The 55,150-nt window shown below is 67.3% G+C and carries 53 protein-coding genes (2 of these 53 only partly in view); 37 read left to right on the top strand and 16 right to left on the bottom strand.

Annotated features, from left to right (window positions below; genetic code table 11):
• The 3 genes in view from IB268_RS13620 to IB268_RS13610 are tightly spaced (at most 2 nt apart) and all read right to left on the bottom strand, a layout consistent with a single transcriptional unit that may run on beyond the window.
• On the bottom strand, positions 1-837 hold the 5' portion of the coding sequence (locus IB268_RS13620) for an ABC transporter ATP-binding protein (RefSeq protein ID WP_192354375.1). Its footprint begins 129 nt before the window's first position; the window shows 837 of its 966 coding nt (coding positions 1-837); the start codon lies at positions 835-837; its stop codon lies beyond the left edge, outside the window.
• Positions 834-1,802, bottom strand: a complete 969-nt coding sequence (locus IB268_RS13615; RefSeq protein WP_192354374.1) for an HlyD family secretion protein — start codon at positions 1,800-1,802, stop codon at positions 834-836. The genes IB268_RS13620 and IB268_RS13615 overlap by 4 nt, the downstream gene beginning before the upstream one ends.
• 2 nt (positions 1,803-1,804) lie before the next feature.
• Complete coding sequence (locus IB268_RS13610) at positions 1,805-2,521, bottom strand: TetR/AcrR family transcriptional regulator (RefSeq protein ID WP_192354373.1); 717 nt, start codon at positions 2,519-2,521, stop codon at positions 1,805-1,807.
• Between the two features lie 165 nt (positions 2,522-2,686).
• Here IB268_RS13610 and IB268_RS13605 point away from each other — a divergent pair, with 165 nt between their 5' ends.
• The 3 genes from IB268_RS13605 (at position 2,687) to IB268_RS13595 (ending at position 5,178) form a co-directional block, all read left to right on the top strand.
• Positions 2,687-3,736 carry an NADP-dependent oxidoreductase gene (locus tag IB268_RS13605; protein WP_054453869.1) on the top strand — a complete coding sequence of 350 codons (1,050 nt, stop codon included), beginning with the start codon at positions 2,687-2,689 and terminating at the stop codon, positions 3,734-3,736.
• Positions 3,733-4,413: a type 1 glutamine amidotransferase domain-containing protein gene (locus tag IB268_RS13600; protein ID WP_119449637.1), complete on the top strand. Its 681-nt coding sequence runs from the start codon at positions 3,733-3,735 to the stop codon at positions 4,411-4,413. The genes IB268_RS13605 and IB268_RS13600 overlap by 4 nt, the downstream gene beginning before the upstream one ends.
• Before the next feature lie 165 nt (positions 4,414-4,578).
• Positions 4,579-5,178, top strand: a complete 600-nt coding sequence (locus IB268_RS13595; protein WP_192354372.1) for an HD-GYP domain-containing protein — start codon at positions 4,579-4,581, stop codon at positions 5,176-5,178.
• Positions 5,179-5,227: 49 nt separating this feature from the next.
• On the opposite strand, the gene IB268_RS13590 is transcribed toward IB268_RS13595, so the two are convergent.
• Complete coding sequence (locus IB268_RS13590; RefSeq protein WP_119449638.1) at positions 5,228-6,826, bottom strand: glycerol-3-phosphate dehydrogenase/oxidase; 1,599 nt, start codon at positions 6,824-6,826, stop codon at positions 5,228-5,230.
• 5 nt (positions 6,827-6,831) lie between these two features.
• The gene (locus IB268_RS13585) at positions 6,832-7,623 is read right to left on the bottom strand and encodes a DeoR/GlpR family DNA-binding transcription regulator (RefSeq protein ID WP_013394120.1); all 792 of its coding nucleotides are present in this window, start codon (positions 7,621-7,623) and stop codon (positions 6,832-6,834) included.
• Between the two features lie 210 nt (positions 7,624-7,833).
• On the opposite strand from IB268_RS13585, the gene IB268_RS13580 reads away from it, so the two are divergent.
• The 6 genes from IB268_RS13580 (at position 7,834) to IB268_RS13555 (ending at position 13,874) form a co-directional block, all read left to right on the top strand.
• Positions 7,834-8,919 carry an ABC transporter ATP-binding protein gene (locus IB268_RS13580; protein ID WP_175213469.1) on the top strand — a complete coding sequence of 362 codons (1,086 nt, stop codon included), beginning with the start codon at positions 7,834-7,836 and terminating at the stop codon, positions 8,917-8,919.
• Entirely contained in the window at positions 8,919-10,007 is a 1,089-nt protein-coding gene (locus tag IB268_RS13575) for an ABC transporter ATP-binding protein (RefSeq protein WP_054453877.1), read from the top strand. The genes IB268_RS13580 and IB268_RS13575 overlap by 1 nt, the downstream gene beginning before the upstream one ends.
• On the top strand, positions 10,004-10,894 hold the full coding sequence (locus IB268_RS13570; RefSeq protein ID WP_054453879.1) for a carbohydrate ABC transporter permease: 891 nt from the start codon (positions 10,004-10,006) through the stop codon (positions 10,892-10,894). The genes IB268_RS13575 and IB268_RS13570 overlap by 4 nt, the downstream gene beginning before the upstream one ends.
• On the top strand, positions 10,887-11,699 hold the full coding sequence (locus tag IB268_RS13565) for a carbohydrate ABC transporter permease (protein WP_054453881.1): 813 nt from the start codon (positions 10,887-10,889) through the stop codon (positions 11,697-11,699). Before IB268_RS13570 ends, IB268_RS13565 begins: the two co-directional genes overlap by 8 nt.
• 19 nt (positions 11,700-11,718) lie before the next feature.
• On the top strand, positions 11,719-12,027 hold the full coding sequence (locus tag IB268_RS13560) for a DUF2160 domain-containing protein (RefSeq protein ID WP_054453883.1): 309 nt from the start codon (positions 11,719-11,721) through the stop codon (positions 12,025-12,027).
• Positions 12,028-12,143: 116 nt separating this feature from the next.
• On the top strand, positions 12,144-13,874 hold the full coding sequence (locus IB268_RS13555) for an ABC transporter substrate-binding protein (RefSeq protein ID WP_054453885.1): 1,731 nt from the start codon (positions 12,144-12,146) through the stop codon (positions 13,872-13,874).
• 60 nt (positions 13,875-13,934) lie between these two features.
• Here IB268_RS13555 and IB268_RS13550 read toward each other — a convergent pair whose 3' ends face one another.
• Positions 13,935-15,029, bottom strand: coding sequence for a sensor domain-containing diguanylate cyclase (locus tag IB268_RS13550; RefSeq protein WP_082400964.1), 1,095 nt, complete (start codon positions 15,027-15,029; stop codon positions 13,935-13,937).
• 161 nt (positions 15,030-15,190) lie between these two features.
• On the opposite strand from IB268_RS13550, the gene IB268_RS13545 reads away from it, so the two are divergent.
• The 3 genes from IB268_RS13545 (at position 15,191) to IB268_RS13535 (ending at position 19,093) form a co-directional block, all read left to right on the top strand.
• Entirely contained in the window at positions 15,191-16,012 is an 822-nt protein-coding gene (locus tag IB268_RS13545; RefSeq protein ID WP_192354371.1) for a glucose 1-dehydrogenase, read from the top strand.
• Positions 16,013-16,015: 3 nt separating this feature from the next.
• Positions 16,016-17,833, top strand: a complete 1,818-nt coding sequence (locus IB268_RS13540; protein WP_054453891.1) for a glycoside hydrolase family 15 protein — start codon at positions 16,016-16,018, stop codon at positions 17,831-17,833.
• A 132-nt stretch (positions 17,834-17,965) separates the two neighbouring features.
• Entirely contained in the window at positions 17,966-19,093 is a 1,128-nt protein-coding gene (locus IB268_RS13535) for an acyl-CoA dehydrogenase family protein (protein WP_175213466.1), read from the top strand.
• Positions 19,094-19,101: 8 nt separating this feature from the next.
• Here IB268_RS13535 and IB268_RS13530 read toward each other — a convergent pair whose 3' ends face one another.
• From IB268_RS13530 to IB268_RS13510, 5 genes are all read right to left on the bottom strand, one after another.
• Positions 19,102-19,473 carry a DUF2784 domain-containing protein gene (locus tag IB268_RS13530; protein ID WP_192352200.1) on the bottom strand — a complete coding sequence of 124 codons (372 nt, stop codon included), beginning with the start codon at positions 19,471-19,473 and terminating at the stop codon, positions 19,102-19,104.
• A 13-nt stretch (positions 19,474-19,486) separates the two neighbouring features.
• A complete protein-coding gene (locus IB268_RS13525; protein WP_054453899.1) occupies positions 19,487-20,062 on the bottom strand; it encodes a restriction endonuclease in 576 nt (191 codons plus the stop codon).
• Positions 20,063-20,095: 33 nt separating this feature from the next.
• Entirely contained in the window at positions 20,096-20,341 is a 246-nt protein-coding gene (locus IB268_RS13520; RefSeq protein ID WP_125473305.1) for an RNA-binding S4 domain-containing protein, read from the bottom strand.
• A 33-nt stretch (positions 20,342-20,374) separates the two neighbouring features.
• The gene (locus IB268_RS13515) at positions 20,375-21,034 is read right to left on the bottom strand and encodes a DUF502 domain-containing protein (RefSeq protein ID WP_054453903.1); all 660 of its coding nucleotides are present in this window, start codon (positions 21,032-21,034) and stop codon (positions 20,375-20,377) included.
• A 127-nt stretch (positions 21,035-21,161) separates the two neighbouring features.
• Positions 21,162-21,629: a winged helix-turn-helix transcriptional regulator gene (locus IB268_RS13510; RefSeq protein WP_013394098.1), complete on the bottom strand. Its 468-nt coding sequence runs from the start codon at positions 21,627-21,629 to the stop codon at positions 21,162-21,164.
• Positions 21,630-21,764: 135 nt separating this feature from the next.
• On the opposite strand from IB268_RS13510, the gene IB268_RS13505 reads away from it, so the two are divergent.
• The 9 genes from IB268_RS13505 to IB268_RS13465 all read left to right on the top strand — a co-directional run bounded on the left by IB268_RS13505 (position 21,765) and on the right by IB268_RS13465 (position 33,395).
• Positions 21,765-23,066 (top strand): D-amino acid dehydrogenase, encoded by a 1,302-nt coding sequence (locus IB268_RS13505; protein WP_054453905.1) that lies wholly within the window; start codon positions 21,765-21,767, stop codon positions 23,064-23,066.
• 79 nt (positions 23,067-23,145) lie between these two features.
• Positions 23,146-24,273, top strand: coding sequence for a DNA repair exonuclease (locus IB268_RS13500; protein ID WP_192354474.1), 1,128 nt, complete (start codon positions 23,146-23,148; stop codon positions 24,271-24,273).
• Positions 24,270-26,897, top strand: a complete 2,628-nt coding sequence (locus IB268_RS13495) for an AAA family ATPase (protein WP_054453907.1) — start codon at positions 24,270-24,272, stop codon at positions 26,895-26,897. The genes IB268_RS13500 and IB268_RS13495 overlap by 4 nt, the downstream gene beginning before the upstream one ends.
• 374 nt (positions 26,898-27,271) lie before the next feature.
• A complete protein-coding gene (locus IB268_RS13490; RefSeq protein ID WP_125472317.1) occupies positions 27,272-28,153 on the top strand; it encodes a DMT family transporter in 882 nt (293 codons plus the stop codon).
• Positions 28,154-28,312: 159 nt separating this feature from the next.
• Positions 28,313-29,494, top strand: coding sequence for an acyl-CoA dehydrogenase family protein (locus IB268_RS13485; RefSeq protein ID WP_192354370.1), 1,182 nt, complete (start codon positions 28,313-28,315; stop codon positions 29,492-29,494).
• Entirely contained in the window at positions 29,491-30,174 is a 684-nt protein-coding gene (locus IB268_RS13480; RefSeq protein ID WP_119449648.1) for a TetR/AcrR family transcriptional regulator, read from the top strand. The genes IB268_RS13485 and IB268_RS13480 overlap by 4 nt, the downstream gene beginning before the upstream one ends.
• Positions 30,167-31,222, top strand: a complete 1,056-nt coding sequence (locus IB268_RS13475; RefSeq protein ID WP_370540016.1) for a hypothetical protein — start codon at positions 30,167-30,169, stop codon at positions 31,220-31,222. Before IB268_RS13480 ends, IB268_RS13475 begins: the two co-directional genes overlap by 8 nt.
• A 24-nt stretch (positions 31,223-31,246) precedes the next feature.
• Positions 31,247-32,389 (top strand): CaiB/BaiF CoA-transferase family protein, encoded by a 1,143-nt coding sequence (locus IB268_RS13470; RefSeq protein WP_192354368.1) that lies wholly within the window; start codon positions 31,247-31,249, stop codon positions 32,387-32,389.
• Positions 32,390-32,429: 40 nt separating this feature from the next.
• Complete coding sequence (locus IB268_RS13465; protein ID WP_054453920.1) at positions 32,430-33,395, top strand: tripartite tricarboxylate transporter substrate binding protein; 966 nt, start codon at positions 32,430-32,432, stop codon at positions 33,393-33,395.
• A gap of 34 nt (positions 33,396-33,429) precedes the next feature.
• On the opposite strand, the gene IB268_RS13460 is transcribed toward IB268_RS13465, so the two are convergent.
• Both IB268_RS13460 and IB268_RS13455 read right to left on the bottom strand, forming a co-directional pair.
• Complete coding sequence (locus IB268_RS13460) at positions 33,430-34,311, bottom strand: hypothetical protein (protein WP_119449651.1); 882 nt, start codon at positions 34,309-34,311, stop codon at positions 33,430-33,432.
• A gap of 463 nt (positions 34,312-34,774) precedes the next feature.
• Positions 34,775-35,755, bottom strand: coding sequence for a tripartite tricarboxylate transporter substrate binding protein (locus tag IB268_RS13455; RefSeq protein ID WP_175163865.1), 981 nt, complete (start codon positions 35,753-35,755; stop codon positions 34,775-34,777).
• Between the two features lie 560 nt (positions 35,756-36,315).
• Here IB268_RS13455 and IB268_RS13450 point away from each other — a divergent pair.
• From IB268_RS13450 to IB268_RS13405, 10 genes are all read left to right on the top strand, one after another.
• Positions 36,316-39,231, top strand: a complete 2,916-nt coding sequence (locus IB268_RS13450) for a monovalent cation/H+ antiporter subunit A (protein WP_054453925.1) — start codon at positions 36,316-36,318, stop codon at positions 39,229-39,231.
• Positions 39,231-39,575, top strand: a complete 345-nt coding sequence (locus IB268_RS13445; protein WP_054453926.1) for a Na+/H+ antiporter subunit C — start codon at positions 39,231-39,233, stop codon at positions 39,573-39,575. The genes IB268_RS13450 and IB268_RS13445 overlap by 1 nt, the downstream gene beginning before the upstream one ends.
• A complete protein-coding gene (locus tag IB268_RS13440; protein WP_175181027.1) occupies positions 39,572-41,203 on the top strand; it encodes a monovalent cation/H+ antiporter subunit D in 1,632 nt (543 codons plus the stop codon). Before IB268_RS13445 ends, IB268_RS13440 begins: the two co-directional genes overlap by 4 nt.
• A complete protein-coding gene (locus tag IB268_RS13435) occupies positions 41,203-41,685 on the top strand; it encodes a Na+/H+ antiporter subunit E (RefSeq protein ID WP_054453929.1) in 483 nt (160 codons plus the stop codon). Before IB268_RS13440 ends, IB268_RS13435 begins: the two co-directional genes overlap by 1 nt.
• Positions 41,682-41,963: a K+/H+ antiporter subunit F gene (locus tag IB268_RS13430; protein ID WP_013394078.1), complete on the top strand. Its 282-nt coding sequence runs from the start codon at positions 41,682-41,684 to the stop codon at positions 41,961-41,963. Before IB268_RS13435 ends, IB268_RS13430 begins: the two co-directional genes overlap by 4 nt.
• On the top strand, positions 41,960-42,301 hold the full coding sequence (gene mnhG / locus IB268_RS13425) for a monovalent cation/H(+) antiporter subunit G (RefSeq protein ID WP_054453932.1): 342 nt from the start codon (positions 41,960-41,962) through the stop codon (positions 42,299-42,301). The genes IB268_RS13430 and mnhG overlap by 4 nt, the downstream gene beginning before the upstream one ends.
• Positions 42,302-42,431: 130 nt before the next feature.
• A complete protein-coding gene (locus IB268_RS13420; RefSeq protein WP_119449652.1) occupies positions 42,432-42,914 on the top strand; it encodes a hypothetical protein in 483 nt (160 codons plus the stop codon).
• 110 nt (positions 42,915-43,024) lie between these two features.
• The gene (locus tag IB268_RS13415; protein ID WP_059380070.1) at positions 43,025-43,873 is read left to right on the top strand and encodes an HAD family hydrolase; all 849 of its coding nucleotides are present in this window, start codon (positions 43,025-43,027) and stop codon (positions 43,871-43,873) included.
• 10 nt (positions 43,874-43,883) lie between these two features.
• Positions 43,884-44,375 (top strand): tRNA adenosine(34) deaminase TadA, encoded by a 492-nt coding sequence (gene tadA, locus IB268_RS13410; protein WP_054453937.1) that lies wholly within the window; start codon positions 43,884-43,886, stop codon positions 44,373-44,375.
• Positions 44,372-45,409, top strand: a complete 1,038-nt coding sequence (locus IB268_RS13405) for an LD-carboxypeptidase (RefSeq protein ID WP_192354367.1) — start codon at positions 44,372-44,374, stop codon at positions 45,407-45,409. Before tadA ends, IB268_RS13405 begins: the two co-directional genes overlap by 4 nt.
• 35 nt (positions 45,410-45,444) lie before the next feature.
• Here IB268_RS13405 and IB268_RS13400 read toward each other — a convergent pair whose 3' ends face one another.
• From IB268_RS13400 to IB268_RS13390, 3 genes are read right to left on the bottom strand one after another with little or no spacing between them, the layout of a single operon-like run.
• Positions 45,445-47,013, bottom strand: a complete 1,569-nt coding sequence (locus IB268_RS13400) for a M48 family metalloprotease (protein ID WP_175181025.1) — start codon at positions 47,011-47,013, stop codon at positions 45,445-45,447.
• A 7-nt stretch (positions 47,014-47,020) separates the two neighbouring features.
• Entirely contained in the window at positions 47,021-47,377 is a 357-nt protein-coding gene (locus IB268_RS13395; RefSeq protein ID WP_054453943.1) for a hypothetical protein, read from the bottom strand.
• Positions 47,378-47,383: 6 nt separating this feature from the next.
• The gene (locus tag IB268_RS13390) at positions 47,384-48,961 is read right to left on the bottom strand and encodes a CHASE2 domain-containing protein (protein ID WP_192354366.1); all 1,578 of its coding nucleotides are present in this window, start codon (positions 48,959-48,961) and stop codon (positions 47,384-47,386) included.
• 235 nt (positions 48,962-49,196) lie between these two features.
• Here IB268_RS13390 and IB268_RS13385 point away from each other — a divergent pair, with 235 nt between their 5' ends.
• From IB268_RS13385 to IB268_RS13360, 6 genes are all read left to right on the top strand, one after another.
• Positions 49,197-50,801, top strand: a complete 1,605-nt coding sequence (locus IB268_RS13385; protein WP_119449656.1) for an ABC-F family ATPase — start codon at positions 49,197-49,199, stop codon at positions 50,799-50,801.
• A 157-nt stretch (positions 50,802-50,958) separates the two neighbouring features.
• Positions 50,959-52,185 (top strand): MFS transporter, encoded by a 1,227-nt coding sequence (locus IB268_RS13380; RefSeq protein ID WP_192354365.1) that lies wholly within the window; start codon positions 50,959-50,961, stop codon positions 52,183-52,185.
• A 105-nt stretch (positions 52,186-52,290) separates the two neighbouring features.
• Entirely contained in the window at positions 52,291-53,061 is a 771-nt protein-coding gene (locus IB268_RS13375; RefSeq protein ID WP_059380083.1) for an ABC transporter ATP-binding protein, read from the top strand.
• Between the two features lie 70 nt (positions 53,062-53,131).
• On the top strand, positions 53,132-54,130 hold the full coding sequence (locus IB268_RS13370; protein WP_054453961.1) for an ABC transporter substrate-binding protein: 999 nt from the start codon (positions 53,132-53,134) through the stop codon (positions 54,128-54,130).
• Complete coding sequence (locus tag IB268_RS13365; RefSeq protein WP_054453964.1) at positions 54,127-54,900, top strand: ABC transporter permease; 774 nt, start codon at positions 54,127-54,129, stop codon at positions 54,898-54,900. Before IB268_RS13370 ends, IB268_RS13365 begins: the two co-directional genes overlap by 4 nt.
• A gap of 18 nt (positions 54,901-54,918) precedes the next feature.
• Positions 54,919-55,150, top strand: the 5' end (the start) of a protein-coding gene (locus IB268_RS13360) for a transporter substrate-binding domain-containing protein (protein ID WP_192354364.1). The gene runs 575 nt beyond the window's last position; only the first 232 of its 807 coding nucleotides appear in the window; the start codon lies at positions 54,919-54,921; its stop codon lies beyond the right edge, outside the window.

Raw genomic sequence — 55,150 nt, 5'->3', positions numbered from 1 at the left:
TTGTGCTGCGTCGCGGCCGCTGATGTGCAGCGCGGAACCGAAGGCCACGGTCTGGTCCACGCCCGGCGCGTCGCGCAGGCGCTGCGCCAGCGGCACCAGGTTGTGGCCGTGGATGGCCCAGGTGGTCAGGCCCTGCTCGGCGATGACGTCCTCGGCCGTGCCTTGCGTCAGCAACCGGCCGTAGGAGATGTAGGCCAGCTTGTGGCAGCGTTCGGCCTCGTCCATGTAGTGCGTGCTGACCAGCACCGAGATGCCGCGCGCCGCCAGTTCATGCAGCTGCTCCCAGAAGTCGCGCCTTGCGGTCGGGTCCACGCCCGCAGTGGGTTCGTCCAGCAGCAGCAGCTTCGGCTGATGCAGCAGGCAGGCTGCCAGCGCCAGGCGCTGCTTCCAGCCGCCGGACAAGGAACCCGTCAACTGGCCGGCGCGGCTTTGCAGGCCCAGGTCTTCCAGCGCGCGGTCCACCGCCGCGCGCCGTTCGGGCATGCCGTACATGCGCGCCACGAAATCCAGGTTCTCGCGGATGGTCAGGTCGTCCCAGTAGGAGAACTTCTGCGTCATGTAGCCGACGTGCCGCTTGATCTGCGCGCTGTCGCGCAGAATGTCGTAGCCCAGGCAGGTGCCGCTGCCCGAATCCGGCGTCAACAAACCGCACATCAGCCGGATGCTGGTCGTCTTGCCGCTGCCGTTGGGGCCCAGGAAGCCGAAGATCTCGCCTTCGCGCACTTGGAGCGACACGTCGTTGACGACGTGCTTGCTGCCGAAGCGCTTGTTCAGGCCGTGCACGTCGATGACGTATTGCCCGGCGGACGCTTCCTGCGTGGCGGGGGGCGCGCTCATTGCAGCACCGCTTCCACCGGCTGGCCCGGATGCAGCCGCGTGGCGGCTTCGGGCGCTGGCCGCGCCTGCACCATGTAGACCAGCTTGCTGCGGCTTTCGCGGCTGTAGATCACGGGCGGCGTGTACTCGGCCTGGGTCGATATGTAGTCGATGCGCGCGGGGATGGGATCGCCGCAGCCATCGCAGCGCACCGTCGCCTGTTGCCCCACCTTCAGCGCGCCCAACGCCGTTTCCGGAACGAAGAAGCGCACCTTGATGTTGCCCGGCGGCAGCAGGCTGACGACCGGACTGCCGGCAGGCACCCATTCGCCCACGCGGTAGAGCGTGTCGAACACCAGCCCCGCGGCCGGCGCCGCCAGGCGCTTTTGCGCCAGCGTCCACTCCGCCTGGGCCAGCGCGGCGCGGGCCGCATCGACTTGGGCGGCCTGGGCGCGGCGCTGGTCGTCGCGGCCAGGCAGGCGGGCCACTTCCAGCTGGGCCTGCAACTCGCGCACGCGCGCCGCGTCCGATTGCGCCTGTTCGCGGCTGTCGTCCAACTGCGCGCGCGCGATGCCGCCGATGCGGAACTGGTCGGTATCGCGCCGCAGTTGCGCCGCCGAGCGGCGGCTGGCCGCCTCGGCCTGCGCCAGCTGGGCGCGGCTGACGTCCACTTCGGGCGGACGCTTGCCGGTGGCGATGTCTTCTTCCTGGGCCACGGCGGCGGCCAATTGCGCGCTGGCCTGGTCGCGCGCCGCGGCTTCGCGCGTGGCTTCCAGCGCGAAGAGCGGCGCGTCGGCTTGCACCTGCTGGCCGCGCCGCACCGGCAGCTCGGCCAGCCGGCCGGCCTCGGACGACGCCACGTAGACATATTCGCCTTCGGCGTAGCCCTGGAAGAAGGCGCCGTTGTCCTTGCCGCAACCGCCCAGGGCAAGCAAGGCCAGCGCAGAGGCGGGCAGGGGGCGGCGCAAGGCGGGAGGGATGCGCATGGTCAGCGTCCTGGAGTGTCGGGAGTCGGGGCGGACGGCGAGAACAGGCCGCCGGTGAGCATGGCGATGGCGTGGGCCGCGATCGCGCGGGTGTCTATGGCCTGCGGTTGCGCAGCGTCCAGCAGGACGCGCCGCCACAGGCCGGAGGTGGCCAGCGGGAGCAGGGTCAGGCCCAGGACGGACAGAAAGACCAGCCGCGGCTCCACGTCCGGGGTGATGGCGCCCGCGCGCTGGCATTCGGCGATGAGGCCGATGAAGGCCTGCAGGCGCTCGACGGGCAGATGGCGCAGCACGCGTTCGCGCAGCTGGCCGCCTTCATTCACGACCTCGTGCAGCCACAGGGCCGGCAGCCAGGGCCGTTCGACCGCGCTTTGCACCAGCCGGCCCACGACCTCGGCGATGAAGGCGCGCGCGGCAGCGGCGGGGTCCGCTGCGGGAATCTGAGGTTGTGGCAACGGCGACCAGACGTAGCCGATGACCGGCACGATCCGCTCCTGCACGACCGCGTCGATCAACTGGTCGCGGCTCTTGAAGTAGTAATGCACCATCGCCGTGGTGACGCCGGCGCGTTGCGCAATGTGCGTGAGCGTGGTGGCCGCCACGCCCTGGGCCGCGAACAGGCCGGTGGCGGTGTCCAGCAGGTTGGCGCGGGCGGCGGCATTGTCGGGTCGCGGCGGGCGGCCCGGCCGGCGGGAGGGGGTAGAGGGAGCGGAACGCATGCCGCGTATGTTAATTAAATTATTAATTAATTAAAAGAGGGGCGCGCTTCAGGGTTACACGCCGGATGCGCGGGCTTAGATGGTGTAATGGGCCGGTACCCCATCCCGCCATCCGGGTTGTGTGCGCCAGGCCCGGGCGGCTTTCTTGCAGGAGGCTGGACCGTCATGCCCCAATCGTCTTCCATCAACCGCCGCATCGTGCTTGCCGCGCGCCCGCAAGGCGAGCCGGCAGACCGCGATTTCCGCCTGGAAACCGGCGAGGTGCCGCAGCCCGGCCCCGGCCAGGTGCTGTTGCGCACCGTGTACCTGTCGCTCGATCCCTATATGCGCGGCCGCATGAGCGACGCGCCGTCCTATGCCGAACCGGTGCAGGTCGGCGGCGTCATGGTAGGCGGCACGGTGACGCGGGTCGAAGCCTCCAACCATCCCGACTACCGCCCAGGTGAGTGGGTGCTGGCGCAATCCGGCTGGCAAGACTACGCCCTGTCCGATGGCGCCGGCCTGCTGCGGCTGGGTCCCAATCCCGAACACCCGTCCTATTCGCTGGGCGTGCTGGGCATGCCCGGCTTCACCGGCTACATGGGCTTGCTGGACATCGGCCAGCCCAAGGCGGGCGAGACCGTGGTGGTGGCCGCGGCCAGCGGCGCGGTGGGGGCGGTGGTCGGCCAGATCGCCAAGATCCATGGCTGCAAGGTGGTCGGCATCGCGGGCGGCGCGGACAAGTGCCGCTACGCAGTCCAGGAGCTGGGCTTTGACGACTGCCTGGACCACAAGGCGCCCGACCTGCCGGGCCGCCTCGCGCGCGCCGTGCCGCAGGGCATCGACGTGTATTTCGAGAACGTCGGCGGCGCGGTCTTCGACGCGGTGCTGCCGCTCTTGAACCCGCGCGCGCGGATACCGGTCTGCGGCCTGATTTCGGCCTACAACGCCACCAGCCAGCCGCAAGGGCCGGACCGCCTGGGCCTGCTGATGCGCACCATCCTCACCAAGCGCCTCAAGATGCAGGGCTTCATCATCTTCAACGAATACGCGCACCGCTACGGCGAATTCCGCGAGGCGATGGAAGGCTTGATCAAGCAAGGCCGCATCAAGTATCGCGAGGACGTGGTCGATGGACTGGAGAACGCGCCGCGCGGCCTGATCGGGCTGCTCAGGGGTGAAAACGCCGGCAAGCGCATTGTGCGCGTCGGCCCGGACGAAAGGAGCGCCACATGAACATCCTGATCGTGCTGACTTCCCACGACACGCTGGGCAACACCGGCCGCAAGACCGGATTCTGGCTGGAAGAATTCGCTGCGCCGTACTACGCCTTCGTCGACGCGGGCGCCAAGGTCACGCTGGCTTCGCCCGCAGGCGGCCAGCCGCCGCTGGACCCCAAGAGCGACGACCCCGACGCCCAGACCGACGACACGCGGCGCTTTCGCCAGGACAAGGACGCGCAGCGGCAACTGGCCGCCACCTTGCGGCTGGCGCAGGTGCAGGCGGCCGACTACGACGCCGTGTTCTACCCGGGCGGCCACGGCCCCTTGTGGGATCTGGCGGAAGATCCCAATTCGGTCTCGCTGATCGAGACCATGCTGGCGGCGGGCAAGCCCGTTGCGGCCGTATGCCATGCGCCCGGCGTGCTGCGCCACGCCAAGACGGCCGACGGCAAGCCGCTGGTGCAGGGCAGGCAGGTCACCGGCTTTTCCAATGCCGAAGAGGCGGCCGTGCAGTTGAGCGACGTGGTGCCTTTCCTGGTCGAGGACGAGCTGAAGCAGTTGGGCGGGCAGTACAGCAGCGGCCCGGACTGGCAGCCGCACGTGGTCGGCGATGGCTTGCTGGTCACGGGCCAGAATCCTGCATCTTCCGTCGGCGTGGCGCAGGCGCTGCTGGACAGGTTGAAGGATTGAGCGCTGGCGGGCCGGACCCGGTTCCCGCGGGATGCGGGGGCGGGTCCGGCTCTGCTTTGCCCTGGCGCGCGGCATCTGATCGGCAAGGATTGCTGCGCAATGTGTCAGAATCGCGACCTTTTGCTACAGCGCAAAGCGGCAAGAGCCCATTGCGCGCGATGACCGATGCCTCCAGACGTACCCGAATATCCCGCTGGCTCCTGCGTGGCGGCCTTGTTTGCCGCCATGCGGGCGCGCGACCCGGCCACCGGCCGCCATTCCGAAAGAGTTGTTGCGCTGAGCGTGGCGCTGGCCCGGGCCTGCGGCCTGCCGGAATCCGAACAGGAGGCGGTCGCGGTCGCTGCCCGCCTGCATGACATCGGCAAGATCGGCACGCCGGATCGTGTGCTGTATTCGCCGAAGCGGCTGGACAAGGACGATTGGGAAATCATGAAGGCGCACGCCGCAGTGGGCGCCGACATCATCATGCACAGCGACATTCCGCAACGCGAGCTGATCGCGCGGGCGGTGCGCCATCATCACGAACACTTCGACGGTTCGGGCTATCCCGCAGGACTGGCGGGCGAGGACATTCCGCTGCATTCGCGCATCATTTCGCTGGCAGATTCCTACGACGCCCTGGGCGATGCGCGTCCCTACCATCCTGCGCGCACGCATGCGGAGATCATGCGCATCCTGAACGAGGAAGCCGGCGCCAAATGCGACCCGGCCCTGTTGCGCACGTTCGAAGCGATGATCGCGAAGAGCCCCCTAAGGGTTCCGTAGCGCAGATCCCGTCAGCATCGCCGACGGGTCGGGCACTCCGGATGGGCGGTCACTTCAAGCGGTAATTCGCTGCCACCACCGCCAATTCCTGCAGCGTGCGCTGCTGCCACGCGGCATCATGCCCCAGCTCTTCGGCCAGGATGCGAGCCACTTCGGGCGCCGCCAGCATCGCGGCCTCGCTGTCCAGGAACAAGGCGCGGTTGCGCCGCGCCAGCACGTCCTCGGCGCTGCGCGCGAGTTCGTACCGTGCGGCGAAACGCACGTGCGCCTCCGACAAGCCGCTGCTCCTGACCAGCATGCGGTCCGCGCCGGGCAGCGCCTTCAGGGCCGGCAGGTCGCTGCCGTAGTAGCTGTCCGGCGTGCCGGCATGCTCCTGCGACGGCGCCAGGCCCGCCGCGCCATGCAGCGGCAGCGATTCCGTGCGGCAGGTGGCCTGCGTCAGCAGCTGGTGCTGGATGGCCGTGTCGACCACGTCCTGCGCCATGCGGCGGTAGGTGGTCCACTTGCCGCCGGTGACGGTCACCAGCCCGGCCTTGGACACCAGGATGGTGTGCTCGCGCGACAAGGACTTGGTGGAGGCTTCGCCCGTGGCCTTGACCAGCGGACGCAGCCCGGCCCAGACGCTGGTGACGTCGTCGCGCGTGGGCTTGCGGCTGAGATAGCGCGCCGCGGTGCTGAGGATGAAATCCACATCCTGCGCGCCCGCCTGCGGATCCAGCGGCAGATCGTCGCGCGGCGTATCGGTGGTGCCGACGATGGTGTGGCCGTTCCATGGCACCACGAACAGCACGCGGCCGTCGTCGGTCTTGGGGATCAGGATGGCGCGCTTGCCCGGCAGGAAATCCTGCGGCAAGGTCAGGTGCACACCCTGGCTGGGCGCCACCATGGTCTGCGCGTTCTTGTCTTCCATGCGCCGTACCGCGTCCACCCACACGCCGGTGGCATTGACCACGCAGCGCGCGCGCAACGTGAAGCTGGCGCCGCCGATCGCGTCCTGCACCGTTACGCCGTCGACCTTGCCGCCCGTCATGGTCAGGCCGGTGGCGCGCATGTAGTTCACCGCGGTGCCGCCCAGGTCGAACAGCGTGCGCATCAGGCTTACGGCCAGGCGGGCGTCGTCGAACTGGCCGTCGTAGTACAGCACGCCGCCCTTGAGATTCTTGCCCTGCACGTTCTCGGCCAGCGTCGGCGCATTGGCCAGCGTGTCGCGGCGCGACAGCCAGCGGCTGGGCGACAGGTTCAGCTTGCCGGCCAGCATGTCGTACATCTTCAGGCCGATGCCGTAGAAGGGCTGGTCGAACAGGTTGTAGGCTGGCACCACGAAGCCCAGCGGCCACACCAGGTGCGGCGCGTTGCGGTTGAGCAGGCCGCGTTCATGCAGCGCTTCGCGCACCAGGCTGACGTTGCCCTGCGCCAGATAGCGCACGCCGCCGTGCACCAGCTTGGTGGCCTTGCTGGACGTGCCCTTGGCGAAGTCCGCGCCTTCGATCAGCAGGGTGCGATAGCCGCGCGAAGCGGCATCGACCGCCGTGCCCAGGCCGGTGGCGCCGCCGCCGATGACGATCACGTCCCAGGAGTGCGTGTTGTCCAGCGTGTTCAGGAGGCGGTTGCGGTCGGGCGGGGCGACGGAGGCTAGGGGTTGGTTCATGGGATTCAAGGTGTTTGCTTCAAGGTATTCGGGGCGGCCGCCACGTCGCAGCGCACGCCGGCGTCCAGCAGGACTTGCGCCAGCGGCTCTTGCGGATGCGCGTCGGTGAAGAAGCGGTCGATTTGCGAGATGTGCGCCAGTTCCACCATGGCCTGGCGCTTGAATTTGCTGCTGTCGGCGGCGAGCCAGACTTCGCGCGACTGTTCGATGATGGTCCGCGCCACGCGCACTTCGCGGAAGTCGTAATCGCGCAGCGTGCCGTCGGCCTCGATGCCGGAGATGCCGATCAGGCCGATGTCGACCTTGAACTGGCGGATGAAGTCCATGGTGGCTTCGCCGACGATGCCGCGGTCGCGCGAACGCACCACGCCGCCGGCCACGATGACTTCGCAGTCCGGGTTGTCCGAGAGAATGTCGGCCACGTGCAGGTTGTTGGTGATGACGCGCAGGCCGCGATGGCGCAGCAGGGCGCGCGCAATGGCTTCGGTGGTGGTGCCGATGTTCAGGATCAGCGAACAGCCGTCGGGCACGGCGCGGGCCACGGCCTCGGCGATGCGCTGCTTGCCGGCGGCGTGCAGGCCCTGGCGCTTGCGGTAGGCGATGTTCTCGATGGTGGACGCTTCGATGCGCACGCCGCCATGGAAGCGCGACAGCAGGCCCGCTTCGGAAAGAATATTGACGTCGCGCCGCACGGTCTGCAGCGTGACGTCAAAGCGTTTGGCGAGTTCCTCGATCGAGGCCGAGCCTTGGGCCCGCACCATTTCGATCAGGGCGCTCTGTCTGGGATTCAGTGTCATGTTCGTATAGTAAAACAACAAAAGCGAAAAATAATGACGCGCCGCAAGATTGTTTTTTGTTCGCTTCTTGAGTAAAACGCACAATAAACGAAAGCTATCTGAAAGAGTATGCTCATCCTGTTGTTCGCTTGAATGCAGGCCGAGACCGCTGTACCGAATACCGAAGTCCGCCGTAAAAACAGGGACGTATAAGTAGGTAGAGGAGACCAGATGCAGCTGAACTTGGACAGGGTAGGTTTGCGGGCCGGCTCGCAGACGCACCTGTATCCCATGAGCCTGGCCCCCGTCGAGGGCGCCATGACGGTATTGCTGGGGGCCACCCTGGCGGGCAAGACCTCGCTGATGCGCATCATGGCCGGGCTGGACCGGCCCACCGAGGGCCGCGTACTGGTCGACGGCGCCGACGTGACCGGCGTGCCGGTGCGCCAGCGCAACGTCGCCATGGTCTACCAGCAGTTCATCAATTACCCGTCCATGTCGGTCTACGACAACATCGCTTCGCCGCTCAAGCTGCGCGGGGCGGCGGACATCAGCGAAAAAGTCCGCGCCATGGCGGCGCGGCTGCACATCGACCACCTGCTGGAGCGCTACCCCTCGGAGCTGTCCGGCGGGCAGCAGCAGCGAGTGGCGCTGGCCCGGGCGCTGGCCAAGGACGCGCCGCTGATCCTGCTGGACGAGCCCCTGGTCAACCTGGACTACAAGCTGCGCGAGGAACTGCGCGACGAACTTTCCGAATTGTTCGCCGAAGGGCGCTCCACGGTGGTCTATGCCACGACCGAGCCGGGCGAGGCCCTGTTGCTGGGTGGCCACACCGCGGTGCTGGATGCGGGCGAATTGCTGCAATACGGCCCCACGGCCGAGGTCTTCCATCGCCCCAATTCCATCCGCGTGGCCCGCGCCTTCAGCGACCCGCCCATGAATCTGTTCTCCGCGCGCCGTACGGGGTCGGGCTTCGTGCTGCAGGGAGACCTGGCGGTGGAGCGGGCGCTGCCGCAAGGCGCCGATGCGGAGATCACCGCCGGCCTGCGCGCCGGCGCTCTCGATGTCGAGCCGCGACCCGGCCACATCGCGCTGCCCGGGGTGGTGAAGCTGGCCGAGATCTCCGGATCCGACACCTTCGTGCATGCGCAGACGGCGGCGGGCGACGTGGTGGCGCAACTGCCCGGGGTCCACCGCTACACGCTGGACCACCGCGTACAGTTCTATTTCGACCCGGCGCAGACCTACGCCTTCGGCGCGGGCGGCGCGCTGCTGGCGGCGCCGCGGCAGCCGGCGGGCGCTGGGGAGACGGCCTGATGGCGCAGATCGAGCTGGACCTGTCCCATTCCTACGTGGCGGACCCCAAGACCGACGAGGACTACGCACTGCTGCCGCTTTCGTTCACCTTCAAGGACGGCGGGGCCTACGCCTTGCTGGGTCCGTCCGGCTGCGGCAAGACCACGCTGCTCAATTGCGTGTCGGGCCTGCTGCGGCCGTCGCACGGGCGCATCCTGTTCGACGGCCAGGACGTCACGGACAAGACGCCGCAGGCGCGCAACATCGCCCAGGTGTTCCAGTTCCCGGTGGTGTACGACACCATGACCGTGGCCGAGAACCTGGCGTTTCCGCTGCGCAACCGCGGCATGGCGCCCAAGCTCATCGGCGAGCGCGTCGGGCGCATCGCCGAGATGCTGGAGATGTCGCATGTGCTGGACCGGCGCGCCAGCGGCCTGACCGCCGACGCCAAGCAGAAGATTTCGCTGGGGCGCGGACTGGTACGCAGCGACGTGTCGGCCATCCTGTTCGACGAGCCGCTGACCGTGATTGATCCGCAGCTCAAATGGGAGCTGCGCCGCAAGCTCAAGGAAATCCACCACGAGTTCAAGCTGACGCTGATCTACGTGACGCACGACCAGACCGAGGCGCTGACCTTTGCCGACGAGGTCATGGTGATGGCGCGCGGCAGGGCGGTGCAGGTCGGGACCGCGGATGACCTGTTCCAGCGGCCGGCACATACCTTCGTGGGCCATTTCATCGGCTCGCCGGGCATGAACTTCCTGCCGGCGCAATGGCGCGACGGCGGCCTGGAGGTGGGCAAGAGCCGCGTCGCCGGGGTGCCGGCGGAGATGGCGGCAAAGCTGGACGGCGCGGGCCCCGTGAAGCTGGGCGTGCGTCCGGAGTACTTGCGCATTACCGAGCCGGGCGCGCCCGGCGCCCTGGCCATGCGCGTGGAGCGGGTGCAGGACGTGGGCACCTACACGCTGCTGGTGGCGGACTTCGAAGGCACGCCGGTGCGCGCCCGGCTGGCCAGCAACATCGTCCCGGCCGCGGCTGGCGGCACGGTCTGGTTGTCGGCGCTGAATCCGCACACCTGCTTTTACCGCGACGAGGAGCTGATCCGATGAAACCCATAGATCACCGGGCCTGGTTCCTGGTCCTGCCCGTGGTGCTGTGCGTGGCGTTCTCGGCCATCCTGCCGCTGATGACCATCGTCAACTATTCGGTGCAGGACATCATCTCGCCCGAGCGCCGCGTCTTCGTCGGCACCGAGTGGTACGCCGCCGTGCTGCAGGATGAAGAACTGCATGGCGCGCTGTTCCGCCAGATCGGCTTTTCGCTGGCCGTGCTGGCCATCGAGATCCCGCTGGGCATCCTGCTGGCCCTGTCCATGCCGGCCAGCGGCTGGCGCGCTTCCGCGGTGCTGGTCATCATCGCGCTGTCGCTGCTGATTCCCTGGAACGTGGTGGGCACCATCTGGCAGGTGTTCGGGCGCACCGACATCGGCCTGCTGGGCGCGACGCTGTCCTGGCTGGGCGTGGACTACAACTACACCGGCAACGACGTCGATGCCTGGGTCACGGTGCTGGTCATGGACGTGTGGCACTGGACGCCGCTGGTGGCGCTGCTGTGCTACGCGGGCTTGCGCGCGATACCCGACGCCTACTACCAGGCCGCCCGCATCGATGGCGCGTCGCGCCTGGCGGTGTTCCGCTACATCCAGCTGCCCAAGATGCGGGGCGTGCTCATGATCGCGGTGCTGCTGCGCTTCATGGACAGCTTCATGATCTACACCGAGCCGTTCGTGCTGACGGGCGGCGGGCCGGGCAACGCCACCACCTTCCTGTCGCAGTACCTGACGCAGAAGGCGGTGGGCCAGTTCGACCTGGGGCCGGCGGCCGCGTTCTCCATCATCTATTTCCTCATCATCCTGCTCTTGTGCTTCATCCTCTACAACTGGATGCAACGCGCCGGCACCACCGGCGGCTTTGACGAGGAGCGCTCAAATGCGTGAGAAAAATTCCCGCTGGCGCGGCGTCTTCCTGACCCTGTACCTGGTCTTCGCCATCCTGCCGCTGTATTGGATGCTGAACATGTCGTTCAAGACCAATACCGAAATCGTCAGCACCCTGACGCTGTGGCCGCGCGACTTCACCTTCGAGCACTACCGCACCATCTTCACCGACCCGGCCTGGTACTCGGGCTACATCAACTCGCTGATCTACGTGGTCATCAACACGGTGATCTCGCTGGCCGTGGCGCTGCCGGCCGCCTACGCCTTTTCGCGCTACCGCTTCATTGGCGACAAGCATGTGTTCTTCTGGCTGCTGACCAATCGCATGACGCCGCCCGCGGTGTTCCTGCTGCCGTTCTTCCAGCTCTATAGCTCCTTCGGCCTGATGGACACGCACCTGGCCGTGGCGCTTGCGCACCTGGTGTTCAACGTGCCGCTGGCGGTCTGGATCCTGGAGGGCTTCATGTCCGGCGTGCCGCGCGAGATCGACGAGACCGCCTACGTCGACGGTTATTCCTTCCCGCGCTTTTTTCTGACGATCTTCCTGCCGTTGATCAAATCGGGCGTGGGCGTGGCGGCGTTCTTCTGCTTCATGTTCAGCTGGGTGGAGCTGCTGCTGGCGCGCACGCTGACCTCGGTCAACGCCAAGCCCATCGTCGCCACCATGACCCGTACCGTATCGGCCTCCGGCATGGACTGGGGCGTGCTTGCTGCGGCGGGGGTGCTGACCATCGTGCCGGGCGGCATCGTCATCTGGTTCGTGCGGCATTACATCGCGAAGGGCTTCGCGATGGGCCGGGTGTAGAGGCAAGGAGGGCGCGCTCATGTTCAGCTGGATGGTATGGACCACTCCCGTCGCCGTGTTCTTTTCCTGCATCGTGCTGATGCTGGTAGGCATGACGGTATGGGAACTGAAATCGCCCACGGCCGAGCGCAAGGGCTTCCTGCCCCTGCGCACCACGCGCGGCGACCGCCTCTTCATCGGCCTGATGGCTGCGGCCTGGCTCAACCTGGCGTTCCTGGGGTTCGGCCAGAAGGCAGCGGAATGGTTTTCGCTGGACGAGCCGCCATCGGTGTGGATCAGCTTCATCGCGTCCATGCTGCTGCTGGCTTTCGTCATGAGGAAAGGTTGAAGAGGGGCGCCAGACCCCTCGCGTATTCAAGCGGTTGGTAAGGACTATCGGCCAGCGTCTTCCCCGGCCAGCGGTCCGCAGCAAACGATGGGGAAGACTTATCGAGGAGACAGGTCATGAAATTGCGCATGCACGCCATGGCAGCCGCCATCGCCCTGATCGGGACGTCGGCGGCCTGGGCTGGCGAACCGGAAGCGAAGAAGTGGGTCGATTCGGAGTTCCAGCCTTCATCGCTGTCCAAGGACCAGCAAATGGCCGAGATGAAGTGGTTCATCGAGGCCGCCGCCAAGCTCAAGGCTAAGGGAGTGAATGAAATCAGCGTGGTGTCCGAAACCATCACCACGCACGAATACGAGTCCAAGACGCTCGCCAAGGCTTTTTCCGAGATCACCGGCATCAAGGTCAACCACGACCTGATCCAGGAAGGCGACGTGGTCGAGAAGCTGCAGACCTCGATGCAGTCGGGCAAGTCCATCTACGACGGCTGGATCTCCGATTCCGACCTGATCGGCACGCACTACCGCTACGGCGCCATCCTGCCGCTGTCCGACTACATGGCGGGCGCGGGCAAGGAATGGACCAACCCCAACCTGGACCTGAAGGACTTCATCGGCACCAAGTTCACCACCGCTCCGGACGGCAAGCTCTATCAGCTGCCCGACCAGCAGTTCGCCAACGTCTACTGGTTCCGGGCCGACTGGTTCGCGCGCCAGGACCTGAAGGACAAGTTCAAGGCCAAGTATGGCTACGAGCTGGGGGTGCCCACCAACTGGTCCGCCTATGAGGACATCGCCGACTTCTTCTCCAACGACGTCAAGGAACTGGACGGCAAGAAGGTCTATGGCCACATGGACTACGGCAAGAAGGACCCGTCCTTGGGCTGGCGCTTCACCGACGCGTGGCTGTCGATGGCCGGCGCGGCGGACAAGGGCCTGCCCAACGGCATGCCGGTGGACGAGTGGGGCATCCGCGTGGCGGACGACAAGTGCACCCCGGTCGGCGCGTCGGTCGCGCGCGGCGGCGCCACCAACAGTCCGGCTGCGGTCTATGCCCTGACCAAGTACGTGGACTGGATGAAGAAGTACGCGCCCCAGCAGGCCATGGGCATGACCTTCTCAGAATCCGGCCCGGTGCCGGCCCAGGGCCAGATCGCCCAGCAGATCTTCTGGTACACGGCGTTCACCGCCGACATGACCAAGAAGGGCCTGCCGGTGGTCAACGACGACGGCACGCCGAAGTGGCGCATGGCCCCGTCGCCCTACGGCCCGTACTGGAAGGACGGCATGCAGAACGGCTACCAGGACGTGGGCTCGTGGACCTTCTTCAAGTCCACCAACCCCGACAAGATGGCCGCGGCCTGGCTGTATGCGCAGTTCGTCACGTCCAAGTCGGTGTCGCTGAAGAAGTCCATCACCGGCCTGACCTTCATCCGCGACAGCGACATCAACAGCGAGTTCTTCACCAAGAACGCGGCGAACTACGGCGGCCTGATCGAGTTCTACCGCAGCCCGGCGCGCGTGGCGTGGACGCCCACCGGCAACAACGTGCCTGACTATCCCAAGCTGGCGCAGCTGTGGTGGAAGAACGTCGCCACCGCGGTCACGGGCGAAAAGACTCCGCAGGCCGCCATGGACAACCTGGCCAATGAAATGGATCAGGTCATGGCGCGTCTGGAGCGCGCCGGCATGGCGCAGTGCGCGCCCAAGCTCAACCCCAAGAGCGACCCCAGCAAGTGGCTGTCGGACCAGCATGCGCCGTGGAAGAAGCTGGCCAACGAAAAGCCCAAGGGCGAGACGATCGCCTATGAGAAGCTGCTGGATGCGTGGAAGCAGGGCAAGGTGAGGTAAGCCGGCCGAACGCTGCGCACGGCCTGGACCCGGCATCGCGCCGGGTCCTTTTTTTGCCCGTCAGTGTATGACGCGCGCCGCCTTGCGCGCGCGCTTGACTTCATACATGCGGGCATCGGCCAGGCGTACCGCCGCTTCAGCGTCCAGGCCGCGCGGATCCAGCGCCACCACGCCGACGCTGGCGCCTTCATACGGGACGGTCGCCTCGCCGAGCTGGTAGCGGCCCACGGTGGCGGCGGTGGCGCGCTCTTCCAGGGAGCGGGCGGCTTCTTCGGCGTCGCCGCGCGGCGCGTGCACGCCATGGGGGCCGTCCCCCGCTACCAAGGCAGGGCCGGGGCCGATCAGCACGAATTCGTCGCCGCCTATGCGGCCCAGCATGTCAGAGCCGCGCAGGGCCGCGGAGATCCGGCGCGATACCTCCTGCAGGAACACGTCGCCTTGCTGGTGGCCGTAGACGTCGTTGATGCCCTTGAAACCGTCCAGGTCGATCACGCCGACCAGCACGCTGCCGCCTTCGCGGATGGCGCGCGCCTGCAAGCGGTCGAGCGCCTCGTAAAGCGCGCGGCGGTTGGGCAGGCCGGTCAGGGTGTCGGTCAGCGCATATGACATGAGCTGGACGTTGGCCGCGTGCAGCTGCTCCATCAGCATTTCGCGTTCCAGGAAGCGGGCGATCACGCTGGAGAACAGTTTCAGCACCGATTCGGCCTGCGGTTCGATCTGGTGTCGCGTGGCGCTGGCGGCGCACAGGGTGCCGAACAGCACGCCGTCATCGGTGCGCACCGGGGCGCTCAGATAGGTTTGTATGCCCAGTTGCCGGGCCGCGTCGGAATCCGGCCAGCAGCTGGAGACATCGCTGGTGCACATGCGGCCTTCGTCCAGCGCGCGTTTGCACAGGGTGTCGTCCCAGGGCACGGACAGGCCTTCGGGGATTTGCAGTGTGCCGGCGTTGCGCGCGTAGCGGATGCTCTGGAGATCGGCCTTCAGGTCGATGGACGTGAGATAGGTGGATTCCAGTCCGGTCACCGCGCCCAGCATGTCCAGCAGCGGGCGCGTCAGCTGTTCGACCGACTTGGCCTCGGGCAGGGTGGTCGACAGTTCTGCAAGTATTGGATCCAGCACGGCGTCTCCAGGAAGCATGGGCATACGGGTGGGCATATGAACCTGCGGCCCGACGCTCCGTGAGGAGCGCGGGCCGCGCATGTCCGCCATTATGCACGCTGTGCCGCGGGTTGCATGTAACCCGCTCGCGGGACTACGCTGGACGTTCTACACGCGGCGGCCGGGCTCGATGCGTAGCGGCCGCCAGGGAGGCAGGCATGCATCACGCGAGCGAACTGCGCGGCCGGGTGGCCGTGGTGACAGGCGCATCTTCCGGCATAGGCCGGGCCATCGCGATCGGGCTGGCGGCCGCTGGCGCGCAGGTGGTGGTGAATCATCGCGCGGGCGGTGATTCTCAGGGGCGGGCCGCCGCCGTCGCCGAAGCGATCCAGCGGCAGGGCGGTTCGGCCGTCACCGCGGCCGCCGACATCAGCAAGGAGCCCGAGGTGGAGCACCTGTTTGCGCAGGCGCTGCAGCATTACGGGCGCCTGGACATCCTGGTCAACAACGCGGGCATAGAGCATCCCGCGCCGATTGCGGACATGACGCTGGCCGACTGGCAGCGCGTCATCGACGTGAACCTGACGGGGCAGTTCCTGTGCGCGCGCGCCGCTGCGCAGCAGTTCCAGTCACAGCCGGTCGACCCGGCGCGGCAGGGATTGGCGGCGGGCAACATCCTCTTCATCAGTTCCGTGCACGAGGTCATACCCTGGGCCTTCCAGGTGAATTACGCGGCGTCCAAGGGCGGCGTATCGATGCTGATGAAATCCCTGGCGCAGGAGCTGGCGCCGGCCCGGATACGCGTCAATTCGATTGCGCCGGGCGCCATACGCACGGCTATCAACCAGCCGGCCTGGGATACGCCGGAAAGCCTGGCCAGGCTGATGCAGCTGATTCCCTACGGCCGCATCGGCGAACCCGAAGACGTGGCGCGGGCCGCCGTCTGGCTCGCCAGCGACGCCTCGGATTACGTCACCGGCACGACCTTGTTCGTCGACGGCGGCATGACGCTGTATCCCGAATTCCGGGGCGCGGGCTAGGCCATGTCCAAGCCCCTGGAAGACTATGGCTTGATCGGCAACATGCTGTCGGCTGCGCTGGTGGCGCGCGACGGCTCCATCGACTGGCTGTGCCTGCCGCACTTCGATTCCCCCGCCTGCTTCGCGGCGTTGCTGGGCGATGAACGGCACGGGCGCTGGCGCATTGCGCCGCACGCGCAGCGCTGCACGGTGTCGCGCCGTTATGTGCCGGATACCGCGGTGCTGGAAACGCGCTACGAAACCGGCTCGGGGACGGCGCTGCTGTACGACTTCATGCCCTTGAGCGACGACGACGAGCGCGCCGACGTGGTGCGCATCGTGCGCGGCGAATCCGGACACGTGCAGATGGACATGGAGATGGCGCTGCGCTTCAACTATGGGCAGGCCGTTCCCTGGGTGCGCCGGCGCGACTATGGCCTGAGCGCCATCGCGGGCCCCGACGCGGTCGAACTGCACACGCCGGTGGACCTGGCGGGGCACGAACTCACCACCACGGCGCGCTTCACCGTGCATCCGGGCCGGGTGGTGCCGTTTACGCTGTCCTACCACCGTTCGCACCGCACGCCGCACTTCGTGCCGGATCGCGTGGAAAGCATGGACCGCACCATTTCCTGGTGGCAGGAATGGGCCAAGCGCTGCCGCTGGGAGGGCAGCGAAGAAGGGCGCGAGGCCGTGGTGCGCTCGCTGATTACCTTGAAGCTGCTGACCTTCCAGCCCACCGGCGGCATCATTGCCGCGCCTACCACCTCGCTGCCGGAGGCCCTGGGCGGCAGCCGCAACTGGGACTACCGGCATTGCTGGCTGCGCGATTCGGCGCTGACCCTCTACGCCTTGCTCAATGCCGGCTACCGCGAGGAGGCCGAGGCCTGGCGCCAATGGCTGTTGCGCGCGGTGGCCGGGCATCCCGACCAGTTGCAGATCATGTACGGCATCGCGGGCGAACGCTGGCTGCCCGAACTGGAAATCCCCTGGCTGCCGGGCTATGAGGGCAGCCTGCCGGTGCGCCGGGGCAACGGCGCCGCCGGCCAGAGCCAGCTGGACGTCTATGGTGAACTTATCGAAACCCTGTATGCGGCGCGCGCCGCGGATCTGGCGCCGCTGGCCGAGGCCTGGCGCCTGCAGAACGTGCTGCTGGAGCCATTGAAGCGCCGTTGGCAGGACCTGGACCACGGCATCTGGGAAGTTCGCGGCGAGCGCCGCGCCTTCACCCATTCGCGCCTGATGTGCTGGGTGGCCTTCGACCGCGCGGTGCAGTCCTGTGATCGCTTCGGCCTGCGCGGGCCGCGCGATGAATGGCAGCGGCTTGCCGACCGCATCCGGGCGGACATCTGCAAGCACGGCTACAACCAGGCGCGCGGCAGCTTCGTGCAGAGCTATGGATCTGATGAGCTGGATGCCAGCCTGCTGCTCATCCCCCAGGTGGGTTTTCTGCCCGCGGACGATCCGCGGGTGGCGGGGACGGTGCGCGCCATCGAGCGCGAACTGCTGCGCGATGGCTTGCTGCTGCGCTACTCCAATCAGCATGCCAGCGACGGCCTGCCGGGCGACGAAGGCGTGTTCCTGGCCTGCAGCTTCTGGCTGGCCGACGCCTACGTCATGCAGGGGCGCATCGATGACGCCGAACGCCTGTTCGAGCGGCTGCTGGCGCTGCGCAACGACCTGGGCCTGCTGGCCGAGGAATACGACGTAGGCCGGCGCCGCCTGGTGGGCAATTTCCCGCAGGGGTTCTCGCATATCGGGCTGGTCAATACCGCCTACAACCTGAGCCGGGCGAGCGGCCCGGCGCGTCAGCGCAGCGAGCAGGACGCGCCGCGGGAATAGGCCGCGCGGCGGCGTCCAGCGCCTGCCGGCGCGGTGTATTCTGGCGATCTGACGGCCGCCCCAAGTCGGGCGCCGAACCGCAGAACAGAGCAGGCCGCGCATCGGCCGCCACCGCATCCAGGAGAGACAAGCATGCTTTTGACCGACGAACAGCTCAGCGTCCAGGAAATGGCGCGCCGCTTCGCGCAGGAGCGCCTGGCGCCCAACTCGGAACGCTGGGACCGCGACCATCACTATCCCGCCGACGCCATCGCCGAAATGGCGCAACTGGGCTTTTTCGGCATGCTGGTGCCCGAAGCCTGGGACGGCAATGACAGCGGCTATATCTCGTATGCGGTCGCGCTGGAGGAAATCGCGGCCGGCAATGGCGCCTGCTCCACCATCATGAGCGTGCACAATTCGGTGGCCTGCATGCCCATCCTGAAGTTCGGTACCGACGCGCAGAAAGAACAGTTCCTGCGTCCGCTGGCAACAGGCGAGCATATCGGCGCCTTCGCGCTGACCGAGCCGCAGGCGGGGTCGGACGCCAGCAGCCTGCACACCCGGGCGCGCCGCGATGGCGACGACTACATCCTGAATGGCGCCAAGCAGTTCATCACGTCGGGGCGCAGCGGCCAGGTCGTGATTGTATTCGCCGTGACCGACCCGGATGCCGGCAAGCGCGGCATCTCGGCCTTCATCGTGCCCACCGACACCCCGGGCTACAAGGTGTTGCGGGTGGAAGAAAAGCTCGGCCAGCATGCGTCCGACACCTGCCAGATCGCGTTCGAGGACATGCGCATTCCGGCGGCTTACCGGCTGGGCGCGGAGGGCGAAGGCTACAAGATCGCCCTGTCCAACCTGGAGGGCGGGCGCATCGGCATCGCGTCCCAGTCGGTGGGCATGGCGCGCGCGGCCTACGAGTGCGCGCGCGACTATGCGCGCGACCGGCAGGCCTTCGGCAAACCCATCATGGAGCATCAGGCGGTCGCGTTCCGGCTGGCCGACATGGCCACGCAGATCCATGCGGCGCGCCAGATGGTGCTGCATGCGGCAGCCTTGCGCGAGGCCGGCAGGCCGGCGCTGACGGAAGCGTCCATGGCCAAGCTGTTCGCCTCCGAGATGGCCGAGAAGGTCTGCTCCGCCGCCATCCAGACCCTGGGCGGCTACGGCTATCTGAAGGACTTTCCGGTGGAACGCATCTATCGCGACGTGCGCGTCTGCCAGATCTATGAAGGCACCAGCGACATCCAGCGCCTGGTGATCGCCCGGGCCCTGTGAACGAAAGGCTAGGCCGGCAGGCGCCGGCCGCGCCGCGCCCACAGCGTGTAGACGACGATGTTGCCCACGATCAGCAAGGCCGCCAGTACGATCTGCGTGCCGCGGGTGATGCCTTCGGGGTAGATAAGCGCCAGTATGTAGTGTTCGATGAAGCCGCCGCCATAGCCTTGCTGGCCGGCCTGCTGGCGCAGCGAAATCTCCAGCGGCGTCAGCGGGCAGATCCAGCCCATGCCTATCACCAGCGCGCCCCAGGCCAGCGCGGGCAGGTGCAGGTAGGCGATCCAGCGCTTCCACAACGCCAGCAGGCCGCCCAATACGACGAAGGCAACGAAGAGGCCGTGCACGATGAGCACCAGGTCGGCGAGCAGTCGATAGCTCATGGCCGTGTCCGCCTCAGGGCTTGAGGTCCCGCAGCAGCTTGGCCAGTTCAGGCGCGGTCATCAGCGACACGCCTTGCGACTTGGCGTATTGCAGGGCGTTGTCCGAGACCTCGCCCAGCGCAATGTAGATGGCTTCGCGCGCGCCGCGCTTCTCGCGCGCTGCCTGCAGTTCGCGCAAGGGTTCGACGCCGACGCGGGCGGCCTTCCAGCGCTTGGCGCTGACCATGGCGACATGGCCGTCCTTGCTCAGCGCGAAATCGGCGCCGGGCAATTGCAGGCGCTGCACTTCACAGCCGTCGCGGCGAAAGCCCGCTTCGACGGTTTTGGAAAATTCCGCCCAGGACATGCCGGCGGCGGCTTCGGCCACGGCCTGCACCCGCGCGCCCGAGGGCGCGCGCAATTGCTTGTAGGCCGCCATGATGGCGATGACCGCGAACGGCACCGCGGCGAACACGCCCATCGCGGCGTACTCCAGCGGCAGCGCGGCAAAGCCGGCGGCCGACAGCAGCACGGCCACGCCGGCGCTCATCCACCAGGGCGAGCGCAGCAGCACCGCAAAAATGGAGTTCTGGGACATCTTGAGTTTCATGGCGGCTCGCGGTGATGCGTGGTGTGGAGGGCTTCAGGCGTCTGCGTCGCCGGCGTCGGGGCCGCGCACGACGATGCGCACGTCGCCGCAGGTCACGATCTGGCCGGCGCGGATCTTGGCCGTCTTGCGGCTTTCGACCACGCCGCCCACGCTGACGTGGCCTTCGGCCACCAGCATCTTGCCCGCGCCGCCGCTGTCGCACACGCCGGTGGCCTTGAGCAGCTGGTTCACTTCAATATAGGGGCTGCCTTCGGCCAGCGTGAATTCGATGATGGGCATAGCGAGAATGTCGTAGAGGTGAGGGCGGGGCGCTCAGGCCTGGCCGCCGCCGTTGGCGCCGTCCTGCGCGGGGGCGGGAGGCTCCTGCGCGGCGGGACGGTTGTTGTTGGTCTCGGCGCGGGCCATCCAGGCGATCAGGGACGAACGCATGGCTTCCTCGACCGACATCTGGATGGGCTGGACCCATTCCTGCGGCACGAACACGGTATAGCCGCCGATCATGTAGCCCATCGGCAGGTACACGGCCACGCGCTCGCCCTGGGTGAAGCCTTCGGGCAAGCCTTCCATGTTGCGGCGGGTGACCAGGCCGACCAGTTCCAGCTGCTGGCCCGGCACTCGCAGGATCACGACCTGCTGGGCGGTGTTCTTGGAACTGGGCGAAAAATAGTCCGCGAAGCTCTTCAGCGACGAATAGATGCTCTTGACCACCGGCAGGTTGGTGAACGGCATTTCCAGCAGCACCAGCACGCGCTGCACGCGTTCCTTGGACACCAGGTAGCCGATGGCCAGGATGCCGAGGATGCCCAGCGCCAGGCCCATGCCCGGCACATAGAACCCGCCGATGAAGGGGCGCAGGAAGGTCAGCGCCACGGCTTCGGTCCACGCCAGGAAGATATAGAGCAGGTAGATCGTCAGGGCCAGCGGCAGGACGGTGATCAGGCCGCGGAAGAAGTATTTATAGAGGCGAGTCATAGACATAGGCAAATAAATCAGGGTCGGATTACGCGGCAAAGGCACGCGCCGAAGGGCCGCCAGCATAGCAGCCGGCGCGGGCCCGACCGGTAACAATCGGCGTGCGATCAGCGGAAGCGGCGCGCGCCTAGCGGTCCACGGGCAGGTACAGGGTCTCCTTGATCTCCTCCATGACCACGTAGCTGCGCGATTCGGCGGACGCGGGCAGGCGCTTGAGGATTTCGCCGAGGAGACGGCGGTATTCGTTCATTTCGGTCAGGCGGGCCTTGACCAGGTAGTCGAAGTCGCCGGACACCAGATGGCATTCCATGACTTCGGGCACGTACAGCAGCTCTTTCTTGACCTTGTCGAACACGTCGCCGGATTTGGCCGACAGCTTGATCTCCAGGAAGACGAGCAGGTTCTTGCCCAGCGCCGCCGGATTGACGCGCGCATGGTAACCCGTGATGACGCCTTCGCGCTCCATGCGCTTGACGCGGTCGGAGCAGGGGGTGGCGGACAGACTGATCCGGTCGGCCAGTTCGGTCACGGAAATACGGCCTTCCCGCTGCAGGATATCCAGGATTTTCAGGTCGATACGGTCTAGCTCGCGCATTTCACTTTTGGCGATCGAAAAACAGGAGGTGGCCGGGAAAAAGCACTGGCAAAGCAAAATCTTCAGTGCTTTTCACTGCTGAGAGGCCCATAGACTACCGAAATTCCTGAACAAAACCAATCACCGGAAAGAATCATGCACGTCATCGTCCTCGGCAGCGGCGTCATCGGCACCACCACCGCCTACTATCTGGCCCGTCAAGGCGCCAAAGTCACGGTGCTGGACCGCCAGCCTTCGGCGGCGCAAGAGACCAGCTACGCCAACGCCGGACAGGTTTCGCCGGGCTATTCCACGCCGTGGGCCGCGCCCGGCATTCCGCTGAAGGCCATCAAGTGGCTGTTCCAGAAACACGCTCCGCTGGCCATACGCCTGGACGGCAGCCTGTTCCAGCTGAAATGGATGGCGTCCATGCTGGCCAACTGTTCTGCCGAACGATACTCGGTGAACAAGGAGCGCATGCTGCGCCTGTCCGAGTACAGCCGCGATTGCCTGCGCGAACTGCGCCAGTCCACCGGCATCCACTACGAAGAACGCACCCGCGGCACCTTGCAGCTGTTCCGCACCGAGGCCCAGCTGGAAGCCGCGCGCCGCGACATCGCGGTGCTGGAAGAAGTGGGCGTACCCTACGAACTGCTGGACCGCAACCGCCTGGTGACGGCCGAGCCCGCCCTGGCGCGCTCGCTGCACAAGCTGAGCGGCGGCCTGCGCCTGCCCAACGACGAAACCGGCGACTGCCAACTGTTCACGACGCGTCTGGCCGAAATGGCCAAGGGCCTGGGCGTGGAATTCCGTTACGGCCAGACGGTGTCGGGCCTGAACACGGCCGGCGGCCAGATCACCGGCGTGCGCGTGGGCAATGAAGTCCTGACCGCCGATCGCTATGTCGCCGCCTTCGGCAGCTACACGCGCGACTTCCTCAAGCCGCTGGATCTGGACCTGCCGGTGTATCCGCTCAAGGGCTACTCGCTGACCATCCCCATGGCGGACGAATCGGCCGCGCCGGTTTCTACCATCCTGGACGAAACCTACAAGATCGCCGTCACGCGTTTCGACCAGCGCATCCGCGTGGGCGGCATGGCCGAGATCGCGGGCTTCGACCTGCGCCTGAAGGAGGCCCGCCGCAAGACGCTGGAACTGGTCGTCAACGACCTGTTCCCGGGCAGCGGCCACGTGGCCCAGGCCGAGTTCTGGACCGGCCTGCGTCCCATGACGCCGGACGGCACGCCGGTGGTCGGCGCGACCCGCTACGGCAACCTGTACCTGAACACCGGCCACGGCACGCTGGGCTGGACCATGGCCTGCGGCTCGGGCAAGCTGGTGGCCGATCTGGTCATGGGCCAGCGTCCCGCCATCCGCACCGACGGCCTGGGCCTGTCGCGCTATGACCGCAAGGCGGCGTCCAGCCAGTCGCTGGTGCTGGACGGCAAGAGCGCCTGATTCCGCTTGCGGCAAGCCGGCGGCGATTCTTCCGGATATCGCCGCCGGGACTGCGCATGGGCCATCTACAATGGCCCGCATGATCCATTTCCTGCACACCGCCGACTGGCAGATCGGCCGACAATACGGCCAGTTTGAAACCGACGATGCCGCCATGCTGGCCGAGGCCCGCTTCGACGTCGTCGCCCGCATCGCTGCGCTGGCCGCGGAGCGCGGCGTGGACGCCGTGCTGGTGGCGGGCGATGTGTTCGACACGCAGGGCGTGTCGGACCGCACGATACGCCGCCTGTTCGCGGCCATGGCCGCTTACACCGGCCCCTGGGTCATGATCGCCGGCAACCACGACGCCGCGCTGGCCGACAGCGTCTGGAGCCGGGCGATGCAGTTGGGCTGCATCCCTTCCAACGTGCATGTTCCGCTGCGCACCGGCGTGGTCGATCTGGCGGCGATCAATCTCGCCGTGCTGGCCGCGCCCCTGACGCAACGCCATACCTACGACGACGTGACCCAGGCCTTCGACGCGCTGGAAACCGAAGCCGGCCGCATCCGCGTGGGCCTGGCGCACGGCAGCGTGGCGGGCCGCCTGCCGGACACCATCGATGCCACCAATCCCATCGCCCCGGACCGCGCGGTTCGCGCGCGGCTGGACTATCTGGCGCTGGGCGACTGGCACGGCTGTCTGTCCATCGACGAGCGCACGTGGTACGCCGGCACGCCGGAGCAGGACCGCTTCCGCGGCAACGAACCGGGGTACGCGCTGCATGTGCGCATCGAGGCGCCGGGCGCCACGCCCGCCGTCGAGCGGCTGGCTACGGGCAAGTACCGCTGGTCGGCCTGGTCGGAAACGCTGAGCCTGCCCTCGGACGCGCAGGCGCTGGCCGCGCGCATGGCCGAGCTGCGCGCCGAGGATGTGCTGCGGCTGGACCTGCAAGGGCACGTCAACATGGAAACCTGGGAAGCGCTGCAACGCGCCGTGGACCAGGCCGCGGCGCAGGTGCGCGCGCTGTTGCCGGACCTGTCCGGCCTCATGCTGGAACCGGACGAAGCCGACCTGGCCGAACTGCGCGCCAGCGGCTACGTGGGCGAAGTTGCGGCGCAATTGCAGGCATTGCAGGCCGACCCGGAACAATCTGCGGTTGCGAGCGAGGCATTGCGGCTGCTGCTGCGGTTCCAGCGCGAAAGCGCCGCGCCGGGAGCCGCCAAATGAAGCTCTCGCGCATCGCCCTGGAAGAATTCCGCAAGTTCCGCCAGCCCATGGCGCTGGAAGGGCTGCAGGACGGCCTGAACCTGTTCGTGGGCCCGAACGAAGCCGGCAAGAGCACCGTGGCCGCGGCCATCCGTTCCGCCTTTCTTGAACGCTACAGCACCAGCAAGGTCGCTGACCTGGCGCCGCACGGCGAGTCCGGCGCGCGACCCAGCGTGGAACTGGAATTCACGCATGCCGGACACAGCTATGTGCTGAAGAAGCAATTCCTGTCGCGCGCCCGCTGCGAACTGTTGATCGATGGCGGCGCGCAACGGCTGGACGGCGAAGAGGCCGAGAACGCGCTGGCCGCATTGCTGGGCTTTGAACTGCCGGGACGCGGCCAGAGCAAGCCGGACCTGGCGGGCATACCGGGCCTGTTGTGGATCCAGCAGGGCGACGGCCAGAATCTGCAGGAAGCGGCCGGCCATGCGGGCGCGCATCTGCGTGAGGCCTTGACGCAGCTGTCCGGCGAGCTGGCTTCGGGCGATGGCGACCGCCTGTACGAGCGCGTGGCCGCCGAACGCGGCGCGCTGCTGGACGCACGCAATGGCCGCCCCAAGGGCGTCTACAAGGAAGCCGAAGATGCGCTGACGCGCGCCGCGGCCGAACGCGACGAGTGCGCGCAGGCCATGGCGCAGCTGAACGCCGACGTGGACCGCCTGGCCGAATTGCGCCGCGACCACGAGCGCGCCCAGGCCGGCGAGCCCTGGAAGGACTTCGAAGCCAAGGCGGCCGAGGCGCGTGCGCGCCTGGCGGCCCTGGCCAAGGAGCGCGAAGCCTTCGAAGGGCTGCGCCGCGAACAGGCGCAAGCCGCGCAAACGCTGGCGCTGTTGCAGGACCAGGTCCGGCGCGACCAGCAGGACGAGGCCGAACTCCAGTCGCTGGCCAGCGAGGCTCGCGCCGCGCGCGCCCGGGTCGAGGCCGCGCGCGAACCGCTGGCGCGCGCCCAACAGCAGCGCCAGGCGCATGCGGCCGCGGTGGACGCGGCGCGCCAGCGCGTTACTTCGGTGCAGGCCGTGGCCGACCGGCGCGACCTGGAGCATCAACTGCTCCAGCTGGGCGTGGAGATCGAACGCCTGGACGGCGCATTGAAGGAAGTCACCGCATTGATCGAGCAGGGCTCCGCGCTCAAGGCCGAGACCATGCGGATCGAAATCGCCGACGCCGACATCGAAGCCCTGCGCAAGAGCGAACGCGAACTGGCCAACCTGCAATTGCAGCAGCAGGCCAGCGCCACGCGCCTGTCCTATCAGCTGGAAGCGGGCGGCCGGGCGCTGCTGGACGGCCGGATGCTGAGCGGCGCGGACGAGGTCCTGCTGACGGCGGCCGCCGAACTGGAGCTGCCGGGCGTGGGGCGCTTGCGCATCGAGCCGGGCGGCAAGGACTTGCCCGCGCTCAAGCGCGAAATCGACGCGGCTCGGGCGGCCAGCGCGGCCTTGCTGCAGCGCCTGGACGTCGAGAGCCTGGCGCAGGCCGAGCAACGCTACGCCCGCCATGGCGCCTTGCTGCGCGAGCTGGACGGCATGCGCAAGACGCTGGGCATCCATGCGCCCAAGGGCGTGGACGTTCTGCGTGGCCAGCGCGACGACGCGTTGGCACGTCGCGTGCAATTGCAGGAACGTTTGGACAAGCTGCCAGCTGCGCCGCAGGCGGACGGCGGCGGCGATCTGCCCGGGGCGCTCCAGGCCCTGCGCGAGGCCGAGGCGGTTTCGGCGCAGGCCGAGACCGCGCTGGCCGCCGCACAGCGCACCATGGACACCGACGGCGCGCGCGCCCAATTGCTGGAAAACCAGACGGCGGCGCGCAGCGCCGAGCTCCAATCGCCCGAGCGCGCGACGCAGCGGCAGGCCCGCGCAGGCAGGCTCGCCGAGGTCCGCAGCAGCCACGACGAACTGGAGCGCCGCGTGCGCGAGGCGCAGGCGGCATTGGCTGGCCACCGTCCCGAGCTGGTCGAACAGGATGTGCAGCGCTACGAGAAGTCCGCCGCGATCGAGCGCGAGGCGCAGCACAAGCGCCACGGCGAAATCCTGCAGTTGCAAGGCAAGCTGGACCAGGCGGGCGCCCAAGGGCTGGGCGAACGCCTGTCTGAAGCAGAGGCCGCCTGCGAACGCCTGGAACGGCGGCGCGACGACTTCGCCCGCCGCGCCGCTGCGCTGGAACTCCTGCAAAAGCTGCTGGCAGACAAGCGCGCGGCGGCGACGCAACGCCTGCAAGCGCCGCTGGCGCGCCGGCTGAACCACTACCTGGCGCTGCTGTTTCCGGAAGCCGACCTGCGACTGGACGATGCCTTGCTGCCCGCCGCGCTGCGCCGCGCGGGCGGCGAGGACCAGCTGTCCGCGCTCAGCTTCGGCACGCGCGAACAACTGGGCATCCTGGCACGCTTCGCCTACGCCGATCTGCTGCGCGAAGCAGGGCGGCCGACGCTGCTGCTGCTCGATGACGCGCTGGTCCACACGGACGACGCGCGGCGCGACTTCATGAAGCGCGCGTTGTTCGACGCGGCCACGCGGCATCAGATCCTCATGTTCACCTGCCATGGCGAAGCCTGGCGCGACATGGGGGTGGAGCAGCGGCGCATCGCTTGACCGCGGCGCGCGCAGCCGGTAGGCTACGCCCCATGCCTGACCACACGCTCCTCGCCGATTCCGCATCCGCTGCCCGCGCAGCGGATACGCGTGCGCGTGTGCTGTCCCGGCGCTCCGCAGTTTCCCCCGGTTTTTCTCCTGTCGTGTCCACGGTGGTATCGCCGCCGGTCGCGCCGCCTTGCGGCGTGGTCTCGGGTGCTTACCCGCCTAGCGCGGTCGTCGTCGGCTGACGCCGTCCGCAACGCGACTCCAGCCTTTCTTCAAAAAAGCTTCGTCAGACGTCCTGATGCATATTGCATCCGTCTAGCGCATGCTTATGCCCGCTTGCGCGGGCGGGGCTGGAGCCTGTTCATACCCCGACAGGTAGAAACCTCATGTCTTTCGATAGATCTGCGTGGACCTCCTATGGCTCCACTTCCTTGTTCGTGCTGCTGTGGAGCGGCGGCGCGATTTTCGCCAAGTGGGGGCTGTCCCACGCCTCCGCCTTCGGCTTCCTGCTGTTGCGCTTCATCCTGGCGCTGGCTGCACTGATGCTGTTGTGCGCGTGGCGGCGGCGCTGGCTGCCAGAGCCTGGCACGCGTCTGACGGTCGCGGCCACTGGCCTGCTGCTCATCGGCGGCTATTCCATCTGCTACCTGCTGGCGCTGGACCACGGCATCACGCCGGGCGTGCTGGCCACGCTGCTGGGTGCTCAGCCCATTCTGACGTTGGCGGTGATGGAAAGGCGTTACTCATTGCCGCGCGTGGCGGGCCTCGGCCTTGCCTTGTGCGGGCTGGTGATGGTGGTCTACCAGAGCATAGGCATGGCGCGCTTTTCCGCGGCCGGCATGGCCTACGCGCTGGCCGCGCTGCTTTGCATGACCAGCGGCGCGATGCTGCAGAAACGCGTGCGCCAGGCGCCCATGGACGTCATGCCGTTGCAGTACTTCGTCAGTCTGGCGTTGTGCCTGCTGTTCGTGCCATTCCAACCGATCCGCGTGGAGTGGGTGATCGGTTTCATCCTGCCGCTGATATGGATGGGCCTGGTGATCTCGGTGGGCGCGACCCTGCTGTTCTACCGCATGATCCAGGCTGGCAACCTGGTCAACGTCACCAGCCTGTTCTATCTGGTCCCGGCCGGCACGGCGGCCCTGGATTACCTCATCCTGGGCAACCGGTTGTCGGCGTTGAGTCTGGGCGGGATGGCGGCGATCCTGCTGGGCCTGATGCTGGTGTTGCGCAGTCCGGCGCCAGCGGCGAAAGCGGTGCGGACCTGACCGTTGCCAGTTGAGGCATGACCCCGCGAGCGGATTTGAGTGCGCCCGCGGGGCAACTCATTGGGTCGCGGGTTTTCCCCAGGTATCGAAGAAAAATACCAAGTAGTATGTTCTCATCCAGCCAATTAAATACTCGTTAGTATGTTGCTGGAGACAACGATGTCCGTGATCTGGAATCCCCCGCTCGACCCGCAGGCAAGCGCCTGGCGCGACAAGGCCGCCGACCTGACCGCGCGGGCGTTCGCGCCGGCGGCCGCCGCCATAGACCGGGAACAACGCTATCCCGTGGAGCACCTGGTGCCGTTGCGGGAAAGCGGGATCTCGGGACTCTTCATTCCGGCCGAGTACGGTGGCGCGGGCGCATCGCTGACCTCGCTGGTGGCGGTGGTGGAAACCGTGGCCCAGGGCTGCGCCTCCACGGCCGCCATCCTGGCGGCGCTGTCGCTGGGCGCGTTTCCGGTCATCCTGGGAGGTACCGCCGAACAGAAGATGGTGCTGCTGGGCGGCCTGGCGCGCGACGGCCACGCGGTCAACTTCGCCCTGAGCGAGCGCGGCGCCGGTTCGGATGCGGCGGCCCTGTTGACCACGGCCGTGCCCGAGGGCGACGGATGGCGCATCCGGGGCGAAAAATGCTGGCTGGGCAACGGCGGGCATTCGCGCCATTTCATCGTGTTCGCCCGCACGGGCGAGCCGGGGGCGCGCAACAACATCAGCGCATTCGTGGTCGACCGCGACGCAAGCGGCGTGGTGGTAGACCACTACGAAGACAAGATGGGCATACGCGGCACCACCACCACGAACCTGAAACTGGACACCTGGGTCGGCGCTGAAAGCGTGGTCGGGACGCTGGGAGAAGGGCTGAAGCTCGCCTTGGCGACCTTGAGCATCGGCCGCGTGGTGGTGGCGGCCCAGGCCAACGGTATCGCCTTGTGCAGCTATGCCGAGGCGCGAGACTTCGCGGTGCAGCGCCAGACCTTCGGGCGCAGCATCATCGACCACCAGGGCGTGGGCTTCAAGCTGGCCGACGCCGCCACCGCGCTGTCGTCCTCGCGGATGATGACCTACGAAGCCGCGCGCGCCTACGACGCCGGGCAGGACATCGGCACGCTGGGCGCGATGGCCAAGCTGCTGGCCAGCGAAACCTCGCACAGCGTGGTGGACGACGCGATGCAGATTCTCGCCGGACGCGGCTATGTGAAGCCCAGCGCGGTGGAACGCTGCTACCGGGACCAGCGCATCACCGAAATCTACGAAGGCACCTCCGAAATCCAGCGCGTGGTCCTGGCCCGCGCCATCAAGAAAAGCGCAGGCGCTGCGGCGCAGCGCGGGGAGTTCGCATGAAAGCCAAGACTGCCATTCCTTATGACGAGATGCCCCTGCGGCAAGTGGAGCTGCTGGACGCGGCCGCGCATGCCTTCACCGAAATGGGATTCGCGGCGACCACGATCGATTCGGTCGCCGACCTGATCGGCGTCACGAAAGGCAGCGTCTATTACTACTACCGCAGCAAGACCGACCTGTTCTTCGCCGTGCACCGGCGCGCCATGCAGTTGAACCTGGACACGGTGACGCCGCTGGCGGAGGACGAGGCCGCGTCGCCGCCTCAGCGGCTCTGGAACATGGCCCATGCCCACACGCATCTGATGATGGCGCACCTGCCGTACCAGCGCGTCACCGTGCAGGGCGTCGAACTGCACCTGGCCGGACGCACCACGGCCAACCAGCGTGCCGAGCTGGAAGAACTGGTGCGGCAGCGCGACCGCTACGAGTCGCTGTTCCGCAGCGTGGTCGAGGCGGGCATGGCGACCGGAGACTTCCGGCGCGGTCCGCCGGCCTTGCAGGTCAAGCCGCTATTGGGCGCCTTGAACTGGACCACCATGTGGTATCGCCCCAGGGCCGGCGAATCCGAAGCGGATCGCGAAGCCATCGCGCGCGACATCGCGGATTTCGCTGTCGCGTCCATGCAATCCCTGCTGCCCGGTTCCGTGGCGGTTCCCACTGGAGTGAATGGCCATGCATGACATGCAATCCGAGGAACGCGGCTGGCGCGCGGTTTCCGAGTGGTATCACGCATTCTTCACCGGCATCGTCCTGTCGGCCGTGACGCGCCGCGGCACGGCGCGCGCGGCCGAACTGGTCTACGAAATCTTCTGCCGCCAGCGCAACGAGCGCTTCCTGCCGGGCCTGAAGAAGCTGGGCATCGCGCATCTGCCGCCCGCGGTGGCGGCGGCGCAGTACCACTACCTGTCCAACCATATCGGCGGCGTGGCGGTGCAGTACATGTACGAGTCCGACCGCAAGGCCTGGATACGCTATTCCGCGCCGCGCTGGATCTGGTCGGGCACCGCGCTGTGCGCGATACCGTCGGAGGTGTCGCGCGCCATGCTGGCGGGCTGGCATGCGCAGAACGGCGTGTCGCTCAACAATCCGCGGCTGGGTTTCGTATGCACCAAGCAGGCTGTCGACGGCCAGTCTGGGCTGGAGGGCTACTACTACGAGTACGACCGCGACCTGCAGCCGCATGAACGCCTGCGCTTCAGCCGCAATGAGGACGCGCCCGATTTCGACGCCGCTGCCGCACCGACGCTGCCCACCGTGGATTGGCCCGCGACGCGCCTGGCCAAGGCCAGCCGCAACTACGCCATGGAGTACGTGCGCAGCGCCTTGCCGGTGGCGGTGAATTTGTGGGGGGCGGAGGAAGCGACCGCGCTGCTGCACCTGACGGGAAGAATGATAGGCATGCAGTTCTATCACGAGACGGCGCGGGCGCTGGGCGTGGGGCAGGATAGTTCCGCGCTGCAGTTCGGGCGCTTCATGGTGGCGCTGGCGCAAGCACAGGGCGACACGTGCGAGTTGAGCGAAACGGCGGAAGGCGTGCGCGTGACGCAACACGGCTGGAACCTGATGGACGCTGTGGCCGATGCACACCCCTGCGTGGCGCAAGCCTGGAACGGCCTGCTGGAAGGCGCGCTGGATGCGCACAATCACCGGCTTGCGCTGCGCATGAACACGCAGGCGGGCGCGCAGGGCAGGGAATTCAGCTGGCTGATCGCCCGCGCTTCGGCCTGAGCCTGAAATCGAAGGAGACAGACTATGCATAGCAGCGATACCGGCGGCGCGCTCGCCGGCCTGCGCGTCATCGACGCGTCGCGCGTCCTGGCAGGGCCATTCTGCGGCCAGATGCTGGGCGACCATGGCGCCGACGTAATCAAGATCGAATCGCCGGAAGGCGATGAATGCCGCGGTTTCGGTCCCCCGTTCGTGGACGGCAGTTCGGCCTATTTCCGCGCCGTGAACCGCAACAAGCGCAGCATGGTGCTGGACCTGAACAGCGAAGCCGGCCGCGAGACGTTCTGGCAATTGCTGGAAACGGCCGACGTGCTGATCGAGAACTTCAAGGCCAGCACGCTGCGCGCTTGGGGCGTGGCCGAACCGTCCGCCATCACCGAGCGCTTTCCGCGACTGGTCCATTGCCGCATCACGGGCTTCGGCGACGATGGCCCGCTGGGCGAATTGCCCGGCTACGACGCCGCGGTGCAATCCATGGCCGGCCTGCTCAGCATCAACGGCGAGGCGGGTGGCGAACCCTTGAGGCTGGGCGTGCCGGTGGTGGACCTCACCACCGGCATGAACGCCGCGATCGCCGTGCTGCTGGCCCTGCAGGCCCGGCACCGCACGGGGCGCGGCCAGATGGCGGACGTGTGCCTCTACGATTCCGCGGTGTCGGTGGCGCATCCGTTCCTGGCCAATTACCTGGCGTCGGGCAATACGCCGCGCCCCAGCGGCAACGGGCATCCCAACATCGTGCCCTACAACGTCTACCAGACCCGGACCTGCCCCTTGTTCATCGCGGTCGCCAACGATCGCCTCTTCACCAAGCTGTGTACGCAGTTGGGCATTGCCGACATGGCGCAGGACGAACGCTACAAGTCCAACGGGCAAAGAGTGGTCAACCGCGAAGCCGTGGATGCGGCGCTGGCCCAGGCGTTCGCGCAGGTCGATGGCGAGGCGTTCCGCAAGCAGTTGCTGGCGCAGAACGTACCGGCCGCGCCGATCCTGGACATGGCATCGGTGGCCGCAGCCGCCCATACCGAGCATCGCCAGATGGTGGTCCGGCGCGACGACTACCACGGCCCGGGCATACCGATAAAACTGTCCGGCACGCCGGCGGCCATACGCCGGGGCCCGCCGCGCTTGGGCGAAATGAACGCCGCAACACCGCCGTCAGAGCGGTAAGGCGAACCAGGCAGTACCCATAAAACCAGGAGACTAGACCATGAAAACGATTCGATTCGCGCTGTTGGCATGCGCGCTGCTGAACCTGTCCGCGCAAGGCGCGGCGCAGGCCGAGACCTATCCGGGCGACAAGCCCATCAAGATCGTCGCGGCTTTTTCGCCAGGAAGCGCGACCGACACCAGCGCCCGCATCATCGCGGAAGAACTGCGTAAGGACCTGAACGCCAACGTGATCGTCGAGAACAAGCCCGGCGCCCAAGGCCTGATAGGCACCGAGTATGCGGTGCGTTCGCCGGGCGACGGCTACACGCTGACGATCTCCAGCAGTTCGCTGAACTCCATCAATCCGGGGCTGTTCAAGAAGCTTCCCTACGATGCGCAGAAGGACTTCAGCCACGTGTCGCGCCTGACCACCATGCCCATGCTGCTGCTGGTGCGCGCGGACGGTCCGTACAAGGACTTGGCCACGTTCGTGAAGAAGGCGGCCTCGGGTTCCTTGAACTACGGCTACGGCTCGCCGGGCGGGCAGGTCGGCGCGGCGGCGTTCAACCGCATTGCCGGCGTGCGCGCGGAAGGCGTGCCGTACAAGAGCCAGCCTCCGGCGCTGACGGACCTGGCAGGCGGGCAGGTCGATTACGTGATGGCGGACCTGTCGGTCGCCACGCCGCTGCTGCGCGGCGGCAAGCTGCGGGCGCTTGCCATCAGCACCGAGCGCCGCTTGCCGGACCTGCCGGATGTGCCAACCTTTGCCGAAACGGAATATAAGGACTTCGACCTGGTGGTATGGGTAGGCCTGGCCGGTCCCGCCGGCATCCCCCAGCCTATCCTGGAGCGCTTGAACAAGGCGGTGAACGACGCGCTGGCGCGTCCCGAGGTGCAGCAGAAGTTCGCCGCCCTGGGCATGACGGCCGCGCCGAACACGCAGGCGCAACAGCAGGCTTTCGTGGAGGCGCAACTGGGCACCTGGGGCCGCCGCATGCAGGAAGCGAACATCAAGCCGGAGTAGGCGGCTTTGCGCCCCGGCTGCGCCGGGGCTGCGGTTATGCGTAGGCGGCGCTGTCCTGGCCGTCCCAGTGCCCGCTGACCAATTGCTCGGGCCGGCTCTGCGCCACCACCCGCGCGCAGGCGGCCCAGGCGTCCAGGCGGACGCTCAGGCCGGCGTAGATGCCGTGGCCCGCGCCGGCCTCGATCACGCCTTCGGCCTGCACGCCTTCGCCTGCCCGGATCGCGCCTTCGGCGCGGATGTCCTCGCCGGCGATCAGGCCCCAGCCGGAAGCGAGGTGCTCGCCGCACTGGATGGAGCCCCCGGCCTGGATGCCGCAGGCGGCGTCGATTTCCTTTTCGGCGCGCACGTCGCCGCCGGCCTTGATGCCCTGGCCGCATTTGATGGCGCCTTGCGTCTGGATGTCCTGCCCGGCATGCAGGTGGCCGGTCACGGCCAGGTCCTGGCCGGCGCAGATGTCCCACTTGGCGCGCACATTGCCGCCGCAGTCCAGGCGCGTGGCGGTTTCGATGCCCCAATCGGCGCTGATGTCACCGCCTGCGCGCAGGTTGCCGCCGCTGGCGATGTTGGCGTTGGCGGTGATGTTCTCGCCCGCCTGGATGGTTTCGCCGGCGCGGATGCCGCCGCCCGTGACGATGCTGCGCCCGGCGCGCACCACGCTGTCCACATTGATGCCCATGCGCACTTCCAGCGTGCCGGCGAACACGATGGCATTGGCGTCGACCGAATCCAGCCGCAGCACCGCGTCGGTGGGGCCGAACTGGTCCAGCAGCCAGCAGGCGTCGCTGACGCGGCCGTCAGCGACCAAGGCGTCAAGCACGGCCTGGTAGTCTCCCTGGCCGTTGTGGTCGCGGATGAACCATTTGTAGCCGCCCGCGCAGGGGTTCTTGGCTTTGACGAAGTTCTTGGTGAGTTGCATGGCGCTTGAATAGGTCGGTGCGTGGCCTGGCCGCAAGCCTGCGTTGGCGTTGCGGATCGAGGGACGAGACGCGGATCCCGGCCACGCGGCAGGGCGTCCGCCGGCCGGCAGCAAGGCTGCCGGATGCGCGAATGTGCGCAGGCAGCCGGCGGCGGGCCGGTGCAGGAATCAGAAAGGGGAAAAGCGGGCGATTAGCCGGGCTTGGAGCGCGCGTAGGCGGAGCGCGCGGCGACTTCCTGCGAGCTCAACAGGGTCGAGCGCAGGGCGCAAAGCGCGCAGGCGGCGCAGGGAGGGGGAGAAAGATGGGATCGCACGGTCGCACATGCTACCACCGGGGCGATTGCAGTCAAGCGCAGCCCTTGGAACGTTGGGGGCGCAAGGCGGGCGCGAAAAAAAACCGGCCTGGGAAACAGGCCGGCCTTGGGGCGGCGCCGGACCGGGCCGGCGCGCTGTCCGCTGACGATCAGTTGGTCGACTGGATGTTGCGTTCCTTGGCGATGCGTTGGCGCAGTTCCAGCTCGCGCTTGATCTGGGCGGCGTATTCGGCGGGCGTGTTGCCGTCCACCAGCGAGCCGCCGTCGGCCAGGCGCTGCACGATCTTCGGATCCTTGAGCGCCTTGACGGTGGCGTCATGGATGCGGTCGACGACCGCCTGCGGGGTGCCGGCGGGCGCTACCAGGCCGTACCAGGCCATGTTGTCCATTTCCGGCAGGCCGCCTTCGGAGAAGGTCGGCACGTCCGGCAGCGCGGGCAGGCGCTTGGGCGCGGCCACGGCCAGGGCGCGCAGCTTGCCGGCCTGGATGTGGGGCATGGACGAGGGCAGGTTGTCGAACTGGGCGTTGACCTGGCCGGCGATCACGTCATTGAGGGCCGGACCCGAACCGCGGTACGGCACGTGCACCATGTCGGTCTTGGTCAGCGACTTGAAGAGCTCGCCGTCCAGGTGGCCGATGCCGCCCGCGCCCGAGGACGCGTAGGCGTACTTGCCGGGGTTGGCCTTCAGCAGGGCAATGAACTCGGCCAGGGTCTTGGCCGGCACGGCAGGGTTCACCGTCAGCACGTTGGGAACGTTCACCATATTGGTGATGGGGACGAAGTCCTTCAACGGGTTGTACGGGTTCTTGGGGTTGGTGGCCGGGTTGGTGGCCATGGTGCTGACGGTGGCCACGCCCAGGGTGTAGCCGTCGGGCGTGGACCGCGCCACGGCATCGGCGCCGATCGAGCCGCCGCCGCCGCCTCGGTTCTCGACCACCACGGCCTGGCCGAGCTCGCGGGTCAGGCCTTCGGCGACGATGCGCGCGACGATGTCGGTGGTGCCGCCCGCGGCGAACGGGACGATCAGGCGGATGGGTTTGTTGGGGTAGGGGTCGGCTGCCTGCGCGGCGGTGGTGAGGCAGAGGCCGGCGATGGCGGCGGCCAGGACGGCCTTGGCTTGGGACAGCATGGTCAAGAGTCTTCTCCAGATTATTTGAATTTCCGACCCGGCCGGCTTCTTGGGCCGGCGTCGGTGAAGCCTGCCGCGCCCGGATGCTGGCGCGGTGGATGCTTCGTGGGCGCCATTCCACACAGTAAATATCCGTCGGTCAACCCGGATAGACCCTGGCTTGTCCAGGGTTATTTTTTTACGGCGCCGTTGCCCGGAGAAGACGGCAATAGACGAAAAAATCCAATGCTGACAAAGACATGAACAGCTTCCGGAATATTTCAATTGCGCAAGGATTGCGCATCGATCTTGCTGTCATCCGCATCGTAAACACATAAATCTCTGCATAACTTACAAGAATCTGATATTTTTCGTATGAGATTCTTGGCCGGTCTTGCAAGAAAGCTATTGCGTTTGTTTCTGTCTGCGCCGTTCAATGGCGTTGGTTGATGCCCCCCGCGGGGCAACGTGTAGTGCAGCGACGCACCGGGCCAGGGTTCCGTCCGTTTTTCAATCCCCGGTCTGTTCGTCTTTCGCTGCCTTGCGCTGGCGGGAGGGGGCCCGGACACTCTCGGAACGCCATGTCGCTGATCCTGATCCTCGCTCTGCCGTTTGCCGGCAGCCTGTGCGCCGCGCTTCTGCCATCCAACGCCCGCAATGCCGAGGCCTGGCTGGCGGGCCTCATCGCACTGGTCTGTGTGGTGCTGGTCATCAGCCTCTATCCCGAGGTCGCCAACGGCGGCGTGGTCCGCTTCGACATGCCCTGGGCGCCCGCCCTGGGCCTGCAGTTCACCCTGCGCATGGACGGCTACGCCTGGCTGTTCGCGCTGATCGTCTCCGGCATGGGGGCGCTGGTGGTGCTGTATGCGCGCTACTACATGTCGCCGGAAGATCCGGTGCCGCGCTTTTTCTCCTTCTTCCAGGCCTTCATGGCCGCCATGTTGGGCGTGGTGCTGTCGGGCAACCTGATCCAGCTGGTCATGTTCTGGGAAATGACCAGCCTGGCGTCCTTCATGCTGATCGCCTACTGGCATCACCGCCTGGACGCCCGCCGCGGCGCGCGCATGGCGCTGACGGTCACGGGCGGCGGCGGGCTGTGCCTCTTGGCCGGCGTCCTCATCCTGGGCCATATCGTCGGCAGCTATGACCTGGACCGCGTGCTGGCCGCGGGCGATCTGGTGCGGGCCGACCCCTGGTATCCGGCCGTCCTGATCCTGGTGGCGCTGGGCGCGCTGACCAAGAGCGCGCAGTTCCCGTTCCATTTCTGGCTGCCCAACGCCATGGCGGCGCCCACGCCGGTATCCGCCTACCTGCATTCGGCCACCATGGTGAAGGCCGGGGTGTTCCTGCTGGCGCGCTTCTGGCCGGTGCTGTCGGGCACCGACGAATGGTTCTGGATCATCGGCGGGGCGGGGCTGATCACGCTGGTGCTGGGCGCTTACGCCGCCATCTTCCAGCAGGACATGAAAGGGGTGCTGGCGTACTCCACCATCAGCCACCTGGGGCTGATCACGCTGCTGCTGGGCCTGAACAGCACGCTGGCGCTGGTGGCCGCCATCTTCCACATGATCAACCACGCCACTTTCAAGGCCTCGCTGTTCATGGCGGCGGGCATCGTGGACCACGAGACCGGCACGCGCGACCTGAGCCGATTGTCCGGCCTGTACAAGGCCATGCCGATCACCGCCACGCTGGCCATGGTGGCGGCTGCGTCGATGGCGGGGGTGCCGCTGCTCAACGGCTTCCTGTCCAAGGAAATGTTCTTCGCCGAGACCACCTTCGTCAGCGGCGACCGCATCACCGAGATCGGCCTGCCCCTGGTGGCCACCATTGCGGGCGCGTTCAGCGTGGCCTATTCGCTGCGCTTCATCCTGCAGGTGTTCTTCGGCCCCCCGGCCACCGACCTGCCGCGCGCCCCGCACGAGCCGCCGCGCTGGATGCTGTTCCCCAGCGCGCTGCTGGTGGCGATCTGCCTGCTGGTGGGCGTGGTGCCGGGCCTGACGGTCGGCCCGTTCCTGGCGACCGCGGCCCAGAGCATCCTGGGTCAGGACATGCCGGAGTACAGCCTGGCCGTCTGGCACGGCTTGAACCTGCCTTTGGTCATGAGCCTGGTTGCGACCACGGCCGGCATTCTGCTTTATCTCGCCCTGCGCGCCCATCAGCGCGCCAATCCGGGCCGGGTGCCGTTCATCTACCGCCTGGACGGCCGCCGCAGCTTCGAGGCGCTGCTGGACGGCTCCAGCGTGGCCGCGGCCTGGCTGCTGCGCTGGCTGGCGTCCTCGCGCCTGCAGGTGCAGATGCTGCTGATCGTGCTGGGTACGCTGTTCGTGGCCTGGCTGCCGCTGCGCGCGGGCGGCTGGCTGGATGGCTCGGGCCGCATGACGCCGATCGATCCGGCCTTCGCGCTGCTGTGGCTGGTGGGCGCGGGCTGCGCGCTGGCCGCCGCCTTCCAGGCCAAGTACCACCGCCTGGCGTCGCTGGCGCTGGCGGGCGGCGCCGGCCTGATCACCTGCCTGACCTTCGTCTGGTTCTCGGCGCCCGACCTGGCGCTGACCCAGCTGTCGGTCGAGGTCGTGACCCTGGTGCTGTTGCTGCTGGGCCTGCGCTGGCTGCCGCGGCGCATTGCACAGGATGAAGACGAAAGCCTGAAGGCCACGCTGCGGGCTCGCGGGCGGCGTCTGCGCGACCTGTTGCTGGCAGGCGCCGCGGGCACCGGCATGGCCGCACTGGCCTATGCGGTGCTGGTGCGGCCGCAAGGCGACACCATCTCCTCGTATTTCGTCGACCGTGCGCTGCCCGATGGCGGCGGCACCAATGTGGTGAACGTGATCCTCGTGGACTTCCGCGGTTTCGATACCTTCGGCGAAATCACGGTGCTGGGCATCGTGGCGCTGACCGTCTACGCGCTGCTGCGCCGCTTCCGTCCGGCCGCCGAAAGCGCGGACCTGCCGCGCCAGCAGATCGACCAGGACGGCGGCGTGCCGGCAGCGCCGGACATCAAGTCGCTGGTGCCCACGGGTTCGATGATGGTGCCGACCGTGCTGGTGCGCCTCTTGCTGCCCACCGCCGCGCTGATTTCCGTGTACTTCCTGCTGCGCGGCCACAACGAGCCGGGCGGCGGTTTCGTGGGCGGATTGATCTTCGCCACCGCCGTCATCCTGCAATACATGGTCGGCGGCGTGTACTGGGTGGAGTCGCGCAGCCGCCTCAACCCGCAGAACTGGATCGGCATCGGCCTGTTGTTCGCCGGCACCGCGGCGGTGAGCGCGTGGCTCGCCTACAAGCCTTTCCTGGCGGCGCTGGCCTGGGATGTCGCGCTGCCGCTGATCGGCCACGTGCATCTGTCCAGCGTGCTGCTGTTCGACCTGGGCGTCTACATGCTAGTCGTGGGATCCACCGTGCTGGTGCTGGTGGCGCTGGCCCACCAATCGCTGCGCGCGCAACGCAAGGCTGCCGTCGAAATCCAGGCGGCGGCCGCACAAACAGGGGAAGCCTGATGGAATTGATATACGCCATCGCTATCGGTGTCTTGGCGGGCTCGGGCGTCTGGCTGCTGCTGCGGCCGCGGACCTTCCAGTTCATCATGGGCCTGTCGCTGGTTTCCTACGCGGTGAACCTGTTCATCTTCGGCATGGGCCGGCTGACCTCGGGCCGTCCGCCCGTGGTCGATCCGGCAATGGCCCATGATCCTTCCTGGTATGCGGATCCGCTGCCGCAGGCGCTGGTGCTCACGGCCATCGTGATCGGCTTTGCCACCACCGCGCTGTTCCTGGTTGTGCTGCTGGCCTCGCGTGGCCTCACGGGTACCGACCACGTTGATGGACGGGAGTCCCAATCTTGAATTTTTGGCTGCAACACCTGCCCGTATTGCCCATCGTCACGCCGCTTGCGGCTGGCGCGGCGATGCTCCTGCTGGCGGACACCCGCCGCTACACCCGTGGCGCCATTGCGCTGGTTTCGACGCTGGGCCAACTGGCCGCCGCCATCGCGCTGCTGGTGGTGGCGGGCGGCGGCGTGCCTGGCGTCTGGCCGGACGGGGTGGGGGTCTATCTGGTGGGCGACTGGCCCGCGCCCTTCGGCATCGTGCTGGTGGTCGACCGCCTGGCTGCGGTGATGCTGGCCCTGACCGCGGTGCTGGGGCTGGCGACGCTGGTCTATGCGCTGGCGCGCTGGGACCGCGCCGGAGTGCATTTCCATTCGCTGTTCCAGTTCCTGCTGATGGGCCTGAACGGCGCCTTCCTCACGGGCGACCTGTTCAATCTCTTCGTATTCTTCGAGGTGCTGCTGGCGGCGTCCTATGGCCTGTTGCTGCACGGCTCGGGCGTGGCGCGCGTGAGCGCCGGCCTGCAGTACATTGCGGTCAACCTGGTGGCCTCGTTCCTGCTGCTGATCAGCATCGCGCTGATCTACGGCGTCACCGGCACGCTGAACATGGCGGACCTGGCGGTGCGCGCAGGCAACCTGGCGGGCGCGGACCGCATGCTGTTCGAGGCGGGCGCGGCCATCCTGGGCGTGGCCTTCCTGGTCAAGGCGGGCGCCTGGCCGCTGAACTTCTGGCTGGTCAAGGGCTACGGCTCGGCTGGCGCCCCCGTCGCGGCCATGTTTTCCATCATGACCAAGGTCGGCATCTACGCGCTGCTGCGCATCGGTTCCTTGCTGCTGCCCACCGGCGCGCCGGCGGCCTTCAGCCTGGATTGGATGTTCGCGGCGGGGTTGGCCACGCTGCTGTTCGGCGGCCTGGGCCTCCTGGCGACCCAGCAACTGGAAAAGATGGTGGGTTACTGCGTGATCGTGTCGGCCGGCACGCTGTTGACCGCACTGGGCATGCCCGGCGTGACGCTGACGGGGCCGGCGCTGTTCTACCTGCTCAGCTCCGTGCTGACCACGGGCGCGTTCTTCCTGCTGGCTGAGTTGATCGAGCGCACCCGCAGCTTCGGCGCCAACGTGCTGGCGGTCACCCTGGACGCATTCGACCTGGACGACCCGGCCTCGGTCAACCGTTCCGACGACGTGGTGGGCGTGGCCATTCCCGCCGCCATGGCCTTCCTGGGCCTGGCCTTCATTTCCTGCGCCTTGCTGGTAACCGGCCTGCCGCCGCTGTCGGGCTTCGTCGCCAAGCTGTCGCTGCTGTCGGCGGCGGTGTCGGCCGCCAACGAATCGGCCGTGCCCATGGACGCCTGGATACTGGTGGCCGCGGTGTTGCTGTCGGGGCTGGCGGGCCTTATCGGCCTGGGCCGCACCGGCATCCGCGTGTTCTGGGCCAGCGATGACCGCAGCACGCCGCGCCTGCGCTTGATCGAAGCCGGGCCGGTGGCCGTGCTGTTGCTGCTGTGCGTGGGCCTGGCGGCCGGCGCCGGCCCCGTGTCGGCCTATCTGGACGACGCGGCACGGTCGCTGGACCAGCCCAAGTCCTATATCGACGCCGTCATGTCCGCGCAGACCGTGCGCGGCCTCAAGGGAGGAAGCTGATGCGCCGCCTCTACTTCCTGTTCCTGCCCGTCTACCTGTTCGTCCTGTGGCTGGTGCTCAACCAGAGCGCGTCCGCGGGCCAGATCGCGCTGGGCATCGCGCTGGCGCTCTGGTTCACCTGGGCGGCGTCGCGCCTGCGGCCGCTGAGGGCCAAGCCGCGCCGCCTGTGGAAGGCGGTGCCGCTGTTCCTGCACGTGACCGCGGACATCATCAAATCCAATATCGCCGTGGCGCGGCTGATCCTGAATCCGCGCCGCAATGACTTTTCGCCCGGGTTCATCATGATCCCGCTGACCATGCGCGACCCGCACGGCCTGGCGATGCTGGCTTGCATCGTCACATACACGCCGGGCACCGTCTGGGTGGACCTGACCGACGACCACAGCCTGAAGCTGCACGTGCTGGACCTGCAGAACGAAGGCGACTGGATCAAGCTGGTGCAGGAACGCTACGAGCGCCCGCTGATGGAGATTTTCGAATGAACAACATACTTTATTGGGCGGCGTCCTTCGCCTTGCTCTGCTTCGCGCTGGGCATGGTCTTCGCCGCCATCCGGCTGCTGCGCGGTCCCACCGCGCAGGACCGCGTGCTGGCCCTGGACACGCTCTACATCAACGGCATGCTGACCATGCTGGTGTTCGGCATCCGCTCCGGCACTTCCGTGTATTTCGACATTGCGCTGCTGATCGCCTTGTTCGGCTTTGTCGGTTCCACCGCCATGGCGCGCTTCCTGCTGCGCGGCGAGGTGATCGAGCCATGATCGACGCCCAGATCCCGCTGTGGGCCGCCATACCCGCGAGCATCCTGCTGGTGCTCGGCGGCCTGCTTGCGCTGACCGGTTCGGCCGGCCTGCTGCGCTTCCGTACCTTTTATGCCCGCATCCATGCGCCCACCTTGGGCAACACCATGGGTTGCGGCTGCGTGCTCGCGGCGTCCATCCTGGTGTTTTCGGCACTGTCCTCGCGGCCTGTGTTTCATGAAGTCATCATCACGCTGCTGCTGATCGTGTCTTCGCCCGTGACCGCCATGCTGCTCATGCGTGCGGCAACCTACCGTAATCGCCTGAGCAAGACCGACGCCGAGCGCGATGCAAGTTAAGGGGAAAGGCAGGGTTTGTTGCGTCGCGTCAATTGAAACGTAGTCTTACGATTTCACGTCGCTGGACATGTAGCCGAAGCGTCATCGTGGGATAGTGGGTAACGGTTCAATCAACTTCAAGGAGCTGACCATGACTACACGACCCATGCATACCAAACGCCTCGCGGCGACGCTTTGTGCCGCTGGCCTGATGTTGGCCGCGGGAGCGGTCCACGCGGCTGATGCGACCGGCCGCGGCTCAGCTCAGTCCCAGTACCAGCAGGACGTGGCGGCATGCAAGAGCGGCGCCACCGGCCAGGACCAGGCCGCCTGCATGCGCGAAGCCGGCGCGGCGCGCCAGGAAAGCGGCCGCAACAACCTCAAGGACGGCAATAACGACCAACTGCAGCAGAACATGCTGGACCGCTGCAACCGCCTGCCGGCCGCCTCGCGCCAGGACTGCGTCACGCAGATGACCTCGCCGACCAATGTGCGCGGCAGCGTGCAGGGCGGGGGCGTGCTGCGTGAAACCGTGATCCAGGTGCCGGCCGATACCGTGCCGCCCGCGACTAGCGCGCCGGGCATGGCGCCCGCGCCGGCGGCGGCGCCCATGACCGCGCCGGTGCGCCAGTAAGCGACAGTCGGGGCCGGGGCGGCAGGGCCGCCCGCCTTGGGCCTCCAGGGGCGCAGCCGCCGCCACATTCAGGCAAAATGGCGGCTGTCGCCCCTTTTTCACGCATATACATGTCCGACGTCATCGCCCTGATATTCGACTTCGACGACACGCTGGCCTCGGACAGCACGTCCGGCTTCCTGGAAAGCATGGGCGTGGACACGGCATCCTTCTGGAAGGATGAGGTCGATCCCTTGCTCTCGCAGCAGGATTGGGATCCCGTGCCCGCCTATCTGTACCAGATGATCCAGCTGTCGCAATCGGGCAAGCACGGCCTCATCACGCAGCAGCGCCTGAAGGACTGGGGCGCCCGGCTGGAATTGCACGACGGCGTGCCCACGCTGTTCCAGCGGCTGCGCGCCGCCGTGCGGGCCGAACAGCCGCAGGTGCAGCTGGAGTTCTACCTGATTTCCAGCGGCATCGGCGACGTGGTCAGGTCTACGCCCATCGCGCACGAGTTCACCGAGATCTGGGCGTCCGAATTCATCTACGGTGCGGACGGCGGCATCGCGTTTCCGCGACGCATCGTCAGCTTTACCGACAAGACCCGCTACCTGTTCCATATCCAGAAGGGCATCATCGGCCGCGACTTCCGCAACAAGCCTTTCGAGGTCAACCGCAAGGTGCCCGAGGACCGCTTGCGCGTGCCGTTCGACCAGATGGTGTTCGTCGGCGACGGCTACACCGACATCCCGTGCTTTTCGCTGATCCGCCGCGCCGGCGGCTTCGCCTTCGGTGTCTGGGACCCCAAGCATCGCGACAAGCGCAGCCGGGCCTGGGGCTTCATCGAAGAGGGCCGGGTATCGAACCTGAACCAGGCCCGCTACGACGAGCACGCCGAACTCTACCAATGGCTGGAAGAGGCCGTGACCAGCCTGGCCGGCCGCATCGCACTGAAGTCCCGGGTGTACCGTGGTTGAAGCAGTCCCGATGGCGGCGGTCCCGGCCTGGACCGCGCAGGATGCCAGCTTCATGGAACTGGCGCTGGAACAGGCGCAAGCAGCCTACGACATCGGCGAGGTGCCGGTAGGCGCGCTGGTGGTGTCGGCCCAGGGCGACATCCTGGGGCGCGGCTACAACCGCACCATCATCGACCACGACCCCACCGCCCACGCCGAGATCGTCGCCTTGCGCGGCGCCGCGCGCGCGCTGGAAAATTACCGGCTGCCGGGCATCACCGTATACGTCACGCTGGAGCCCTGCGTCATGTGCATCGGCGCCATGCTGCATGCGCGGCTCGCGCGCGTCGTGTTCGGCGCCTACGATCCCAAGACCGGCGCCTGCGGCAGCGTGCTGGACGTGGGCTCGGTCCCCAAACTCAATCATCACACCTCAGTCACCGGCGGCGTGCTGGCGGAACCTTGCGGCGAGCTGCTGCGCCGGTTCTTCCGCGAGCGCCGCAGCAAGGAATCCGCAGCATGAGCAAATCCCAAGGCGCCAAGGCGCGCGGCGCGAAAGCCGCCGCCGCCCACGACCATGACCACAACCACGATCATGGCCACGCAGGCCACGAATGTGATGAAGACTGCGGGCATGACCACACCCACGCCCACGTGCTGCCCGACGCCCGCGGCATCTACCTGATCTCGCCGTCGTCTGCCGTGCGCGATCCGGCCGCCGTCGAACTGGCGCGCGAACGGCTGCAGCAACAGGGCTTCAAGACCGCCGTGGACCGCACTGCGTACGCGCAGCACCAGCGCTTTTCCGGCACCGACGCGCAGCGCCTGGCCAGCCTGACGCGCGCCGCCAAGCAGAAGCTGCCCATCGTCATGGTGACGCGCGGCGGTTACGGCATGGGCCGGCTGCTGCCTGCCATCGACTGGAAGGCCATGGCCGACAGCGGCAAGCGATTCGTGGGCATGAGCGACTTCACTGCCTTCAACCTGGGCCTGCTGGCACAGACCGGCGCGGTCAGCTATACCGGCGCCTCGGCCGTCTATGACTTCGGCGGCAAGAAGGTCGATGACCTGACCGAAGCGCTGTTCGGCGAGATCATGCGCGGCGAACTGGAAATCCTCAGCTTCGAAACCCAGGACGCCGATGCGGTGGACTGCCGCGGCATCCTGTGGGGCGGCAACCTGGCCATGCTGACGTCCTTGCTGGGCACGCCCTACATGCCCAAGGTGCGGGGCGGCATCCTGTTCCTGGAAGACGTGGCCGAGCATCCCTACCGCATCGAACGCATGCTGATCCAGCTGGCGCAGGCCGGCATCCTGGGCAAGCAGAAGGCCATCGTGCTGGGCCGCTTCTCGGACTACAAGCTGGCGCCGCACGACAACGGCTACGACCTGCACGAAGTCGTGGCCTGGCTGCGCAAGACGGTCAAGGTGCCGGTGGTGACGGGGCTGCCGTACGGCCATGTCGCCACCAAGGCGACGCTGCCGATCGGGCAGAAGGTAGGCCTGGCCACCGAGAAAGGCATGGCGCACCTGGTGCTGGACGAACACACGCACTAAAAAAGGAAAGGGGCGCCGAGCGCCCCTTCTCATTGCTACTTGAACAGCCTGTCGACCAGCGATTGCGCCTTCTGCTCGCTGCGTCGCTTGGCCTCGGCCTGCTCGGCGGGCGACTGTGCCGCCTTGCTGCACTCCCCGGCATAGCTCGCGAAGCGCGACGCGCATTCCTGCGCCAGCTTGCGCGCCTGATCCCAGCCCTGGGTCTGACCATAGAAGCGGATGGCTTCAGGCCATGCCAGCGCAGAACCACGGAAGTACTCGAAGCCCTGGCCCATGATCTTGGAGGCCGGCCCGGACTGGCCCGCGCCCAGCAGATTATTGGCGCGCAGCACGTACACCTGCCACGCGCGGTCGGGCTCGGACGCGAGGTTGCGGTCCAGCAAGGCGGACCCGCGCGCGCCGGACTCCGCCTGCGCCATGCTCAAGGTCAGCAAGGGCAGGGCGTGCGCGGCGCTGGGCCCCGAAGCGGCCTGGGCCGCGAGCTTGCGGGCGCGCGGATAGTCCTGAGCTTGCAGCGCCTGCTGCGCCTCGGCTGCGGTCTTGTAGTTCTTCAGCAGCGCGGCCGTGCGGCGTTGCGCGCGGGCCTTGTTCCAGGGCGCGGTCGCCGCCGCAGGTCGCGGCTTGCCCGCCATCAGGGGCATGACCTGTTCGGTCAGCGCGGCCAGGCGCGCGCCGGTGTCGGGATGGCTGACGGTCAGCTTGTTCCAGATGTCTTCCAGGCCGGTGCGCAAACCTTCGCTGGCGCCGGCCACGCCGGAATTCAACGAGGCCTGCATTTCGGTCAGGGGGGCGATGCTGTTGCCCTTGGCGGCCTCCCGCTTGCGGGTGTTGTCGGCCGCCGCCTGTTTGATCTGCTCGAGCATGCGCTGGCGCGCTTCGGCCTGTACCTGGGCGTTCTCGGCTTCCCAGGTGGCCTGGCGTTCCAGGAACGCCTTGAAGCCTTGCGTATACGAGTAGCCCAGTTCCAGGCTGACAGTGGCGCCGAAACGGTCGGCGTTTTCTTCCTGCTGCCGGCCCCAGGCCGGCACCAGCATGTTCTTGCCCAGCGTATACGAGGCGATCACGCTGTCCACGGGGCTCCAACCGGTGGCGCTGCCGGCCTTGCGGGCCAGCGCCACGCCCACGGCCGCCAACGATGCGACCTGGTCGCCCGCGGCATTGACCGATTCCATCTGGTGGTAGTCGAGGTAGACGTGGCCGAACTCATGGGACAGGATGGCGACGATCTCGTCCTCGGATTCCGCCGAGGCCAGCCAGCCCATGGACAGGTAGATGTTGCCCGCGCCGGTGCTGTAGGCTTCCAGCGCCGATGAAGAGGTCACGTGAACCGCGCCAGGCCAGCCCGGCACGCCCGCGGCGTTCTTGATCCGGGCAAGCAGGCCGTTCAGATAGGTTTCCATCTCCGGCATGGCGACCAGGCCCATGCCCTGGGCGCGCTGGTTGCGCGCGTCCAGGTTGGCGTCGGGCCATTGCCGGTCGGCGGGAGGCGGAGGCAATTGGCCGGCCGTGACCGAAAAACCCTTGCCTCCGGGAAGCGTGGAGCAGGCGCTCAGCAGCAGCGCGCCGGATACGGCGGCCATGCGCAGGATATGGGCGGATCGCATGGGCGGCTCAGCGGCAGACGTTCTCGCCCGCGCCTGCGGTCGAGCCGGTGGGCGGCGGCACGCCCTTGATCACAGGCCCGCATTGCGCGGCGGAGCCTCGCGCGATGCGCACGTGCATGCTGTCCACCCAATAGTCCTTGCCGTCGACCTTGACGTGGTAGAACTCATTGGCCTCTTCGAGCACGGGCCAGGGCATGCCCTGGCCATCGGACTTGGCCGCGGGCGCGCCGCCGTCCGACTTGGCATACAGCGGCACGGGCTTGATGTTCAGGCCGACGATGGCGTCCGCCGCCGAGGCGCTCGCGCCAGCCAGCGCAAGAGCGGCCGCGGCCAGCGCGGTAATCAGGGAGGAGGGCTTGGGCATGCGTTTCTACTCCTGTTGTGGGCGGGTAGCGGATGGCTCCCGCGAGGGTGTCGTGGACGCCGGCGCGGAAGCGCGGTCCGGTTTGCCAAAAAGAAAGGCGGTGGCGCGATTGGTCCAGCCGAGCCAGTGGGCGGCCAGGGCCATGATTGCCAGGTCGACGATGGGCAGGGTGCCCACGTTCAGCCAGCGCTGCGCAAGCAGCACGATGTACAGCACGATGAGCGAGGACAGGACGATGGCGGCCGCCTTGCGCAGCAGCAGCAACGCCGCGACGCAGAGCTTGGACGTCAACCAGCGCGCCAGCCACAGGCGCGCGGCGCGGTCGCGCAGCAGGGCTGACAGGCGCCCGGCCTTGGCCTTCCAGCCGTCGCCGGCTTGCGCGGCCGGCGGCAGCGGCAGGGCGGGTGCATCGGCAAAAAGCCGCCATTCGGCGGGCGGGGCCAGCAGCCGGCCGCCCAAGCGCGTATTACCGCGCAGCCATTGCGCCAGCCAATGCAGGAAATGGGCCAGCATGACGACCGGGATGCCCAGCAGCCACAGAACATTGGGCGGCCAGATTTCCCATTCGAGGGCGCGCTTGTAGTCGTCCTGGTAGGTCAGCAGATTGTCCAGGGCCATGGCGTGCATGAACACGCCGGGGATGGCGTCATGCACGGGCGACAGCACGGTGTCGTTGAAGCCGCTGAGCGCGGCGCCGATCATGACGTAGCGCCCCGTGAGCATGTCGGCCAGGCGGGCGCCGTCGGCTTCTGGCGCGCGCAGTTCGGACAGGGTCAGCGCGCGCGTGTACGGGCAGATGGGCTGGGCGGCGTCCGGGTCGCCCAGCAGGCTGCGGACGTAGGACGGCAGCATTTCCATGTAGCCACCGCGGGCCTGCCGGCATTCCATGCTGAAGCGGCGCTGGTCCAGGTTGTCGACGCCCCAGGTCAAGGCCATGGCTTCGTGCGTGCGCGTGATGGCCACCCCCGCCGCGTCCTGGGCGATGGCCAGCGCCGCGCTGCGCGCGTGCTCGCCCGACCAGAGGGGATAGCTCCATACCAGCCGGTCCACCTTGCTGGGGGTGTAGCGCACGTCGACCATGGTGAAGCATGGCTTCTCGCCCGCGGGCGCTTCCAGGCCCGAACGCAGGCTCAGGTTGCCCTGCGCATCGGGCAGCGCGGCCAGGAACACCGGGATGTTGGCGTCGCGCAGCTCGCACAGGGCGGCGGCCAGCTCGGGCAGGGTCGGATCGTCGCGCTCGCGCCCGAAGGTGATGTCCAGGAAGATGGCCTTGGGCTTGTGGATCAGGCCGATGTTGCGCAGCCAGCGCGCATGCGTCCTGTAAGGCACCGGCCAGGCGCCTTTCTGCTGGTCCAGGGAGCCGTCGTCGATCAGGACGACCGTGGTGTCGTTGCGGTGCGCGATGTCGTAGTGGCCGCCGACCAGCCGGGCCTGGAGCCGCGCCGCCGCATAGGTGAGCAGGTCGGAACTGGGGGTGAGCCGGGGCGTCGCCCACAACATCACGATCGCGACGATGGCCGCCACGATCAGCGACCGGCCATAGGAAAGCTCGACTTTCTCGGAGGAGTGGTTGGCGTCTGCCACGTAGCGGGGGAGGTGGGTTGCAACCGCCTGACCGGCCTGGCGGCCATAGGCGCTGAGTTGCCCGCAATAGTACCCCAATTAATACAAATGTTTACGTTGTGACATCAAATGCCATGCAGCATTTCCAGATGCTTCAGCAGGTAGCTTGCCCGGCCTGGATGCGATTCACGGATGCTTGGTACACTATCGGGTTTCTCCGCATGCGTCCCCGGACGCCCAAAGACTCAAACATACCGTGATCTCCACCGCCAATCTCACCATCCAGTTCGGTCCCAAACCCCTTTTCGAGAACGTCAGCGTCAAGTTCGGGGAAGGCAACCGCTACGGGCTGATCGGGGCCAATGGTTCCGGCAAGTCGACCTTCATGAAGATCATCGGCGGCGACCTGGAACCCTCGGCGGGCAACGTGTCGCTGGAGCCGGGCGTGCGCCTGGGCAAGCTGCGCCAGGATCAGTTCGCGTTTGAAGACCTGCGCGTGCTGGACGTCGTCATGATGGGCCACACCGAGATGTGGGCCGCCATGTCCGAGCGCGACGCCATCTACGCCAATCCGGAAGCGACCGAAGACGACTACATGCGCGCGGCCGACCTGGAAGCCAAGTTCGCCGAGTACGACGGCTACACCGCCGAAGCCCGCGCCGGCGAACTGCTGCTGGGCCTGGAAATCGCCGTCGACCAGCACAACCTGCCGATGCGCGAAGTGGCGCCGGGCTGGAAGCTGCGCGTGCTGCTGGCGCAGGCCCTGTTCTCGAATCCGGACGTGCTGCTGCTGGACGAACCGACCAACAACCTGGACATCAACACCATCCGTTGGCTGGAAAACGTGCTCAACAGCTACCAGAGCACGATGATCATCATCAGCCACGACCGCCACTTCCTGAACCAGGTGTGCACGCACATGGCCGACGTGGATTACGGCGAGATCCGCATTTATCCGGGCAACTACGACGACTACATGCTGGCCTCGACCCAGGCCCGCGAGCGCCTGGTGGCCAACAACGCCAAGGCCAAGGAACGCGTGGCCGAACTGCAGGACTTCGTGCGCCGCTTCGCCGCCAACAAGTCCAAGTCGCGCCAGGCCACCTCGCGCCTGAAGCAGATCGACCGCATCAAGGCCGACCAGGTCGTGGTCAAGCCCTCGTCGCGCCAGAACCCGTACATCCGCTTCGAGCAGAACAAGGTCATGCACCGCCTGGCGGTCACCGTCGAAAACCTGTCCAAGGCCTACGACGCGCCCGTCATCCGCAAGTTCTCGGCCATGGTCGACGCCGGCGAAAAGATCGCCATCATCGGCGCCAACGGCGTCGGCAAGACGACCCTGCTGCGCCTGTTGGCCACCGACCTGCAGCCCGATTCGGGCGAAGTGAAGTGGTCCGAAAACGCCGACTTGGGCTACATGGCCCAGGACGTGTCCGACCAGTTCCTGCAGACCGACATCAACCTGCTGGACTGGATGGGCGACCATCGCCAACCGGGCGACGACGACCAGTCGATCCGTTCGGTGCTGGGCCGCCTGCTGTTCTCGGCGGACGACCTGCCCAAGGCGCCCAAGGTGCTGTCCGGCGGCGAAAAGAACCGCATGACCTTCGGCCGCCTGATGCTGGGCCGGCACAACGTCATGCTGCTCGACGAGCCCACCAACCACCTGGACATGGAATCGATCGAATCGCTGCAGTTCGCGCTGGAAAAGTACGAAGGCACGCTGGTGTTCGTGTCCCACGACCGCGAGTTCGTGTCCGGCCTGGCCACGCGCGTGATCGAGATCCTGCCCACGGGCGAGATCGTCGACTACCGCGGCGGCTACGACGACTACCTGACCTCGCGCGGCATCGACGGCTAAGCCTCGACGGTCTCGAAAACGGCGCACCCGGCGGTGCGCCGTTTTTTTTTTTGGGATTCAGCCGCGCTCCAGGCACATTCAGCCGGCTGCAATCTGGCCGCGATATCATGCGGGTAAACCCTGGTTCCAGTCCGGCCAGGCATCGACTCCGCCTCTCATGCCCCCCACATCGCACCCCGCGCCCGACGGCGCGCGCATCGGCACGTACACGCTGACGTTCCGCATCGTTTCCATCGCTTTCTTCACCTTCATCTGCTATCTGGCCATTGGCCTGCCGCTGGCCGTGCTGCCGGGCTATGTCCACGACAAGCTGGGCTACGGCTCGGTGCTGGCGGGCCTGGCGATCAGCGTGCAATACGCGGCGACCCTGCTCAGCCGCTCGCATGCCGGGCGCATGGCGGACACCGTGGGGCCGAAGCAGACGGTGGTGATCGGCATGGCCGCCTGCGCCGCCAGCGGAGTGTTCCTGCTGCTGGCCTATGCCTTTGAGCGCAGCGCCTGGCTCAGCCTGGGCGCGATCATCCTCAGCCGGCTGGCGCTGGGCTTCGGCGAAAGCTGGGTGGGCACCGGGTCTGCCACCTGGGCCATCGCGCGGGTGGGGCCCCTGCACACGGCACGGGTCATTTCCTGGAACGGCATCTGCACCTATGGCGGGCTGGCGCTGGGCGCGCCGCTGGGGGTGTACCTGGAAACTGAATGGAGCATGGGCGCGCTGGGCGGCGCGGTGCTGTTGCTGGGCCTGGCGGGCTTGGGCCGGGCCGTTGCCCGGGCCGCCGTGGCCGTCGTGGGCGGCCACCGGATGGCGTTCAAGAGTGTGGTGCTGCGGGTGTTTCCCCACGGCATGGCGCTGGGCCTGGGCTCGGTCGGCTTTGGCACGCTGGCCGCGTTCGTGGCCTTGTACTACGCCAGCTTCTCCTGGGATGGCGCCGCGCACGCGCTGAGCGCGTTCGGCTGCGCCTTCATCGGGGTGCGCCTGTTGTTCGCGGGCACCATTACCCGCTATGGCGGATTCCGCGTCGCCCAGGTCTCGTTCCTGGTCGAGGCGGCTGGCTTGCTGCTGCTGTGGCTGGCGCCGAACCCGGGCGCTGCGCTCTTGGGCGCCGCGCTGACGGGCTGCGGCTTCGCTCTGGTGTTCCCGGCCATCGGCGTGGAGGCCGTGGCGCGGGTGCCGGCCGGCAGCCGGGGAGCGGCGCTGGGGGCGTATTCGGCCTTCCTGGATCTGGCGCTAGGGATTACCGGTCCAATCGCGGGCTACATCTCCAGCGGTTTCGGCTATCCGGCCATTTTTCTGGCGGCGGCCATGTCCGTGCTGGCGGGCGGCGCGATTGCCTTCGGCCTGCAGCGCCATTCGGTCCGGCAGGCGGCCAGCGCGCCACAGGCCTGATCTTTATTACGAAAAGAAGTTAAGACATTCAATATTGATCGTTTGGATTCATATAACGAATTGTTAGATTGGAGGCTCATTTTTCGGCCCGCCACGATACGTTCCATGAATCTGACCTTCGACCATGTCCACAAGCACTTCGGCGAACTGCCCGTGGTGGACGGCTTTACCAGCGAAATCAAGACCGGTGAACTGGTCGCCCTGGTAGGCCCGTCGGGCTGCGGCAAGTCCACTTTGCTGCATCTGGCGGCCGGCCTGGAAAAGCCCACCGAAGGCAGCGTCCTGGCCGACGGCAAGGCGGTCGCCGGCCCCCATCCCAGCCGCACCCTGGTGTTCCAGGAACATGCGCTGTACCCCTGGCTGACGCTGGAAGACAACGTGGCGCTGGCGCTGGAATTCCAGAACACGCCCAAATCCCGCGCCCGCGAAGCCGCGCGCCAGTGGCTGGCGCGCGTCAGCCTCGCCGGCTTCGAACACTATTACCCCCACCAGGTTTCCGGCGGCATGCGCCAACGCGCCGCGCTGGCGCGCGCCTTCATCGCCCAGCCGCAGACCATGCTGATGGACGAGCCTTTCGGCGCGCTGGACGCGCTGACCCGGCTGAGCCTGCAGGACGTCCTGCGCCAGCTCATCGCCCAGGAAAAGCCCACCGTGCTGCTGGTGACGCACGACGTGGACGAGGCCTTGTTCCTGGCCGACCGCATCATCGTCTTCAGCCCGCGCCCGGCGCGCGTGCTGCGCGAGTTCAACCTCGCGCACCGCGAAAAGACCCATGACCTGTCCGGCCTGGCCGCCGAGAAGCGCGAGATCCTGCGCCTGCTCGGCATCGCGGTGGACGGTTCGGGCGAGCACGCGGACCTGGCCCTGGCAGCCTGACCCCCGGATCTGGATTCTTGCTGGCGGCGCGTGCGCGTCGGCCGGCCCTGCATACCTTGGAGCACTTCCCATGAAACTGAAGCAATGGCTGTCCCTGCCGCTGGCCGCGGCGCTGCTGGCGGCAGCCCCCGCGATGGCGGCCGAGAAATTCCGTGTGGGCTATCTGCGCGTGATGGACGATGCGCAGGCCATCGTCGCGCAAGAGGGCGGCTACTACAAAAAGGCCGGCCTGGATTCCGAACTGATCGAGTTCAAGTCGGGCACCGACCTGATCAAGGCCATCGTCGGCGGCCAGCTGGACATCGGCGTGCTGGGCTTCACCAACGCGGTGGCCTGGGCCTCCAAGGGCGCGGACCTGAAGGTGGTGGGCGGTGCGCAGCAGGGCTACCACTCGCTGATCGTGCGCGAAGACTCCGGCATCAAGGACATCGCCGGGCTGAAGGGCAAGACCCTGGCCTCCCAGGCCGAAGGCAGCACTGCCGACGTGGTGCTGAAGGGCGTGGTGCTCAAGCAGGGCAACCTGGCTGCGGACGACGTCAACGTCATGGGCGTAAGCCCGGCCGTGGCGGTCCAGTCGCTGGTGGGCAAGCGCGTGGACGCGGCCTTCCTGTTCGAACCCTACGATCGCATCGCGCAACTGGTGGCGCCGGTCAAGCAGATCTATGAAGTGGGCCAGGCCTGGCCGTTCCCGTGCATGGTGGTGATCACCTCCGGCGAGACGCTGGCCAAGCGCAAGGACGACGTCTGGAAGGCGCTGGATGCGCAGAACCAGGCCATCCAGCTGCTGCAGAAGGAACCCGCGCAGGCTTCCAAGCTGATCGCGTCCTACTTCATCGCCGAACCCACGCTCAAGACCCTGACCCGTGGCGAACTGCCGCGCGAGACCGTCATCGCCGAAGCTATCGGCACGCAGGTCTTCACGCCCAAGCTGACCGACAAGGACACCCGCCGCATGCAGGAAATCGCCGACATCCTGCAAGCCCAGGGTTCGCTGAAAACGCGCGACGGCAAGCCGTATGACGTCTCCAGCATCGTCGACCTGTCCTGGCAAGAGGCTCGCAAGCTTTGAGCGCATCTACCCGAGTCACCGGCGCCCGCAAGCATTTCGCGGGCGTTCTGGGCGTGTTGTTCATCCTGGCCTTGTGGCAACTGGCGGCGTTCGCGCTGCCGGACTTCCTGATGCCGGGCGTGCCGGCCGTGGTCGAGCGCCTGGTCGAAGACCTGGGCAAGCAGTCCTTCCACCAGAGCCTCCTGGGCACACTGGGGCGGCTGGGCGCGGGCTACGGCCTGGCGCTGGCGGCCGGCATCGGCTTCGGCCTGGTGGCGGCTGTGCTGTTCTTCTTCCGCGAAGTGCTGCGCAGCGCCATCGTCATCCTGCAGTCGATTCCGTCGATCGCCTGGGTGCCGCTGTTCCTCATCGTGATGGGCTTCGGCAATACGCCCATCATCGTCGTGGTGGCATTGTCGGCTTTCTTCCCGGCCGCGCTCAGCGTGATGAACGCGACTGAGTCCGTGCAGCGCGTGCATGTGTCGGCGGCGCGCGTCATGGGCGCCACGCGCTGGGGACTGGTCAAGCGGGTCTACCTGCCGGCCGTGATGCCCGAGCTCATCACCGGCGCGCAGCTCGCCTTCGGCAATGCCTGGCGCGCGCTGATCTCGGCGGAAATGCTGATCGGCTTCGGCAAGGGGCTGGGCCGTTCGCTGGCCTATTCGGGCGAAATCGCCGACATGACCGGCGTCATGACCAACATCCTGGTCATTGCCGTGCTGGCCGCGCTGATCGACCAGTTCGTGCTTGAAAACCTCAAGCACCGCCTGCTGCGCTACCAGTACGTCTGAGGGCGACAGGAGTCCCGCATGATTGGCCGCATCCGTCTGTTTGTCCTCGGCGCCTGCCTGGTTGCATCGGGCTTCGCGCAGGCGCAGCCCGACGCCTTCGCGGCGGCGCGGGCGCGCGGCGAGCTGGTGGTGGGCGTGCCTTACCTGGCGCCGCCGCCCGCGGCCGGCGCCAAGATCCGCACGCCGGACGGCCTGGACGCCGCAATGACCGACAGATTGGCGCAAAGCCTGGGACTGCCGGTGCGCCTGG

It is taken from the genome of Achromobacter sp. ACM01, assembly GCF_014851745.1.
GTDB classification, from domain to species: domain Bacteria; phylum Pseudomonadota; class Gammaproteobacteria; order Burkholderiales; family Burkholderiaceae_B; genus Achromobacter; species Achromobacter aegrifaciens.
The sequence above is the reverse complement of the archived record's forward strand: the minus strand, read 5'-3'. Positions and strand labels throughout refer to the sequence as shown.

What these genes read in the sequence shown, in the direction of transcription:
- IB268_RS13615 (WP_192354374.1), bottom strand. Translation starts at nt 1,802, where the DNA reads ATGCGCATCCCTCCCGCCTTGCGCCGCCCCCTGCCCGCCTCTGCGCTG.
- IB268_RS13610 (WP_192354373.1), bottom strand. Translation starts at nt 2,521, where the DNA reads ATGCGTTCCGCTCCCTCTACCCCCTCCCGCCGGCCGGGCCGCCCGCCG.
- IB268_RS13605 (WP_054453869.1), top strand. Translation starts at nt 2,687, where the DNA reads ATGCCCCAATCGTCTTCCATCAACCGCCGCATCGTGCTTGCCGCGCGC.
- IB268_RS13600 (WP_119449637.1), top strand. Translation starts at nt 3,733, where the DNA reads ATGAACATCCTGATCGTGCTGACTTCCCACGACACGCTGGGCAACACC.
- IB268_RS13595 (WP_192354372.1), top strand. Translation starts at nt 4,579, where the DNA reads ATGCCTCCAGACGTACCCGAATATCCCGCTGGCTCCTGCGTGGCGGCC.
- IB268_RS13590 (WP_119449638.1), bottom strand. Translation starts at nt 6,826, where the DNA reads ATGAACCAACCCCTAGCCTCCGTCGCCCCGCCCGACCGCAACCGCCTC.
- IB268_RS13585 (WP_013394120.1), bottom strand. Translation starts at nt 7,623, where the DNA reads ATGACACTGAATCCCAGACAGAGCGCCCTGATCGAAATGGTGCGGGCC.
- IB268_RS13580 (WP_175213469.1), top strand. Translation starts at nt 7,834, where the DNA reads ATGCAGCTGAACTTGGACAGGGTAGGTTTGCGGGCCGGCTCGCAGACG.
- IB268_RS13575 (WP_054453877.1), top strand. Translation starts at nt 8,919, where the DNA reads ATGGCGCAGATCGAGCTGGACCTGTCCCATTCCTACGTGGCGGACCCC.
- IB268_RS13570 (WP_054453879.1), top strand. Translation starts at nt 10,004, where the DNA reads ATGAAACCCATAGATCACCGGGCCTGGTTCCTGGTCCTGCCCGTGGTG.
- IB268_RS13565 (WP_054453881.1), top strand. Translation starts at nt 10,887, where the DNA reads ATGCGTGAGAAAAATTCCCGCTGGCGCGGCGTCTTCCTGACCCTGTAC.
- IB268_RS13560 (WP_054453883.1), top strand. Translation starts at nt 11,719, where the DNA reads ATGTTCAGCTGGATGGTATGGACCACTCCCGTCGCCGTGTTCTTTTCC.
- IB268_RS13555 (WP_054453885.1), top strand. Translation starts at nt 12,144, where the DNA reads ATGAAATTGCGCATGCACGCCATGGCAGCCGCCATCGCCCTGATCGGG.
- IB268_RS13550 (WP_082400964.1), bottom strand. Translation starts at nt 15,029, where the DNA reads ATGCCCACCCGTATGCCCATGCTTCCTGGAGACGCCGTGCTGGATCCA.
- IB268_RS13545 (WP_192354371.1), top strand. Translation starts at nt 15,191, where the DNA reads ATGCATCACGCGAGCGAACTGCGCGGCCGGGTGGCCGTGGTGACAGGC.
- IB268_RS13540 (WP_054453891.1), top strand. Translation starts at nt 16,016, where the DNA reads ATGTCCAAGCCCCTGGAAGACTATGGCTTGATCGGCAACATGCTGTCG.
- IB268_RS13535 (WP_175213466.1), top strand. Translation starts at nt 17,966, where the DNA reads ATGCTTTTGACCGACGAACAGCTCAGCGTCCAGGAAATGGCGCGCCGC.
- IB268_RS13530 (WP_192352200.1), bottom strand. Translation starts at nt 19,473, where the DNA reads ATGAGCTATCGACTGCTCGCCGACCTGGTGCTCATCGTGCACGGCCTC.
- IB268_RS13525 (WP_054453899.1), bottom strand. Translation starts at nt 20,062, where the DNA reads ATGAAACTCAAGATGTCCCAGAACTCCATTTTTGCGGTGCTGCTGCGC.
- IB268_RS13520 (WP_125473305.1), bottom strand. Translation starts at nt 20,341, where the DNA reads ATGCCCATCATCGAATTCACGCTGGCCGAAGGCAGCCCCTATATTGAA.
- IB268_RS13515 (WP_054453903.1), bottom strand. Translation starts at nt 21,034, where the DNA reads ATGACTCGCCTCTATAAATACTTCTTCCGCGGCCTGATCACCGTCCTG.
- IB268_RS13510 (WP_013394098.1), bottom strand. Translation starts at nt 21,629, where the DNA reads ATGCGCGAGCTAGACCGTATCGACCTGAAAATCCTGGATATCCTGCAG.
- IB268_RS13505 (WP_054453905.1), top strand. Translation starts at nt 21,765, where the DNA reads ATGCACGTCATCGTCCTCGGCAGCGGCGTCATCGGCACCACCACCGCC.
- IB268_RS13500 (WP_192354474.1), top strand. Translation starts at nt 23,146, where the DNA reads ATGATCCATTTCCTGCACACCGCCGACTGGCAGATCGGCCGACAATAC.
- IB268_RS13495 (WP_054453907.1), top strand. Translation starts at nt 24,270, where the DNA reads ATGAAGCTCTCGCGCATCGCCCTGGAAGAATTCCGCAAGTTCCGCCAG.
- IB268_RS13490 (WP_125472317.1), top strand. Translation starts at nt 27,272, where the DNA reads ATGTCTTTCGATAGATCTGCGTGGACCTCCTATGGCTCCACTTCCTTG.
- IB268_RS13485 (WP_192354370.1), top strand. Translation starts at nt 28,313, where the DNA reads ATGTCCGTGATCTGGAATCCCCCGCTCGACCCGCAGGCAAGCGCCTGG.
- IB268_RS13480 (WP_119449648.1), top strand. Translation starts at nt 29,491, where the DNA reads ATGAAAGCCAAGACTGCCATTCCTTATGACGAGATGCCCCTGCGGCAA.
- IB268_RS13475 (WP_370540016.1), top strand. Translation starts at nt 30,167, where the DNA reads ATGCATGACATGCAATCCGAGGAACGCGGCTGGCGCGCGGTTTCCGAG.
- IB268_RS13470 (WP_192354368.1), top strand. Translation starts at nt 31,247, where the DNA reads ATGCATAGCAGCGATACCGGCGGCGCGCTCGCCGGCCTGCGCGTCATC.
- IB268_RS13465 (WP_054453920.1), top strand. Translation starts at nt 32,430, where the DNA reads ATGAAAACGATTCGATTCGCGCTGTTGGCATGCGCGCTGCTGAACCTG.
- IB268_RS13460 (WP_119449651.1), bottom strand. Translation starts at nt 34,311, where the DNA reads ATGCAACTCACCAAGAACTTCGTCAAAGCCAAGAACCCCTGCGCGGGC.
- IB268_RS13455 (WP_175163865.1), bottom strand. Translation starts at nt 35,755, where the DNA reads ATGCTGTCCCAAGCCAAGGCCGTCCTGGCCGCCGCCATCGCCGGCCTC.
- IB268_RS13450 (WP_054453925.1), top strand. Translation starts at nt 36,316, where the DNA reads ATGTCGCTGATCCTGATCCTCGCTCTGCCGTTTGCCGGCAGCCTGTGC.
- IB268_RS13445 (WP_054453926.1), top strand. Translation starts at nt 39,231, where the DNA reads ATGGAATTGATATACGCCATCGCTATCGGTGTCTTGGCGGGCTCGGGC.
- IB268_RS13435 (WP_054453929.1), top strand. Translation starts at nt 41,203, where the DNA reads ATGCGCCGCCTCTACTTCCTGTTCCTGCCCGTCTACCTGTTCGTCCTG.
- IB268_RS13430 (WP_013394078.1), top strand. Translation starts at nt 41,682, where the DNA reads ATGAACAACATACTTTATTGGGCGGCGTCCTTCGCCTTGCTCTGCTTC.
- mnhG (WP_054453932.1), top strand. Translation starts at nt 41,960, where the DNA reads ATGATCGACGCCCAGATCCCGCTGTGGGCCGCCATACCCGCGAGCATC.
- IB268_RS13420 (WP_119449652.1), top strand. Translation starts at nt 42,432, where the DNA reads ATGACTACACGACCCATGCATACCAAACGCCTCGCGGCGACGCTTTGT.
- IB268_RS13415 (WP_059380070.1), top strand. Translation starts at nt 43,025, where the DNA reads ATGTCCGACGTCATCGCCCTGATATTCGACTTCGACGACACGCTGGCC.
- tadA (WP_054453937.1), top strand. Translation starts at nt 43,884, where the DNA reads ATGGCGGCGGTCCCGGCCTGGACCGCGCAGGATGCCAGCTTCATGGAA.
- IB268_RS13405 (WP_192354367.1), top strand. Translation starts at nt 44,372, where the DNA reads ATGAGCAAATCCCAAGGCGCCAAGGCGCGCGGCGCGAAAGCCGCCGCC.
- IB268_RS13400 (WP_175181025.1), bottom strand. Translation starts at nt 47,013, where the DNA reads ATGCGATCCGCCCATATCCTGCGCATGGCCGCCGTATCCGGCGCGCTG.
- IB268_RS13395 (WP_054453943.1), bottom strand. Translation starts at nt 47,377, where the DNA reads ATGCCCAAGCCCTCCTCCCTGATTACCGCGCTGGCCGCGGCCGCTCTT.
- IB268_RS13380 (WP_192354365.1), top strand. Translation starts at nt 50,959, where the DNA reads ATGCCCCCCACATCGCACCCCGCGCCCGACGGCGCGCGCATCGGCACG.
- IB268_RS13375 (WP_059380083.1), top strand. Translation starts at nt 52,291, where the DNA reads ATGAATCTGACCTTCGACCATGTCCACAAGCACTTCGGCGAACTGCCC.
- IB268_RS13370 (WP_054453961.1), top strand. Translation starts at nt 53,132, where the DNA reads ATGAAACTGAAGCAATGGCTGTCCCTGCCGCTGGCCGCGGCGCTGCTG.